56 protein-coding genes and 2 pseudogenes (1 of these 58 only partly in view) are annotated in these 56444 nt (G+C 44.2%); 37 read left to right on the top strand and 21 right to left on the bottom strand.

The window, feature by feature from the left end; translation table 11 throughout:
- The 3 genes from OQJ75_RS09165 to OQJ75_RS09175 form a co-directional block, all read left to right on the top strand.
- Positions 1-684: the final stretch of a methyl-accepting chemotaxis protein gene (locus OQJ75_RS09165; RefSeq protein WP_265972714.1), read on the top strand. 933 nt of this gene lie to the left of the window's left edge; the window shows 684 of its 1617 coding nt (coding positions 934-1617); its start codon lies beyond the left edge, outside the window; it ends in the stop codon at positions 682-684.
- Between the two features lie 207 nt (positions 685-891).
- Complete coding sequence (locus OQJ75_RS09170; RefSeq protein WP_016768584.1) at positions 892-1590, top strand: TIGR01621 family pseudouridine synthase; 699 nt, start codon at positions 892-894, stop codon at positions 1588-1590.
- Between the two features lie 8 nt (positions 1591-1598).
- Positions 1599-2552: a class I SAM-dependent methyltransferase gene (locus OQJ75_RS09175; protein WP_265972717.1), complete on the top strand. Its 954-nt coding sequence runs from the start codon at positions 1599-1601 to the stop codon at positions 2550-2552.
- Positions 2553-2632: 80 nt separating this feature from the next.
- Here the strand turns inward: OQJ75_RS09175 and OQJ75_RS09180 are convergent, their stop codons facing one another.
- The 5 genes from OQJ75_RS09180 to OQJ75_RS09200 all read right to left on the bottom strand — a co-directional run bounded on the left by OQJ75_RS09180 (position 2633) and on the right by OQJ75_RS09200 (position 7539).
- Positions 2633-3250 carry a CDP-alcohol phosphatidyltransferase family protein gene (locus OQJ75_RS09180; protein WP_050650213.1) on the bottom strand — a complete coding sequence of 206 codons (618 nt, stop codon included), beginning with the start codon at positions 3248-3250 and terminating at the stop codon, positions 2633-2635.
- Positions 3240-3890: an ATP-binding cassette domain-containing protein gene (locus OQJ75_RS09185; RefSeq protein WP_052879894.1), complete on the bottom strand. Its 651-nt coding sequence runs from the start codon at positions 3888-3890 to the stop codon at positions 3240-3242. The genes OQJ75_RS09180 and OQJ75_RS09185 overlap by 11 nt, the downstream gene beginning before the upstream one ends.
- The gene (locus tag OQJ75_RS09190) at positions 3856-5556 is read right to left on the bottom strand and encodes an ABC transporter permease (RefSeq protein WP_265972722.1); all 1701 of its coding nucleotides are present in this window, start codon (positions 5554-5556) and stop codon (positions 3856-3858) included. Before OQJ75_RS09190 ends, OQJ75_RS09185 begins: the two co-directional genes overlap by 35 nt.
- 5 nt (positions 5557-5561) lie before the next feature.
- Positions 5562-6728, bottom strand: coding sequence for an ABC transporter substrate-binding protein (locus tag OQJ75_RS09195; RefSeq protein ID WP_265972723.1), 1167 nt, complete (start codon positions 6726-6728; stop codon positions 5562-5564).
- Between the two features lie 364 nt (positions 6729-7092).
- Positions 7093-7539, bottom strand: coding sequence for an META domain-containing protein (locus OQJ75_RS09200; protein WP_265972724.1), 447 nt, complete (start codon positions 7537-7539; stop codon positions 7093-7095).
- Positions 7540-7727: 188 nt separating this feature from the next.
- Here OQJ75_RS09200 and OQJ75_RS09205 point away from each other — a divergent pair, with 188 nt between their 5' ends.
- Positions 7728-7991 (top strand): DUF1289 domain-containing protein, encoded by a 264-nt coding sequence (locus OQJ75_RS09205; RefSeq protein ID WP_265972726.1) that lies wholly within the window; start codon positions 7728-7730, stop codon positions 7989-7991.
- A 109-nt stretch (positions 7992-8100) separates the two neighbouring features.
- On the top strand, positions 8101-8268 hold the full coding sequence (locus tag OQJ75_RS09210) for a hypothetical protein (RefSeq protein WP_009846446.1): 168 nt from the start codon (positions 8101-8103) through the stop codon (positions 8266-8268).
- A gap of 57 nt (positions 8269-8325) precedes the next feature.
- Here OQJ75_RS09210 and OQJ75_RS09215 read toward each other — a convergent pair whose 3' ends face one another.
- The 3 genes from OQJ75_RS09215 to OQJ75_RS09225 all read right to left on the bottom strand — a co-directional run bounded on the left by OQJ75_RS09215 (position 8326) and on the right by OQJ75_RS09225 (position 10469).
- Positions 8326-8628, bottom strand: coding sequence for a thiamine-binding protein (locus OQJ75_RS09215; protein WP_248374857.1), 303 nt, complete (start codon positions 8626-8628; stop codon positions 8326-8328).
- A gap of 127 nt (positions 8629-8755) precedes the next feature.
- Entirely contained in the window at positions 8756-8977 is a 222-nt protein-coding gene (locus OQJ75_RS09220; RefSeq protein ID WP_048609426.1) for a hypothetical protein, read from the bottom strand.
- 253 nt (positions 8978-9230) lie between these two features.
- Positions 9231-10469, bottom strand: a complete 1239-nt coding sequence (locus OQJ75_RS09225; RefSeq protein WP_265972729.1) for a DEAD/DEAH box helicase — start codon at positions 10467-10469, stop codon at positions 9231-9233.
- A 209-nt stretch (positions 10470-10678) separates the two neighbouring features.
- Between OQJ75_RS09225 and OQJ75_RS09230 the strand changes: the two genes are divergently transcribed.
- Both OQJ75_RS09230 and OQJ75_RS09235 read left to right on the top strand, forming a co-directional pair.
- On the top strand, positions 10679-11305 hold the full coding sequence (locus OQJ75_RS09230; RefSeq protein ID WP_265972731.1) for a LysE family translocator: 627 nt from the start codon (positions 10679-10681) through the stop codon (positions 11303-11305).
- A 267-nt stretch (positions 11306-11572) separates the two neighbouring features.
- The gene (locus OQJ75_RS09235; protein WP_048609429.1) at positions 11573-11929 is read left to right on the top strand and encodes a hypothetical protein; all 357 of its coding nucleotides are present in this window, start codon (positions 11573-11575) and stop codon (positions 11927-11929) included.
- Positions 11930-12087: 158 nt separating this feature from the next.
- On the opposite strand, the gene OQJ75_RS09240 is transcribed toward OQJ75_RS09235, so the two are convergent.
- Positions 12088-13212 (bottom strand): M14-type cytosolic carboxypeptidase, encoded by a 1125-nt coding sequence (locus OQJ75_RS09240; protein ID WP_265972734.1) that lies wholly within the window; start codon positions 13210-13212, stop codon positions 12088-12090.
- Between the two features lie 135 nt (positions 13213-13347).
- A complete protein-coding gene (locus OQJ75_RS09245; RefSeq protein ID WP_265972735.1) occupies positions 13348-13623 on the bottom strand; it encodes a nitrogenase-stabilizing/protective protein NifW in 276 nt (91 codons plus the stop codon).
- A 316-nt stretch (positions 13624-13939) separates the two neighbouring features.
- Here OQJ75_RS09245 and OQJ75_RS09250 point away from each other — a divergent pair, with 316 nt between their 5' ends.
- The 3 genes from OQJ75_RS09250 to OQJ75_RS09260 all read left to right on the top strand — a co-directional run bounded on the left by OQJ75_RS09250 (position 13940) and on the right by OQJ75_RS09260 (position 17856).
- A complete protein-coding gene (locus tag OQJ75_RS09250) occupies positions 13940-15034 on the top strand; it encodes a NapC/NirT family cytochrome c (RefSeq protein ID WP_265972736.1) in 1095 nt (364 codons plus the stop codon).
- 20 nt (positions 15035-15054) lie between these two features.
- Complete coding sequence (locus OQJ75_RS09255; protein WP_265972738.1) at positions 15055-17502, top strand: molybdopterin guanine dinucleotide-containing S/N-oxide reductase; 2448 nt, start codon at positions 15055-15057, stop codon at positions 17500-17502.
- A gap of 141 nt (positions 17503-17643) precedes the next feature.
- Positions 17644-17856: a TIGR02450 family Trp-rich protein gene (locus OQJ75_RS09260; protein ID WP_017071930.1), complete on the top strand. Its 213-nt coding sequence runs from the start codon at positions 17644-17646 to the stop codon at positions 17854-17856.
- Positions 17857-17896: 40 nt separating this feature from the next.
- Here OQJ75_RS09260 and OQJ75_RS09265 read toward each other — a convergent pair whose 3' ends face one another.
- The gene (locus tag OQJ75_RS09265; protein WP_265972739.1) at positions 17897-18634 is read right to left on the bottom strand and encodes an HAD-IIB family hydrolase; all 738 of its coding nucleotides are present in this window, start codon (positions 18632-18634) and stop codon (positions 17897-17899) included.
- A gap of 674 nt (positions 18635-19308) precedes the next feature.
- On the opposite strand from OQJ75_RS09265, the gene proV reads away from it, so the two are divergent.
- From proV to proX, 3 genes are read left to right on the top strand one after another with little or no spacing between them, the layout of a single operon-like run.
- On the top strand, positions 19309-20496 hold the full coding sequence (gene proV / locus OQJ75_RS09270) for a glycine betaine/L-proline ABC transporter ATP-binding protein ProV (protein WP_265972740.1): 1188 nt from the start codon (positions 19309-19311) through the stop codon (positions 20494-20496).
- Positions 20497-20499: 3 nt separating this feature from the next.
- A complete protein-coding gene (gene proW, locus OQJ75_RS09275; RefSeq protein WP_048617625.1) occupies positions 20500-21594 on the top strand; it encodes a glycine betaine/L-proline ABC transporter permease ProW in 1095 nt (364 codons plus the stop codon).
- Positions 21587-22594, top strand: coding sequence for a glycine betaine/L-proline ABC transporter substrate-binding protein ProX (gene proX, locus OQJ75_RS09280; protein WP_017065372.1), 1008 nt, complete (start codon positions 21587-21589; stop codon positions 22592-22594). The genes proW and proX overlap by 8 nt, the downstream gene beginning before the upstream one ends.
- A gap of 198 nt (positions 22595-22792) precedes the next feature.
- Here the strand turns inward: proX and OQJ75_RS09285 are convergent, their stop codons facing one another.
- The gene (locus tag OQJ75_RS09285) at positions 22793-23167 is read right to left on the bottom strand and encodes a YybH family protein (RefSeq protein WP_017633307.1); all 375 of its coding nucleotides are present in this window, start codon (positions 23165-23167) and stop codon (positions 22793-22795) included.
- A 142-nt stretch (positions 23168-23309) separates the two neighbouring features.
- On the opposite strand from OQJ75_RS09285, the gene OQJ75_RS09290 reads away from it, so the two are divergent.
- From OQJ75_RS09290 to OQJ75_RS09315, 6 genes and pseudogenes are all read left to right on the top strand, one after another.
- A complete protein-coding gene (locus OQJ75_RS09290; RefSeq protein ID WP_265972743.1) occupies positions 23310-24182 on the top strand; it encodes a LysR family transcriptional regulator in 873 nt (290 codons plus the stop codon).
- 275 nt (positions 24183-24457) lie between these two features.
- On the top strand, positions 24458-25822 hold the full coding sequence (locus OQJ75_RS09295) for a polysaccharide lyase family 7 protein (protein ID WP_265972744.1): 1365 nt from the start codon (positions 24458-24460) through the stop codon (positions 25820-25822).
- A gap of 196 nt (positions 25823-26018) precedes the next feature.
- Positions 26019-27266: a paraquat-inducible protein A gene (locus OQJ75_RS09300; RefSeq protein ID WP_265972745.1), complete on the top strand. Its 1248-nt coding sequence runs from the start codon at positions 26019-26021 to the stop codon at positions 27264-27266.
- Between the two features lie 24 nt (positions 27267-27290).
- Positions 27291-28916 carry an intermembrane transport protein PqiB gene (pqiB, locus tag OQJ75_RS09305; RefSeq protein WP_265972746.1) on the top strand — a complete coding sequence of 542 codons (1626 nt, stop codon included), beginning with the start codon at positions 27291-27293 and terminating at the stop codon, positions 28914-28916.
- Positions 28916-29419 (top strand): PqiC family protein, encoded by a 504-nt coding sequence (locus OQJ75_RS09310; RefSeq protein ID WP_265972748.1) that lies wholly within the window; start codon positions 28916-28918, stop codon positions 29417-29419. The genes pqiB and OQJ75_RS09310 overlap by 1 nt, the downstream gene beginning before the upstream one ends.
- Before the next feature lie 120 nt (positions 29420-29539).
- Positions 29540-29775 (top strand): annotated as a pseudogene (locus OQJ75_RS09315) (hypothetical protein).
- A 193-nt stretch (positions 29776-29968) separates the two neighbouring features.
- Here OQJ75_RS09315 and OQJ75_RS09320 read toward each other — a convergent pair.
- Positions 29969-30388 carry a BLUF domain-containing protein gene (locus OQJ75_RS09320; protein WP_076645444.1) on the bottom strand — a complete coding sequence of 140 codons (420 nt, stop codon included), beginning with the start codon at positions 30386-30388 and terminating at the stop codon, positions 29969-29971.
- Positions 30389-30592: 204 nt separating this feature from the next.
- Positions 30593-30784, bottom strand: a complete 192-nt coding sequence (locus tag OQJ75_RS09325; RefSeq protein WP_004734640.1) for a hypothetical protein — start codon at positions 30782-30784, stop codon at positions 30593-30595.
- Between the two features lie 529 nt (positions 30785-31313).
- Here OQJ75_RS09325 and OQJ75_RS09330 point away from each other — a divergent pair.
- From OQJ75_RS09330 to OQJ75_RS09365, 8 genes and pseudogenes are all read left to right on the top strand, one after another.
- Positions 31314-31739 carry a hypothetical protein gene (locus OQJ75_RS09330; protein ID WP_004734639.1) on the top strand — a complete coding sequence of 142 codons (426 nt, stop codon included), beginning with the start codon at positions 31314-31316 and terminating at the stop codon, positions 31737-31739.
- Positions 31740-31975: 236 nt separating this feature from the next.
- Positions 31976-32788 (top strand): hypothetical protein, encoded by an 813-nt coding sequence (locus tag OQJ75_RS09335; RefSeq protein ID WP_265972749.1) that lies wholly within the window; start codon positions 31976-31978, stop codon positions 32786-32788.
- Positions 32789-32911: 123 nt separating this feature from the next.
- Positions 32912-33163: a TIGR03643 family protein gene (locus OQJ75_RS09340; protein ID WP_265972750.1), complete on the top strand. Its 252-nt coding sequence runs from the start codon at positions 32912-32914 to the stop codon at positions 33161-33163.
- Between the two features lie 65 nt (positions 33164-33228).
- Positions 33229-33624 carry a DUF3465 domain-containing protein gene (locus OQJ75_RS09345; protein WP_265972751.1) on the top strand — a complete coding sequence of 132 codons (396 nt, stop codon included), beginning with the start codon at positions 33229-33231 and terminating at the stop codon, positions 33622-33624.
- A gap of 122 nt (positions 33625-33746) precedes the next feature.
- A pseudogene (locus tag OQJ75_RS09350) lies at positions 33747-34210 on the top strand (GNAT family N-acetyltransferase).
- A gap of 14 nt (positions 34211-34224) precedes the next feature.
- Complete coding sequence (locus tag OQJ75_RS09355; protein ID WP_265972752.1) at positions 34225-34980, top strand: nucleotidyltransferase domain-containing protein; 756 nt, start codon at positions 34225-34227, stop codon at positions 34978-34980.
- 150 nt (positions 34981-35130) lie between these two features.
- Positions 35131-35640: an RDD family protein gene (locus OQJ75_RS09360; protein ID WP_265972753.1), complete on the top strand. Its 510-nt coding sequence runs from the start codon at positions 35131-35133 to the stop codon at positions 35638-35640.
- A gap of 30 nt (positions 35641-35670) precedes the next feature.
- Positions 35671-36063 carry an NUDIX hydrolase gene (locus OQJ75_RS09365; RefSeq protein ID WP_265972754.1) on the top strand — a complete coding sequence of 131 codons (393 nt, stop codon included), beginning with the start codon at positions 35671-35673 and terminating at the stop codon, positions 36061-36063.
- A gap of 153 nt (positions 36064-36216) precedes the next feature.
- Here the strand turns inward: OQJ75_RS09365 and rplY are convergent, their stop codons facing one another.
- Entirely contained in the window at positions 36217-36495 is a 279-nt protein-coding gene (rplY, locus tag OQJ75_RS09370; RefSeq protein ID WP_017060373.1) for a 50S ribosomal protein L25, read from the bottom strand.
- A gap of 367 nt (positions 36496-36862) precedes the next feature.
- Between rplY and OQJ75_RS09375 the strand changes: the two genes are divergently transcribed.
- From OQJ75_RS09375 to OQJ75_RS09385, 3 genes are all read left to right on the top strand, one after another.
- Positions 36863-37591 (top strand): glycosyltransferase family 2 protein, encoded by a 729-nt coding sequence (locus OQJ75_RS09375; protein WP_265972757.1) that lies wholly within the window; start codon positions 36863-36865, stop codon positions 37589-37591.
- 14 nt (positions 37592-37605) lie between these two features.
- Entirely contained in the window at positions 37606-38913 is a 1308-nt protein-coding gene (locus tag OQJ75_RS09380) for an LssY C-terminal domain-containing protein (protein ID WP_265972758.1), read from the top strand.
- A 209-nt stretch (positions 38914-39122) separates the two neighbouring features.
- Positions 39123-39503 (top strand): VOC family protein, encoded by a 381-nt coding sequence (locus tag OQJ75_RS09385; RefSeq protein ID WP_265972759.1) that lies wholly within the window; start codon positions 39123-39125, stop codon positions 39501-39503.
- Positions 39504-39608: 105 nt separating this feature from the next.
- Here OQJ75_RS09385 and OQJ75_RS09390 read toward each other — a convergent pair whose 3' ends face one another.
- From OQJ75_RS09390 to OQJ75_RS09405, 4 genes are all read right to left on the bottom strand, one after another.
- Positions 39609-40958: an ATP-binding protein gene (locus tag OQJ75_RS09390; RefSeq protein ID WP_132763692.1), complete on the bottom strand. Its 1350-nt coding sequence runs from the start codon at positions 40956-40958 to the stop codon at positions 39609-39611.
- A gap of 128 nt (positions 40959-41086) precedes the next feature.
- Positions 41087-41746: a response regulator transcription factor gene (locus OQJ75_RS09395; protein ID WP_004741316.1), complete on the bottom strand. Its 660-nt coding sequence runs from the start codon at positions 41744-41746 to the stop codon at positions 41087-41089.
- Between the two features lie 61 nt (positions 41747-41807).
- Positions 41808-42206 carry a PepSY domain-containing protein gene (locus tag OQJ75_RS09400; RefSeq protein WP_265972764.1) on the bottom strand — a complete coding sequence of 133 codons (399 nt, stop codon included), beginning with the start codon at positions 42204-42206 and terminating at the stop codon, positions 41808-41810.
- A 169-nt stretch (positions 42207-42375) separates the two neighbouring features.
- Positions 42376-44118, bottom strand: a complete 1743-nt coding sequence (locus OQJ75_RS09405; RefSeq protein ID WP_265972765.1) for a DEAD/DEAH box helicase — start codon at positions 44116-44118, stop codon at positions 42376-42378.
- A gap of 97 nt (positions 44119-44215) precedes the next feature.
- Here OQJ75_RS09405 and rsuA point away from each other — a divergent pair, with 97 nt between their 5' ends.
- From rsuA to OQJ75_RS09420, 3 genes are all read left to right on the top strand, one after another.
- Complete coding sequence (gene rsuA, locus OQJ75_RS09410) at positions 44216-44911, top strand: 16S rRNA pseudouridine(516) synthase RsuA (RefSeq protein WP_017060380.1); 696 nt, start codon at positions 44216-44218, stop codon at positions 44909-44911.
- 133 nt (positions 44912-45044) lie between these two features.
- The gene (locus tag OQJ75_RS09415; RefSeq protein ID WP_265972766.1) at positions 45045-46262 is read left to right on the top strand and encodes a Bcr/CflA family multidrug efflux MFS transporter; all 1218 of its coding nucleotides are present in this window, start codon (positions 45045-45047) and stop codon (positions 46260-46262) included.
- Positions 46262-46921 carry a DUF2913 family protein gene (locus tag OQJ75_RS09420; RefSeq protein ID WP_048664780.1) on the top strand — a complete coding sequence of 220 codons (660 nt, stop codon included), beginning with the start codon at positions 46262-46264 and terminating at the stop codon, positions 46919-46921. The genes OQJ75_RS09415 and OQJ75_RS09420 overlap by 1 nt, the downstream gene beginning before the upstream one ends.
- A gap of 129 nt (positions 46922-47050) precedes the next feature.
- Here the strand turns inward: OQJ75_RS09420 and OQJ75_RS09425 are convergent, their stop codons facing one another.
- Both OQJ75_RS09425 and OQJ75_RS09430 read right to left on the bottom strand, forming a co-directional pair.
- The gene (locus tag OQJ75_RS09425) at positions 47051-48511 is read right to left on the bottom strand and encodes a DUF2867 domain-containing protein (RefSeq protein WP_265972769.1); all 1461 of its coding nucleotides are present in this window, start codon (positions 48509-48511) and stop codon (positions 47051-47053) included.
- 155 nt (positions 48512-48666) lie between these two features.
- On the bottom strand, positions 48667-50094 hold the full coding sequence (locus tag OQJ75_RS09430) for a cytochrome-c peroxidase (protein WP_265972770.1): 1428 nt from the start codon (positions 50092-50094) through the stop codon (positions 48667-48669).
- A 481-nt stretch (positions 50095-50575) separates the two neighbouring features.
- On the opposite strand from OQJ75_RS09430, the gene OQJ75_RS09435 reads away from it, so the two are divergent.
- From OQJ75_RS09435 to OQJ75_RS09450, 4 genes are all read left to right on the top strand, one after another.
- On the top strand, positions 50576-51949 hold the full coding sequence (locus tag OQJ75_RS09435) for an MATE family efflux transporter (RefSeq protein ID WP_265972771.1): 1374 nt from the start codon (positions 50576-50578) through the stop codon (positions 51947-51949).
- A 122-nt stretch (positions 51950-52071) separates the two neighbouring features.
- Positions 52072-52743, top strand: a complete 672-nt coding sequence (locus OQJ75_RS09440) for an ABC transporter ATP-binding protein (RefSeq protein ID WP_017060385.1) — start codon at positions 52072-52074, stop codon at positions 52741-52743.
- Entirely contained in the window at positions 52724-55177 is a 2454-nt protein-coding gene (locus tag OQJ75_RS09445) for an ABC transporter permease (RefSeq protein WP_265972772.1), read from the top strand. The genes OQJ75_RS09440 and OQJ75_RS09445 overlap by 20 nt, the downstream gene beginning before the upstream one ends.
- Entirely contained in the window at positions 55167-56315 is a 1149-nt protein-coding gene (locus OQJ75_RS09450) for a lipocalin-like domain-containing protein (protein ID WP_265972773.1), read from the top strand. Before OQJ75_RS09445 ends, OQJ75_RS09450 begins: the two co-directional genes overlap by 11 nt.
- Positions 56316-56444: the final 129 nt, after the last annotated feature.

Below are 56444 nucleotides of genomic sequence, written 5' to 3' on the forward strand. Positions count from 1 at the left end.
GCTCAACAAGGTACTTCTACTTATGAAGAAGCACGTCGCTCTGAAACGTCTGCAGACGATGGCCGCAACGTGATTGTTGAGATGGTGGCAAGTATTCAACAAGTGTCGACTCAAATGAGCGATATGTCGTTGCAAATGAATACTTTAGGTTCTCACGGTGAGCAGATTGGTAGCGTTATCAAGGTAATCGAAGACATTGCTGAGCAAACTAACCTGCTAGCTCTTAACGCTGCAATCGAAGCGGCTCGTGCAGGCGAGTTCGGTCGTGGTTTTGCTGTGGTTGCCGATGAAGTTCGCGCGTTAGCAGAAAGAACGACCAAAGCGACACAAGAAGTGTCTGGCATCATTCAATCGATTCAGTCGGGCACGCAAGAAGCGGTGACTTACACCAAAGATAACTGCCGTTTGGTGGAGATTGGCGTAGAGCAAAGCTCAGGTGCTGTTTCAGCGCTAGAAGCGATTGTAAGCGGTGCGGGTAATGTACAAAGCATGGTTAACTCTATCGCGACAGCAGCAGAAGAACAGACGGCTGTGACTAAAGAGATTGCGGCGGATATTACGGCGATCAGTGATATCTCTGAGCAGTCTTTGCAACTGGCGACGCGTAGCTCTGAAAACACTTCAGGTTTGAATGCTAAGGTTGCTGAGTTAGAAGCACTGGTTGGTAAGTTCAAGCTTGCTTAGTGCTTAGTGCTTAGTGCTCAGTTCGCATTCAATCGGAACTAAAAATCGATTACTGAAAGCGAACAATTAGAAACAAGCCCAATGTTAATTGAGTTAATTGAGTTAATTGAGTTAATTGAGTTAATTGAGTTAGTTGGGCTTTTTCGTAGCTGGAATCTGGGTTCAGACGCGGTATACTCCACGTTCTACAATGGAGCTAGCCTTTACATGTTCGATATCCTTCTGAACCATCCTGATTTTTTACTTATTAACAAGCACCCTGGCGTCAGCGTTCATAAAGACGATGGCGATACCATGTTGCTTCAAGAAGTTGCTCAAGCGATTAATGAGCCTAAGTTATATCTTGTACATCGCCTTGATAAAATGACTTCAGGTATTCTACTGCTAGCAAAGAATGCTTCGGCAGCAAGCGAGCTTTCGCAGTTGTTCGCAAAGCGTGAGGTTGAGAAATATTACCTTGCGATCGGTTCTAAAAAGCCAAAGAAAAAGCAGGGTTTGATTTCAGGTGATATGGAACGTTCAAGACGTTCTAGTTGGAAGCTTCTGACATCCAAAGAGAACCCAGCGATTACCCAGTTTTTATCGGCAACGGCAGCACCCGGCGAGCGTTTGCTATTATGTAAGCCCTATACAGGAAGGACGCATCAGATCCGTGTCGCGATGAAGTCGATCGGCTCCGCTATTGTTGGTGACCCTATTTATAATCCATCGAGTGAGGCTGACAGAGGCTATCTGCACGCTTTCGCGATTCGATTTACCTATCAATCCCAAGCCTACGAATATGTCTGTGACCCAAGGAACCTTGATTCCTTGGGTGAGAAGTGGCATCAAGAAACCGTGTCTAATGGTTTAGACAGTTGGCTTGAACCTTGGTCATTAACTTGGCCAAAGCTAAACACTAAGTGAGTGAAATAATGGAAGCATCAGCTTTACCTCTGTTTTTTAGTCATATTGAACAGCAACTTAATGAAGTACCAAACGAACTACGCCGTATCTTTCATGGTCGTGGTAAGTTTTGGCCTGGTCTAGAACAACTGACATGTGACTGGGTTGATGGACAACTACTGGTTAACGTGTTTAAAGAGGTAGACGGCGAATTCTTGTCATCTCTCAAAGCTGGATTGGTTGAACTCACTAACAGAGATATTTGGCAATCAAAGCATGGCACAAGCATTGTTCTGCAACACCGTTACGCCGATGGTGCGCCTTCAGAGGTTCTATGGGGCGAGTTGAATGACTCTCCGGTTGTGGTCGAGCACGGTCTTAAGTATCAATTAGACATTGGCCGTAATCAGAACTTCGGTCTGTTCCTAGACATGCGTAATGGTCGTCAGTGGGTACAAGATAATGCCAAGGATAAGAATGTTCTTAACTTGTTCGCATACACTTGTGGTTTCTCTGTCGCGGCTATCGCTGGTGGCGCTCGTCAATGTATGAATGTTGATATGTCGCGTGGTTCATTGAATAAAGGCCGTGATAATCATCGTTTGAATGACCACGATATGCGCTCGGTAAACTTCCTTGGTTACGATATCTTTAAGTCGTGGGGGAAAATTAAGAAAGGTGGTCCATACGAGTTGGTTATCATCGATCCGCCATCTTTCCAGAAAGGCAGTTTTGCTTTAACCAAAGATTACAAAAAGATCCTACGTCGTTTGCCTGAACTTCTAACGGAAGGTGGAGAAGTGATTGCTTGTGTTAACTCACCAGCAGTATCACCCAACTTCTTGATTGAAACGATGGCAGAAGAAGCGCCAAGCGTTGAGTTTATTGAACGTTTAGACAACCCGCCTGAGTTTGTCGATGTCGACCTTGATTCAAGCCTAAAGGTGCTGAGGTTTAAGATAAGCGCTTCTGCTGACGCTTAATTGATTCTATACATTAGTTAGAAAAAACGCCGCTCATCATTGAGCGGCGTTTTAGTTTGAAAGGAACGCAGAAACTGAAACTAGCTGGTTTGATTCTTGAGTGTCTGGAACCCAAAATAAATTCGCATGAACGTAGTTAGCCAACATGCCGCACCAAAGGTGTATGCGATAACCGCAAAGTGTTGCGGCCAAATACAAAAGGCAATGAAACAGGCGATAGTCTCTGTGCCTTCAGTTAATCCAGACATATAGTAGAGCGACTTGTGCTTATAAACGGGGTTCTCGATTCCTCGTTTGCCTGCCATAACCGCAAATGCTAAAAAGCTGCTGCCTGTGCCGATAAAAGAGAAGATCAAAAATGCACCGGCAATGGCGTTATGTTCTGGGTTGGCAATGACAAATCCAAACGGGATTAACGAATAGAAAAGGAAATCTAGGCTGATATCGAGGAATCCACCTGCATCACTGATGCCTTGGATTCGAGCTAAAGCGCCATCGAGCCCATCACATACTCTGTTGAATACAATGAACCCCAACGCCCATTCGTATTGCTGAAATGCTAACGCTGGAAATGCTAAACACCCAACCAGAAATCCGAATAACGTGGTTTGATTGGCCGTGATACCCAATTGGTTCAGTAACTTAGCAGACTGATTTAATGGCCACTTAATGACCTTAATGGAGTACTTATCCAGCATGGTTACTTCTCCATGGCCAAGACAGTACTTCTGCCCCTTGAGGTACATCGGCTTCGTCGTGCGTGACCATTAATGTGGGGATATTCGCTTTGGTCAATTGTTCAAACACCCAATCGCGAAATTGTGCTCTTAACTCTTGGTCCAGTTTGCTGAACGGTTCGTCGAGCAGGGCGAGTTTCGGCTTCGCCAATAACATACGAGTTAAGCTTATTCTTGCGCGTTGACCGCCAGATATTTGATCCGGGAAAGATTCAGCTAAGTGAGTTAGCTCTATGTCTTTTAGTGCAGCCATTGCTTGCTTTTGGCGAGCGGAACCTTTAACAGAGTTCGGTAACGAAAAGGCCAAGTTTTCCCATACTTTGAGGTGCGGAAACAACAAGTCATCTTGAAACAAAATACCGACCTCACGCTGATGTGATGGAAGCTCGTCGAGCTGAATATCGTTCAACACAACGGTGCCAGAATACGAAAACTCTTCACTTAAGTGACCAGCAATCGCATCCAGTAAGGTCGACTTTCCGCAGCCACTCGGCCCCATCAAAGCCAGTATTTGGCCAGATTCTAATGTTACGTTTAGCGCTGAGAACAGCGAATCTCCATCGGTTTTACGGATGGCGAGGTCGTTGAGGTACAGACTCATTACTTAGGAAACCTTTAAAAGTAAGACGGCGATATCTAAGTTGAAGTCGGCTGACTAATATCGCTAAAGAGAAAAAGAACAGAGGCAATAGGGCCTGCCAAATGGCATAGATTGCTGTCACCCTGCGGTCGAAACCACTGGTTAGGGCAACGGCTTCTGTGGTGATAGTGCTAATACGGCCCGCACCGAGCATCAATGTTGGCAAGTACTGAGCCAAACTAACGCTGATCCCGACCGCCCAAGCAAAGGCAATCGCAGGAAGCAAGATTGGTAGTTTGACCGAATACCAACTCTGAAATGGCGATTTACCTAGGCTCAGCGAGGCTTTAATCAACCCATCATTGAAGCTTTTCCACGGGCCGTCCAAAGACAGGTATACAAACGGGAAAGCAAAGAAAACATGCGCCCAAATCACCCAGAACTCATAGGCACTACTGCCGATGTAGAGGGTCGTGACCTGCATACCAAACAATACCGAGAGTTGAGGTATTAACATTGGGATAGCGATAATGAAGCCCGGAACTTGCCACTTGTATTTGATTCTGTATTCGTGAGCAACCAACGCAAGTAACAGAGCGACTGAAGCTGCAATAAGACCAATCCATAAGCTTTGACCCACAGTACTCATGATGCCATCCCATTCGAACTCCCAGAAACGCATGCTGTAGCGGCTCGGCAGTAAATCAGGGAAGCGCCAACGCTGAGCAACACTCCAAATTACCATTAAAGGAATGATCAGCAATGAAAGGCTAGCAAGCACTGTAAATACGGTTTTCCCCGGCAAGTTAGCTCCTGTTCGTCCTGAATACTGCCAAGTTCGAAAGTACTTAAGAACCGCCCATTCAACTAAACGCGCCAAGGCGATGATCAACGAAGCTAAACCAAATAAAACGATGGCACCAGCAGCAGCTCGCGGAAGTAGGTTAAGATCAGCATCGTTGAACCATTGCCATACCAAAACGGCAAAGGTCGGTGGGTTAGTTGGGCCAATGATCAGAGCAATATCGACAACCGAGACACTGTAAGCGAGTACCGCCAGCATTGGGAATCTAAGCTTGGTAAACCATTGTGGGAAAATACATTTCCACCAGATCTGAGCTCGGCTATAACCTAGAGAAGCACTCACCTTAGTGATACGCTCTACATCAATTTGTTGAAGTATCGAAATGCTCATCAACAACAAGAAAGGGACTTCTTTGAACGCTAACATGATGATGAGACCGAAAGCGTATGGGTCTTTCACCAATAACGCTAATTCAGAGCTCGTAGCCGATTCGCCGAGCAAGTGATGTACAGCTCTTGCGCCAAGCCCCGTCGGACTGAACAGAAAAGCAAAGCCGATAGCGAAAGCCACATGTGGAATGGCAAGCATTGGCGATAGTGTTAACTCTATCTTTCTCCAAAACTTGTTTCCCCAAGAGGCTTGAAGAATACAAAAGGTCAGGAAGCAGGCTATGTAGCTGCTTGCAATCGCCGAGCCTAGGCTTAAGCCAATAGAGTGCCAAGCCCCTTCCCATTGAAATACTTGGTCAAAACCGTTGAGTGTTGGCTCCTCTAAACCTAGGGGCGGGATGAAACTCAGTGACGAAGCCACCACTCCCGCTACCCCAGGAATGGTTGGGATAATGCACACAGCTATAACAACAAAATATAGAGCACGTAGCATGAAGACTAGTTACCGTATCGCTTAAGCCACTCTTTCTCGAGCGCGTTTTGCCAGCTTGGGTGTAGTTCATCAACCGACTTAAATTGCTGAGTATTTTTAGCACTGCCAGTGAGGTATTTGCTGCTCAATACTGAAGGATCGCCCCAAACATTAAGGTCACCCTTGCGAGATTGCGCTTCTGGGCTCAATAAGAAGTTGATGGTCACTTGAGCGCCTGCAGTTGCATTGGCATTCCAAGGGATCGCAAGGAAGTGAATGTTAGATAAAGCGCCGCTTTCTAATGCAAAAGCCTTGGTGGTTTCCGCTAAACGGCCACTTGCTTGTGCTGAATACACAGAGTTTGGATTGAAGGTAATCGCGAGGTCGAGTTGTCCATCATCCAGAAGTTGGATGCTTTCTGATGTACCTGCTGGGAATTGTTTGCCACCGCGCCATGCCACTTTATGGAATTTATCTAAGTAAGCCCAAAGTGGCGCTGTTACCGCTTGGAAGTTATCTTCTGAAACCGGCTGAGCCAGCGCAGGGTTATTGTTTGTTAGTTCAATCAGTAGAGACTTAATGAAGCTCGTGCCATGAAACTCTGGTGGACGAGGGTAGCTTAATCGGTTCGGGAAAGCCTGAGCGTAGCTCAACATCTCAGAGAATGATTGTGGTGGATTGTGCAGTGTTTCTTGGTCATGAATGAACACCAGTTGTCCCACGCCCCAGGGTGCTTCTAAGCCTTCTGTCGGCTCTGAGAAATCGACATCAATTGGCAGAGACTTATCGACATACTGCCAATTTGGAAGTGATTCTGTAAATGGCCCAAACAATAGTGCGTTGTCTTTCATCGAGCGGAAGTTCTCGCCATTGATCCAGACGATATCGACGCTGCCTTCACTGTTCTTGCCTGCTGCTTTTTCAGCGAGCAGTCGAGTGGTGGTTTCCGCAATATCGGTTACTTTCACATGCTTTAACGTGACACCGTAGTCACTTTGTAATTTCTTGCCTGCCCACTGTAGGTAACGATTGATCTCTTGGCTTCCGCCCCAAGCGTGAAAGTAGACAGTTTCTCCCTCTGCCTGCTGTTCAATTTGGTTCCAGCTATCGGTTGATGTTGCTTCATCAGCATAAATGGTTGCGCTGTATGCAACGGTTGCCATGATTCCTAACGTACTTACTATCTTGTTCATAAACTTTTCCATTTGGTAGTGAACGGGCAAGAGCATTGTATTTTTGAACTCCCTAGGGCATGTTGACCTTTCGCGGTTAAATTTTGTTCGAAAGATCAACTCACCCTATTAGTTATTCTATCTGTTTCTGAAATAATTTCTAATTCAACAGTAAATTCAATCAATTACTAGGGGCCTTTGCCATCCTACGAACAGACCGTTAAAGCGGTGAATTAATTGCATCTAAATGAGGTTTTTTTGATATTTATTGGAGGTTGGTACGAAAAGAAGGCGATAAGTAGCGTTTTTAATGATTAGGTTTTGAGCAGGCAATAAAAAAGGAGCCTTGGGGCTCCTTAAATCAATATCAGATGTCGATGACGGATTAGTTTACCCAGTCACGAATCGTGTACGTTAGCGTGTGTACATCGTTTTTCAGTACTAGCGTATCGTTTGTTAGGGTTACGTCGCTCCACTCGCTTAGAGTAGCAGAAACCGATTGTTCGATTTCCATCGCAGAGCCGTGACACATTTTCATTGTCATGCCCATTTGCTTGATACGGAATTGACCGTCTTTCAATTCGCCTTGACCGAAGAAGTTGTTACAACCAGCCATGCCGTTCGCAGTCATTTTTTCGCCGATCTCTAGACGAGGAGTTGCTTGGTCTTCGCTTTTCACAATGTCCTTGCCATCAATTTGTGCAAGTTCCCAATTATGGTGCTGTAGATCGGTTGGTGTTACTTGCATCGCGTTGTCACCTGTTGTTGCGCATGCTGCTAGCAGCATAGGTAAAGCGGCTACTGCTAGTAATTTTTTTGAACTAAACTTCATATTATAAGGCTCCAAAGGAAAGAACGAAGTTACCGAATAAGTGTAACTTGATGGGCTCAAAGTATAGTTTACAAAACACTATATGTGTCAGTATAAGGTCATAGTTTAGTATGGATTTCATGAGCTAGGCGACAAATTAATCGCTTATTTTTGAGAGAGTAAGCGTAATTTTGAATGTGTAAGGAGGCATGGTGGAGCAGTTAGAGTTTTTCCAAGTTCCAAGCCCTTGCGTTGGGGTTTGTTCAAGCGATGACAAAGGCTATTGCAATGGTTGTATGCGCAAAAGAGAAGAGCGCTTTAATTGGATGTCGATGACACCGTCAGAACAATTGCACGTGATAAAGCTGTGTCGCCAGCGCTATAGAAGAAAAATAATGAAGCAAAAAAACTTGGCTGGTAAGCAGGTCGATGAAGAGGGAAATACAAGTCCCCAAAGAGATCTTTTTGGCTAAAGAGGAAGTATTTAGATTTTATTTAACTCCGAAGTAACTATTACTTTACATAATGGTTGGGGTGTAATATTAAGGTAGGTACTTTTGTACCTGAAGGAGTGGTGTCGGTATGAATAAAAAGAACGTAAAACTCAAAAAAGAGCCAGTCAAAGCACTGGACCGAAAACCGATCGGGGCAAAAGATGACCCTGAAGAGACTCCGCGTGATTGGCATTCGATGTCAGAAGAAGAACGAATGGAAATCCTTTCTCACCTCTCAGACATGCCTTTTCAATAACACCACTGGTTCTTCAGAGTCTTTCTTAAAGCTCAGCTTTCTGAAATAAACATATTATTAAACAAACATGTGATTCGCTTTCGTTACACCACGATGATACGTGCAAAATGTATCATCGGCTTCGGTGGTTTTACTGTGAATCTTAATGTTTGTGATCACTTCTACAGCCCCTGCATCGTAGCAAGCTTGTTCTGCCTTTTTAACGATATCGAGTAATTGGTTGAGTTCACCTTTCATCGTGGTTTCCATCGCACCGACTTGGAAAGGTACATCGGCAGCTTTCACAACTTCAATGGCTCTATCAACCACTTCGAAGTTGTTGCCTTCTTTAACGCGAGGTATCACTTGGAAGGCAACCATCACTTCTTTTTCTCTTTTTAACTCAGACACTTTCTGCTTACTCTAGGATAGGGAATTGTTGCAGATGATAGGTTAATGCGGAGACGAATTCTACAGCGGTTATGCTGGTTGGATTACTCTCGTTGTCCTACTTGTTACCCCAGTGGTCGCTTACCCAACCACCTATGTGCTCATCAAAATGACTGCCACTGAACCTCTGGTTGCGTTCAACCGAAGTATCACAATCATCTTTATTATCTATTAGGGTTTGTATGTAGTTTGCCATCGGGTCATTAGAATGTTGACGATCTCGGCGGGTTGCCACTTCCTTAATCAGTTGTAATCGATATGTAGAGCTAGCACGTTTCATTTCAATGACCTCCTGTTGTAGACACTAATAGAAAAATCTAGTTGCCAGACATAGGGACGTCAACGTGATTTAAGAGTATTTTTTTTGAGCAACCAAGAATCAATACGTTGGCATCATAATTCACAAAAGTGTCATTTAAGTTGGCAACTTTAGGGAAGTTTTTAGGTGTGAATTTATGTTTTGTTGCATATAAAAAAGCCCAGTACAAACTGGGCTGACCATTCTATTTCTGGTTGCTTAGAGCTATTTCTGGTTACTTGGAGCTATTTGGTTTGCTTTTAAATTGCTTAATGCTCTTCTTTTTGGCTGTTCTTCGATTGGCCATTTTATCTTTAGGTGGACGCTTGCGAGCGGTCGCTTCAGATGCAGGTTTATCTGTAACAGGGAAACCTTCCAATGGTTGCAGCACTAACGGCTTATTGGTCAAGGTGCGAATCGCATTGAGGTAGTCAGTTTCGCTGTGGCTAACCAGAGAGATCGCGCAGCCAGTACTTCCTGCTCTTGCTGTACGACCAACGCGGTGTACGTAAGTTGCTGAGTGAGAAGGTAATTCGAAGTTAATTACGACAGGTAACTGATCAATATGAATGCCTCTAGCCATCACGTCTGTCGCGATAAGCACACGAGTCTCGCCATTTTTGAAACTTTCTAATGCTTGCTCTCGTTCTTCTTGGCTCTTATTTCCATGTAACGCACTCACACTGATTTTGGCTTTATTCAATCGTTTGGTTAATGCATCGGCATTGTCTTTTGCGCCAATAAATACCAATACTTGCGGCCATGTGTGTTGATTGAGTAGTGCGATGAGCGCTTGAGCTTTACTGCCTTTGTTCACTAAATACAGGGTTTCTTCAATAGCCGCGACCACGCTGTTTTCTTGGTGTGTCGTGACTTTAACTGGATTTGAAAGAAGCTCTTCCGCCTGACCTACTAACTCAGGCGGAAGTGTCGCAGAGAACAACAGTGACTGACGTTTACTTGGTAGTGCTGCAGTAATCGCTTGAATATCTGGCCAAAAGCCCATGTCGATCAGGCGGTCGGCTTCATCAAGAACCAATGATGAGCACAGAGCTACATCCAGTTCATCACTTTTGATTAAAGCGAGTAAGCGGCCCGGTGTGGCGATGGCTAATTGTGGTTTAGTCGATAATTGTTGCTGTTGATCATCAGTATTCACGCCGCCCGTTAGCGTTACCAATTTGATATTGAGCGTTGTCGCGATCGGCTCTAAAGATTTGGTCACTTGAGATGCAAGTTCACGGGTTGGAACAATGATCAGTGCTTGCAGTTCATTTACATCTTGGTTGATGTTATTCAGTAAAGGTAAGCCGAATGCCAATGTTTTACCGCTGCCCGTTTGAGCCAATGCAAGTACGTCTTTCCCCGCAATAATGGTAGGAATTACCGCTTGCTGTATTTCTGTCGGCTTATTGAATTGAGATGGGAGCGCGGAAACGGTTTTTGCGTTAAGGGTTAGGCTAGCAAATGACATAAATGAACCAAGTATCAAAAGGGAGGTGGAGTCTAACAGGGCTACAAATGTTAGAGAATCAGTTTTGTATGTTAGACGATAAACACATTCATTATACGCGCGAATTATGTCTGTTAGCCATACGCGATAATTAAGCGTTTATCATATTGTAATGGCACTGAATGGACGTACAATGTCCGCCCTAAAAATGTTCATGAAATGAGAACGAAATGAGTTGGGACAGTATCTGGCTGTTTATTGTTATCGTGTTTTTTATTGCCATTATCCCGGGCCCAAATGCGCTGTTGGTATTAAGCACAGCCTTAACTCAAAGGAAGCTGTTCGCATTTGTGAACGTGTTGGGCGTGTCATGTGGTTTCTTTTTTCATGCCTTTATCTCGGCCAACGGCATAAGCCTATTACTGTCGAACACTCCCATGGCCTTTGAAGGGCTAAAGTGGGCAGGGGTTTTGTATCTTGTCTGGCTTGGGTATAACCATTTTCGTGCGGCGCTGCGCGCTCAAGAGGGCGTGCTCTCTGTGGTCAGTGCATCGGGAAGTAAGCTTTATAACCAATTTTTCAAAGGGCTTCTCACTAATCTACTGAATCCTAAAATTGTTCTGTTTTATCTTTCTATATTCCCTCAATTTGTTTCAACAGATACGATTGTGACAGACAGTTTGATACTCGGTGCAATTCAAGTGTCAGTGGTGTCGATGTGGTTCTTAGTTGTGATCTTAATGGCGGATACCTTTAAGCGCTTGTTAGTTCAAAAGCGCACCTCGCAAATGATGAACATTGTGTGCGGGATTCTATTCGTGGGCTTCAGCGTTCAGTTGGCATTGTTTCAGCTTTAGGGTGCGACGCGAAGAATTGGGTTTTTAGCTATTGGCTCAGTTCATTTCCGGCTTAGTTCTCGTTTCCATCTTAGTTTTCATTTCCGATTCAGTTTTCATTTTTTACTGAATGCTAAGCAATCCGTGTTTCTCTGTATAAATCTCTAAAGCATTGGCTCGGAAAGTCGATATAATAATTAGCTATCAATTTGATGAATGTGTTTGTTTAAAACCAATTGAAGCTACAGCCTATTGCTTGACCGAAATAACAGAGACAGGGAGTCACTAATGCGTGAAGATTCATTCACCCAGAAACGCAAATATTACCGCTTAAAGTACCCTCAAAAGGCACGTCCGGTGATGCGAATTAAGGATGAGCTTTTTCATGTCAGCGAAGTTTCTGAAAAGGGTGTACGCCTGATGATGCGTAACATCATTCCGGTTTATCGTGGCTTTTCAATGGCTGGTACCTTGAGGTTGCATGACAATAACAGTATCGATGTTAGTGGTGCTGTATTGAGACAAGAGGGCGATGAAGTGATCGTTCAGTTATCACAAGGCCCAAGCTTCAAAGATATGGTGTCTGAACAAAGGCATATTAGGCAAAGATACCCGGTATTTTTTGCAAGCTTAAGAGTGGCTTAAAATCGACTGACGTTAGATTCCTTAAGGCGCAAATCGCTCATTCTAAGCAGAGATTAAAAAGCCCAGCACTTTCACAAGTGCTGGGCTTTGTTTTATCTATAGCCCAGATTCTTATAAACCAAAGGCGATACAGGTAAAGCTAATGAGCTTAGTTCGCCTTATAGCTCGTCTACTGTTGCCCAAACCGCAGCTAGCATGTCGTGACCAAACGCGACACTTCGCTCTGGAGACCAGCCGTAAAGTTCGTCAGCGTGACTGATGTGATCTTTAAATGGCATTTCGACGGTGTAAGCCAAACACTTGAACTGCTCACCAATCCAGTTTGTGCCAACTGTCATGTTTGCTTTGCCTGGTTCGTCTTTATCGTAACCAAATTCATCTTGGAACTCTGGCGTGATAGTGAGCAGTGCTTGCTTGAAGTGATTTTCTAGCTTCGCGATGCGCTCGTTGTAAGAAGGTGTGCCTTCGCTACCTGCTACAAAGTTATATGGAATCGCTTCGTCGCCATGAATATCTAGACATAGGTCAACGCCCGTCTCTAGCATACGCTCGCGAACAAGGAATACCTCTGGGCTGCGTTCCATAGAAGGTGATTGCCATTCGCGGTTCAGGTTTACGCCAATCGCGTTAGTTCGCAGGTGACCGCGGATGCTGCCATCTGGGTTCATGTTTGGTACAACGCGGAACACAACGCAGTCTAGCAGAGAGCGACCAACCGTATCTGTTTCATCAAGTAGGCGTTGTAGCAGACCTTCGATCAGCCATTCAGCCATCGTCTCGCCAGGGTGTTGGCGACCAATAACCCAGATGTTTTTCTTCTCTTCACTTGGCTCACCGATAGTTAGCAAAGTGATGTCGTTGTTGTCTAGCGTGTGGCCTAGAGTTTCAAGCTTACAAGCAGGGTGCGTTTGAGCACTGTGCAGAAGATCTTGGTGACGATCGTATGAGTACGGTGCGAAGTACGTGAAGTACATTGAATCGTGTTCAGGGATGATATCAAAGCTTAATGTATCGCCATCGAACTGAGATGGGATACGGAACCACTCTTCACGGTCATACGATGCAACCACATCGTAGTCTTTCCAACCTTCAGGGTAGGCAGATGTTGCCAATTGACCGATTTCAAAGTGGTGAGCTTGTTGAGCTTCACTTTCTAAGCGGAAGTGAAACCACTGAGAGATTTCAGTTTGGTAGTCTGCTGGGATAGTCAGTTGAATGTTTTGTGGTGAATCTGCTGAAACGACGTGAATGTTGCCGCTTTCGAAATTGCTGAAAATTTTCATTGTAGTTTTTATCTCGTAGTTGAGTTGCCGTAAGACTAGCACACTTTTTTTCGAGCAAACCACTAACTAAATCGTAATGAGATGTTATTTCAACTATCTACTTTTTAGTTCTCTATTTTGAACAGTACTTCCTATCTATCGACGCTGACAAGTTGTACACCCACGACAGGCAGAACGTGTGTGGCGATCTAACTTGCTGCGTTGAACTTTACAATAAGCGTTTTTCAGCGCTCTTCGTCCAGAGAACCAATCATCGGGTTTTGACAGGATCAGATAACCATTAAAGCGCTTCACAAGCTCGGCTCTATTTTGGTTGATGAACTTGCTATCAAACCCTATTTCGAAGTAATCAAGCGCTTGTTCAATCGAGGTGAAACTCGCTATTTTTTGTTGGAATTCTGTTTGGTTCATACCTAATTCAATGCCATAAGTTTGCAAATATTATAGGCGTGTTCATTACTCCTTATCTTGATTTTAGTGCGATTTAAGTAGGAAGGCGTGTAGTTATTCTTAGTTGAATTTTATAAATGAGATTAGCTTTATTTGTTTTATGAATATTAAACCAATTGATTGCGCAGTCATGGTTATAAGTGAGTTGTATTGAAGTCTCATTGCTCACTTTCTTTATTATCAATAAAGACAATGTATGACGTGAATCAATAGTGACTAACCCTAAAGTATTATTCTGATCGCAATTGTTACTAATTGTTGAAGATGATTTCTAAATATGTCTATTAAAAAACGATATATCGCTCTTATTGCTGCTGTCGGTATAGGTATTGGCTGGTTAACGCTGGGCGGTACTGCTGCCGTTATGCACTACACATCGAGCACTGAGTTCTGTACTTCTTGCCACACAATGCAAATCCCTTATGAAGAATATGAAGGTTCAATCCACTTCAGTAATGCAAAAGGCATTCGAGCTGAGTGTTCTGACTGCCATATTCCTTCCGACCCAATTGACTACGTAATCACCAAGATTCGTGCGTCTAAAGACATTTATCACGAGTTTGTGACTGGCAAAATTGATACCGAAGACAAATACGAAGAGCACCGTATGGCGATGGCCGAAACCGTTTGGGCTCAACTACGTGAAAGTGATTCTGCTACTTGTCGTTCTTGCCATACTTTCGACGCGATGGATAGCTACGAGCAATCTGAAGATGCGGCGAAAATGCATGAATACGGGCAAGAGAATAATCAGACTTGTATCGATTGCCACAAAGGTGTTGCTCACTTTGCTCCTGAGCCAGAAATGGACAGCGAAGCTTTCGACAACTTGATGGCATTCACTGAGAAAACAGACCCGAATGCGAAAGTCGTTTACTCAGCAGAAACCATCAGTATTGGTGACCTTGGCACTATCAATCCAACGGCACGCCTAGATGTGAAAAGTGTTGAAGGTACTGAGCGCAAAATCGAGTTGCATGCTTACCAAATGAAGGGTGCAGAACAAGTGCTTTACTACGGCGAAGGTCAACGCTCAATCGTTGCGATGCTGACAGACCAAGGGCAACAGAGCCTTGAAGTTGGTGATTTTAAAACGGATGCGTACGGCAATGAATGGCGAACGGCGGTGCTAACCGCGAACGTTGATGCGCCTGTACTGGATTCACTCGAGCCAATCTGGGAGTACGCTGAAGAACTCGACAACGTTTACTGCTCGACATGCCACGCAAAAATTGGCGCGAACCACTTCACCGTTAATGCTTGGGGCCCCGTTGCGAAAGGCATGGGCGAAAGAACTGACATTTCAGACCAAGATTTAGAACTTCTTACTAAATACTTCCAGAACCACGCAAAAGATGTGGCTGGCCACTAAGAAACAAAAGGGAAATAATTATGACAGATATTACTCGTCGCGGATTCCTCAAAGGAACAAGCATGGCTGCTGGTGCGTTGGCATTCACATCATTGACGCCAATGACAGCATCGGCTGCGAATAAGCGTGGTAAAGGTATATTAACAGCAGGTCGTATGGGGCCAATGTTATGTGAAGTGAAAGATGGCAAGCTAGTTTCAACGACGAATGCTCTCGCACAAACAGTGCCAAATAGTTTACAAACGACAGGTCCTGATCAGGTTCATACCAAAGCTCGTATTAAATACCCAATGGTACGTAAAGGCTTCTTAGATAACCCATCCGATCCAACAGGAACTCGTGGAGCAGATGAATACGTTCGAGTGTCTTGGGATGAAGCTTATAAGTTGATCCACGAACAACATATGCGTATCCGTAAAGAGAGTGGCCCTGAATCTGTATTCGCGGGTTCTTACGGTTGGCGTTCAAGTGGTGTATTGCACAAAGCACAAACGCTACTACAACGTTACATGAGCTTGGCTGGTGGTTACTCAGGTCACTTAGGTGACTACTCAACTGGTGCTGCTCAAGTGATCATGCCGCACGTAATGGGATCTATCGAAGTTTATGAACAGCAAACCACTCATCCTGTGGTACTAGAGAGCTCAGACGTTGTTGTGTTGTGGGGTATGAACCCAATGAACACGCTTAAGATTGCATGGAGTTCAACCGACTGTTCAGGCCTAGAGTTCTTCCACAAACTTAAGAAGTCTGGCAAGACAATCATCGCTATCGACCCAATGCGCTCTGAAACTATCGACTTCTTTGGTGACGCAGTTCAGTGGATTGCACCGCGCCCAATGACCGACGTCGCAATGATGATGGGTATCGCGCACTCTTTAGTTAAGAAGGGTAAGCATGACGTCGAGTTCTTAAATAAGTACACCAGTGGTTACGATAAGTTTGAAGCGTACCTAATGGGTAAAGAAGACGGTGTTGAAAAGACTCCTGCATGGGCTGAAGAGATCACAGGCGTACCTGCGAAACAACTTGAGCTTCTAGCAGATATTTTTAGCCAGAACCGCACTATGCTTATGGCGGGTTGGGGCATTCAGCGTCAACAATACGGTGAGCAACGCCACTGGATGGTAGTGACTCTTGCAGCAATGCTTGGTCAGATTGGCCTTCCAGGTGGTGGTTTTGGTCTGTCTTATCACTATTCTAATGGTGGTAACCCAACACGCGATGCTGGTGTATTACCTGCGATTTCAGCTTCAATCGGCGGCGGTTCTTCTGCTGGTAATGACTGGGCAGTTTCGGGCGCGGTGAATAGCTTCCCTGTTGCTCGTATTACAGAAGCATTGGAAAATCCAGGCAAAAAATACATGCATAACGGCCATGAACTGACATTCCCAGATCTGAAAATGATTTGGTGGGCGGGCGGTGGTAACTTCACTCACCACCAAGACACCAACCGTTTGATCAAAGCGTGGCAGAAACCGGAACTTGTGGTTATCTCTGAAATCTATTGGACTGCTGCGGCTAAGCACGCGGATATTGTTCTGCCAATTACTACATCGTTTGAACGTAATGATATGACGATGACAGGTGATTACAGTAACCAACACTTAGTGCCGATGAAGAAAGCGGTTGAGCCTCAAGGTGAAGCTCGTAACGATTTCGACGTATTCGCAGATATGTCTGAGATGATCAAAGCGGGTGGTCGTGATGTCTTTACCGAAGGCAAAGACGAAATGGCTTGGCTGAAAGGCTTCTACGATGCAGCACAAAAAGCGGGAAAATCTGCACGTGTACGTATGCCTAAGTTTGGTAAGTTCTGGGATGATAATCAGTTTATTGAAATGAAGTACAACAAGAAGGCAGCGCAGTTCGTTCGTCATGCTGATTTCCGTAAAGACCCTGTGATGAACCCGCTAGGTACGCCAAGTGGTAAGATTGAGATCTTCTCTAAAACCATCGAAGGCTACAAGCTTGCAGATTGTCCTGCTCATCCTACATGGATTGAGCCTACAGAGTTCTTTGGTAAAGCGAAAAGTGATGAGCTTCAATTGATGACGGCGCACGCAGCACATCGTCTACACAGCCAATTTAACTATGCGAAGATCCGTGAAGAGTATGCGATCGGTAACCGTGAGCCTATCTCAATTAACGTAGAAGACGCGAAAGCACGTGGCATCAAAACGGGTGACTTGGTTCGTGCATACAACGATCGTGGACAAGTACTGGTTGGTGCATTAGTGACTGATGGCATCAAACAAGGCGCTGTATGTATCCATGAAGGCGGTTGGCCTGATTTAGATAAAGATACAGGTCTATGTAAAAACGGTGGCTGTAACGTGCTTACGTTGGATATCCCGACTTCTCGTTTGGCGAATGGCTGTGCTGCAAACTCTGCGCTTGTGAAGATTGAAAAATACACAGGTCCAGTTTTAGAACTCACGGCATTTGATCCACCTAAAAACGGCTAATCTTTAACGAGAAATAGCTAACTGAACGAAGCCAGCCTAATCGCTGGCTTTTTTTGATCCTTTTCTTGCGACGAAGACTATTACTCAGTGTCGGCTAGACAATCCATAATAATCAATGACATCTAAGCGAGAAATAAGCTCATGAATCGAATCAATCCAAAGAAACTACTTCGCAGTAAATGGACGGCCGTTAGCCCAATAAAGAAAGAAAAACACTTTATGGTCACAGAGGTCGAGTTTGAAGAAGGGGAGGTCATTCGTTGTTTGATAGAAGCGGTGATGACCAAACGTGAGGAAGACATCAACTGGCGGGATCTCACCGACAAGGATCATTGGCTTCCCGGTTGGAAATAAGGATAGCAAGTAGGGAGCAGTCGGTCACCTCTACTTATTTCTAATTACCCGTTGCTGCACGCCCTTGCCAGTATTTAAGGCCTTCTAACACACCCTCAGCATGTGTTGCTCTACTCGTGTATACGTTGTCTCTATCCGATAGGTGAGCAACCTCTGGGTAATGGTTAGCGACCAGTATCGAGTTTACGCCCTCAATCGTGAGCATTGAGGTGTCGTTAGCTGAATCACCTGCGACACACACTTCTGCAACGCTCAAATCGTGTTGTTCGAGTAGGTGGTGAATCGCAGTCGCCTTGTTAACGCCTTTTGGTGTGATATCTAAGTACCAATCATGAGAGTAAGTAAGGTGAACATCTAATCCGTGCATCTCCAAGCTAGATTCAATCAGTTCGTGTTGAGGCTCTGAAAGCTTTCCTTCAAAGGTGATCTTGTAATCGCCTTGATGGTTCTCTATCCGCTCACCCATAAAATCAAGGGGTGCGAGAGCCGTCTCTACCTTTGATTTGTTCCAAGAAGCTTCCAGTTGGTTATGCCAAACATGGTCTGGTTTTTGGGAATGAACATGATGAATTTTGGTGCCCACATCGCTAATAATACTGTGTGGTTTCGGGTAGTTATCCGATTCTAAACCCATTCGAATCGAAGGTAATGTTCTTCCTGTCGCGATGATAAAGCGAATATCAGGTTGTTCTGTGAGGTAGTCAAATAGCTGGTTAACACCGTGAGATGAGCCTCCATCAAGCGTACCGTCAAAGTCACACACCAACATTTTTATCATTCGAATTCCTTGTCTTTTTCTCTATTTCGTCACGGGAAAATGCTTATTTCTTTTATAAAGAATGGCTCAGCAATGAGCACTCTACAAGTGGTCTGTTGCTGCGAGCTGACGTTATTTAATAGTTTGCAGCAAGTCTCACAGTCGGTGCTATTTAAGTCATAAAGTTAAAGTTCAACCCTTATGGAACTTTGCCTCGTTACCTGAAAGTAGGTGAAATTAAGAGTGCTATTTTCAGTTAAATTAGCCATCTCTCATGTTGCGAGGTTGACTACGAATATCTTGAAACACGTAAAATTAGTTTGTATTCAAATTATTTGTACACGAACTATTGGTGGGTAGTTTTAGTTTGTTTAGCCTATTAATTGTTCTAATGTGAAATAAATATTCAATAATCTATCAGTAAGTAATATATAATTTTGCTTACATTTTGTGCGGATTAATTTTGATTATTATCAATGATTTGTTTGTTTTATGCTTGATTTTTAGTCTTGTTTTTATGGTGTTGGCTGGTGGTTTTAAAAATGGTTTGCAGTATGTAGCCCCTTGATTTACATCTTCATATTGCTTAGAGTGCTAATTGTTTTTCGGGTTTAAATAACCGTTTTTAAGTTTAAATGACCGTTTTTACGTTTAAATAACTATTAGTTTAAACAACTAAGAAAGGATTAGATTACATGGATCCCATACTGGAAGTTAAGGGACTGTACAAGGTGTTTGGTGAAGACGCCGACCGTGCTTTTACAATGATTAATGAAGGCGCAAATAAAGATAAAGTTTTCGAAGAAACAGGGCTAACGATCGGCGTTAACGATGTTTCTCTTAGTATTCAAGAAGGCGAGATTTTCGTCATAATGGGACTGTCAGGATCTGGCAAATCAACCCTAGTACGCCTTCTTAACCGCTTGATCGAACCTACCAAAGGTAATGTGCTTCTTCGAGGCAAAGACATTGCCCACATCTCAGAAGATGAACTCCGCGAAGTTCGCCGCAACAACATCTCCATGGTTTTCCAAAATTTCGCTTTGATGCCGCATATGACGGTTATCGAGAATGCCGCATTTGGTCTAGAGCTTGCGGGTGTTGAAGTTGAGCAACGAAAGCAGTCAGCACTTGAAGCACTTGAACGTGTTGGCCTTGGCGCATATTCAGAATCTTACCCAGATGAACTATCTGGTGGTATGAAGCAGCGTGTTGGTTTGGCTCGTGCACTAGCATGTGACCCAGATATCTTATTGATGGATGAAGCGTTCTCGGCGCTCGATCCTTTGATTCGTACTGAAATGCAAGATGAGCTTATTCGCCTTCAAAATGACGATAAACGAACCATTGTTTTTATCTCGCATGATTTGGATGAAGCGATGCGTATCGGTGACCGAATTGCGATTATGCAAAATGGCGAAGTGGTTCAAGTAGGTACTCCAGACGATATTCTTAATAACCCAGCCAACGATTATGTCGAAGCTTTCTTCCGTGGTGTGAACGTGGCAAGCGTGCTTACTGTAAAAGACATTGCGCGTAAGAAGCCAGCTGCGGTATTTAAAAAGTCAGAACACGATGGCCCAGCCTCGGCGCTGCAAATTTTGATGGATAACGACCGTGAATTCGGCATAGTGGTTGAAAAGAGCAGTCGTTACTCAGGCATTGTTTCTATCGATTCCCTTCGCAAAGCCCACAAAGAGAACAAATCATTGGTTAGCGCTCAGCTAGATGATGGCTTAACTCTGAATCCAGATTTACCAATCAATGATGTGCTTGGCCTAGTTGGTGGTGTGCCTTACTCAGTGCCTGTTGTGGATGAGCAAGGTAATTACTTTGGCGTGGTAACTAAGTCACGACTGTTACAAACATTGGATAAGGGGTAGATCATGTCGTCTGAACAAACAAACAATGATCCATGGTCTCAATCGGCTCCTGCAGCTCAACCTGCAAGTGATCCTTGGGGTCAAGCCACTGATACCTCACCATCAGCGGATTGGTTAAGCAGCGAAACCGTTGAAACGACACCTTTTGATCCACTGAACCCTTTTGCAGAGGCTGTGTTGCCTGTCGACACTTGGGTTGAGTCTGGACTGAATTGGTTGGTTGAGCACGGACGCCCATTATTCCAAGCGATTCGTGTGCCTATCGATTTTATTCTAAGTTCATTTGAAACGGCGTTGGTGTCTACACCTGCGCCATTCATGTTGATCATCTTGTTTCTTGTGGCGTGGCAGTTTTCAAACTTGAAACTTGGCGTTGCAACGGCGGTGTCTTTGACTTTCATTGGCTTGATTGGCGCTTGGTCTGAAGCTATGACCACATTGTCACTGGTCATGACGTCCGTATTCTTCTGCCTATTGATTGGCTTACCCATGGGGATATGGCTCGCCCGAAGTAACACGGCGGCTAAATTCGTGCGCCCAATTTTGGATGCTATGCAAACCACACCAGCCTTCGTTTACTTAGTACCGATCGTAATGTTGTTTGGTATCGGTAACGTTCCGGGTGTCGTGGTGACCATTATATTCGCACTTCCTCCTGTCGTTCGTTTGACCATCTTGGGTATTCAGCAAGTACCGGAAGAATTGATCGAAGCGGGTCACTCATTCGGTGCAAGTAAAAAGCAGATGCTTTACCGAATTCAACTGCCACTTGCATTGCCAACCATCATGGCGGGCGTGAACCAAACACTGATGTTGTCGTTATCGATGGTGGTTATCGCATCAATGATTGCGGTAGGCGGTTTAGGTCAAATGGTACTGAGAGGTATTGGCCGTTTGGATATGGGACTGGCCGCTGTTGGTGGTTTAGGCATCGTTATCTTAGCCATCTTATTAGATCGCATCACCCAAGTATTGGGTGTCAACGCTGGTAATACAAAATTACGCTGGTATCGCATGGGGCCTGTTTCCCTTGTACTGAATGTACTTAATCGCGGTAACAAATCAGAACTTCAATTAAGGAAAAACACCAATGAATAATTCATGGAAGAGTAAACTCGCAGTAAGCATCGTTTCTACACTAGCAGTATCGACTAACGTGTGGGCAGCAAGCCTACCGGGTGAGGGCGTATCAGTTCAGCCTGTTCAATCGTCTGTAGCGGAAGAGACATTCCAAACATTGATCGTTAACCGTGCTTTAGAAGAACTGGGTTATGACGTGAAATCAACTCAAGAAGTGGATTACAACGTAGGTTACACTTCAATTGCAAAGGGTGATGCAACGTTCCTAACAGTAGGTTGGTTCCCGCTTCATGCTGACAAATACACAATGGCTGGTGGTGATGAGAAATTCTACCGTGAAGGCCAATATGTAAGCGGCGCTGCTCAGGGTTACCTAATTGATAAAAAAACGGCTGAAAAGTACAACATCACTAACATTGGTCAATTAACGGATCCAAAAATCGCGAAGCTGTTTGATGCGGACGGTGATGGCAAAGCAGACCTAACAGGCTGTAACCCAGGTTGGGGTTGTGAGATGGTGATTGAACACCAACTTTCAGCGTTCAAACTGGACGATACGGTAACTCACAACCAAGGTAACTACGCTGCAATCATTGCAGATACAATTTCTCGTTACCAAAAGGGTGAATCAATCCTTTACTACACGTGGACACCTTACTGGGTAAGTGGCGTATTGGTGCCTAACGAAGATGTAGTTTGGTTAGAAGTACCTTTCTCAGCACTTCCTGGCGAGCGTTCGAACGTGGATACGACGTTATCTAACGGCAAAAACTACGGCTTCGAAATGAACTCAATGCGCATTATTGCGAATAAAGAGTTTGCAAAGAACAACCCATCAGCAGCGAAGCTTTTCGAAATCATCAAACTTAACATCAATGATGTAAGTGCTCAGAACATGATGATGAGTAAAGGTAAGAACAGCTCTGCGGATATCGAAGCGCACGTAAATGGTTGGATCAAAGCGAACCAGAGCACGTTTGATGGTTGGATTACAGAAGCGAAGAAAGCTGCACTGTAACTTTGACTTGGATTTGCTCTGCCTTACCAGGCATTTTGATTTGAAATGATGAGCGTGTTGAGTGATTGTGTAGAGTCACTCAATCACCTTCAAATCAAGTGAAAAGGCGACAAGAGTGAACATTAAAAAGCCAGCAGTCCATTTGGATTGCTGGCTTTTTGTTTTCTGTTTCTATGCTTTATGCTGCAGTTCTAGCTTCTAGCGTTCGCCTTGAACTTCGAAGTCGTCGCTGACTAAGCGAGCGCAGCCATCGGCTTCAAGTGCCCAGTGTTCACGATGTACAACACCAAACGCTTTGTTCATTGTCCAGCTAGCGGTAAGAATGTAACCGCCTTCAGGGTGCTCTTCCCATTTAACGTCTGTGTAATCAACGTCTTTGAAGCCTTGGTCGATGATGTTTTGCCAAAATGCTTGAATCGCTTCACGGCCTTCAAACGTGCCGAATGGACGAGCTTCCATCACACAAGCCTCAGTGTATTGGTCTGCACAACCTTTTGCATCTTGGCTGTTGAATGCTTTTTGCCATGCGTTAATGCCTTGCTTACATGCTTCTAATACTTGGTTGTTTAACATTGTTTTCTCTCCATAGCAGTCTTCTTTCAAACACTGTTTCTTTGATTAGGTATCTTGATAAGTTGGATTCAGTTTAGTCTTGGAAATTGAATTGAAAAACAGAGATAATAGAAAGTACTGTATGTAAAAAGAGAACAATAAAATGAGTAAGCTAAAGCAGATGTCGATTTTCGCTCATATCGTAGAGCAGGGCTCAGTATCGGCTGCGGCTGAAAAGTTAGAGTTGTCTAAATCTGTTGTCAGTCAGCACCTCAAAATACTGGAACAAGAGCTAGGCGCTTCACTCCTCAAGCGTACAACACGAAGGCAAACTCTAACCAGTATGGGTGAGCGCTTTTATTTGAGTTGCAAAGACATCAACGTGATCGCTGAATCGGCTTGGGATATGGCAAAAGCCGAGCTAGAAGAGCCACAAGGCCGGATTCGTATCACAGCTCCGAATGCGTTAATGGACTTGTTGGTTGCGCCTGTCATTGCCGATCTGATGAAGCAATATCCGAAGCTAAAGCCAGAACTGATAAGCGACGATCAACATCTAGACTTCATGGAACACGATATTGATCTCGCGGTACGAGTGGGCAGTTCTCGTGACAGTAACCTCAAACAGAAACGCTTGGGCGAATTTAAAGACGTGTTGTGTGGCATTGAAAGCATGCGTGAACGCGAGCTTGATTCTATCCCTTATATTGCTAACTCGTGGCAGGGGAAACAGATCTCTCATTACTTTACCTCTCACACTGAAACAGACTTCGTTTACCAACAACAAGCAAGCTGCACCACCAATTCTTTCCACAGCTGCCTTGCCTTGATCAAATCTGGTGTCGGTATCGGTGTGATTCCAGATTTCTACCTCTCTCAGTTATCCAATGAAGTGGTCGACATAATGCCAAGCTTCCAACTACCGACCAACACGGTTTATGCGCTGACCCCATTCACTTCCAACACGCCTATCGCCATCCAACTTTGTATTCAAGCATTAGAAGAGAAGCTTAAACAGGATTTCATCAAAAGCTAATCGTGTTGATGTTGTCGTGCTGTGTGAGAGTAACAAAAGGGGTTAACAACGAAGCGTAAAAACTTCGAGTTATATAGACGCCTTATTAGATGATGTGTTTGGTATAAGAATGGTACATGTCACATAGTTATTTATTTGTAATATAATAATTCATGAACGTGATGTTTGTTCAACTTGTCGTACAAATATTGTCCTATAGTGGTTTCCGTTACTTCGGTAACACCCTACAAACTATGGAATAAACAATATACGTGAAATATATCATGGAGACTTGTATGATTTTTAACCCTTGCAACCTTAAGTTTTGCAAACCACTGTCGTGCTCAATTCTTTTGGCGATGGCTTCTTGTGGAGCGTCGGCTGAAACACTGAATATTCAATCTGCATCAGACTGGGGAGGAGCTCATAACTCTTATCCAGCATCAAATGCGATTGATGGCAGCACAGACTGGTCATCGCGTTGGGCGGCTCAAAATGCCCCTGTTAATCTAGTGCTCGATCTAGGATCAGTACAAAATGTTCAAGACGTCGCGATAGCTTGGGGTAAAGGAGAAGAACAAACTTATAAGTTCGAGATCAGAGCATTAGCAGATGAAAGCTCAAGCAGCTGGGACAAGGTTTACTATGGATACAGCAGTGGCAGCACATCAGGTTTTGAAACCTATGATGTAACAGATGTTCAAGCTCGCTGGATTCGTATCAAAGTATTTGAAAACAGTGCTCAAAGTGTTTGGACAAACATTACTGAAGTCGAAATCAGTGGTAATGACAGCCCTGACTACGGTCTTGATCCAAATCTACCGCCATCAGGCAACTTTGACTTACTCGATTGGTATGTCAGCATCCCTGTTGATGAAGGAGATGGTTACGCAACTTCTATTAAAGAGAACACGCTGGATGGGGGTTATGAAGATCAGTTCTTCTATACAGGCAGTGATGGCGGCTTGGTGTTCTATACACCAGTTGAAGGCGTGACCACATCGAGTGGAACTAAGTATGTGCGTACTGAACTACGAGAAATGCTGCGTCGTGGCGACACTTCTTACTCTACCTCTGGTAAAGACAACAACTGGGCATTCTCGTCGATTCCATCGAGTGAACAGGCTGACTTTGGTGGCATTGACGGTACGTTGAATGCAACGCTAGCCATCAACCATGTGACGACTACGACCTCAAACACAGAGCAAGTTGGTCGAATCGTGATCGGTCAGATCCACGCTGAGAAAAACGAACCGATTCGTCTGTACTATCATAAATTGCCAGGTAACGACAAAGGCGCGATCTACTTTGCTCATGAAACCTCTAAATCGACTGGAGGTGATGAAACTTGGCATAACTTGTTAGGTAACATGGTCACTTCTGACGGTGACTTGAATAACACCAGCAACCCAAGTGATGGCATTGCGTTAGATGAAACCTTCTCGTACTCCATTGTTGTCGAAGGCGACAAGTTGATCACGACGATTAGCCAGAATGGTTCAGAGCTAGCGGCAAAAGAAGTGAATATGAGTAACAGCGGTTATGACGATGCTGATAACTACATGTACTTTAAAGCAGGTATCTACTTACAAGATAACTCAAGTGCCGACAGTGATTATGCGCAAGTGACTTTCTACCAGTTAGATAATAATCACAACTAGGCTTTGTTTAGCTAGTAACGAAACTTGTGAATACTTAACGTGGAGGTGGCCACTCGGTCATCTCCTTTTTATCTTTCCACCTCTCATTTCTAATATATCGCTATCTTTTCATTGTGTGCAGATTGGCAAAAAATCCAACCCTTACTTATATTTACCTAGAGTGTCTAGTTGCTTATTAACATCAAAGGGGACGTCTTTGCCTGAACGCTTTACCAAGTCATGTCACGAATGCGGGCTGGTTAGTCAGTTTGAAGAGTTGTCTGCGGGCAGCGAAGCGTCTTGTCCAAGATGCTCCCATACCTTGTCGAGTGTTGGGCATCACAAAGAGCAGGGTGTGATGGCTTATGCGGTCGCCAGTCTTATTACGTTGATAATGAGCCTCACTTTTCCTTACATGTCGTTCAGTGTTCAAGGAATTAGCCAACAAATTACTTTGTATCAAGCTGTCGATATGATGAATCGAATGGACAACAGCCTGATCGCCATCTTACTTTTTTTGGCCGTCATTCTTTTACCTGCGTACTTTTTGGTTTTATCTCTCTGGTTCTATCTGCTTGTTGACCGAAATAAACATGTTCATTACGCATCCAATCGTTTTACGTTTTTGGCTTTGAAGTCATTAAGTTGGGCAAAGCCATGGTTGATGGTCGATGTGTTCTTAATTGGTGTGTTGGTGAGCTTGATTAAGATAGCGTCTTTGGCTGATGTATCCATGGGCCTGTCGTTCTGGGCGTTTTGCATTTATGCCATGCTGGTGGTAAAGACGATATCTTTGGTGGACTTTGATTGGTTATGGGATCGCTTAGTACCAACGAAAAACTCACAAGATCAAATGGTAGGAAGCATCTTTCAAAATAAGCAGCATCTAGCCTGTCACATTTGCGGACAAGTACACAGCTACAGTGAGAGTAAACATCACTGCTCACGCTGCCACACGCACTTACATCGCTTTGAACCAATCAAAAACCTACAGATAGCGTGGGCGCTGTTGTTTACTTCGGTGGTGTTTTATATCCCCGCTAACTTGTACCCGATGATGTATACCTCGGCTTTTGGAAGTAGCGAGGGCTCAACCATCATGGAAGGGGTTATCTTACTTTGGAATATGGGTTCATACCCTGTGGCACTTATCATTCTTATTGCGAGTGTTTTTATCCCAATGGCGAAGATGGTCGCTTTGGCTTATTTGTACTGGAATGCCAAAAGGGTGCATGGGCTCACCGAGCAAAGGGCGAATCGCTACTTAAAGCTCTACCGCGTGACTGAATTTATTGGCCGCTGGTCGATGATAGATATTTTCGTAGTCGCTATCTTGGTGGCATTGGTTCAATTGGATGGCGTGATGGCTATTTATCCAGGTCCAGCGGCTCTGTCGTTTGCGTCGGTGGTCATCTTTACGATGTTGTCGGCGATGATTTTCGACTCCCGAATTATATGGAAGTAATCTCCCCAAAGAGGTGTGGGACATATGGAAAAGCAAAATACTTCAGATGCAAAAGTATCAAAAAAGAGCGAGCTGTCGCCAGTCTGGATAGTACCGATTATTGCGGTGTTAGTCGGGTGTTGGATGCTATTTCAATACTTCAACAATCGTGGGCCAGAGATAACTTTAATCTTACCTGACGCCTCGGGGATTGAAGCGGGAAAAACGGCGATTAAGTCTAAGAATGTCCATGTGGGAACCATTACCGATGTCGCTTTGAGTGAAGACTATGAATACATCATAGCGAAGGCACAGATCGACAAGAAAGCATCTCGCATGATTAATGCAGACACTCAATTCTGGGTCGTTGAGCCACATGTTGGTACCGATGGTATCAGTGGCCTAGAGACCATTTTGTCGGGCTCTTATATCGAGTTAAAACCGGGTAAGTCGAGCGAGTCTCAGTTGAAGTTTGATGTGCTCGACACGCCACCTGTCGCGGGACCTGATACAAAAGGTATTCGTATTGTGGTGTCACATCATAAGGCGAATCAACTTAATGTCGGTGAGCCCGTGTTGCACCATGGTTTCGTTGTAGGACGTGTGGAAAAAACGAGTTTCGATTACCAAAAGAAAGAGGGCAAATACCAACTGTTTATCTTCGCGCCTTATGACGGGCTGATCTTCGAAAAGACTCAGTTCTGGCTCTCTTCTGGCATCGATGTGCGGTTTGGCGCGAATGGTTTAGACGTCAACTTTGCATCGATCGAAAGCATCTTGACAGGTGGGGTGAGCTTTGATGTCGCGGAGAGCATTAAGCCGGGAGCACAAATCAAAGAAAACCTACACGAGTACACGCTTTATGATAACTACGATGCGGTATTACAGGGCAAATACACCACTTCTATTGATTACGTATTGTTGTTTGAAGAGTCAGTCAGAGGTCTAAAGAAAGGCGCTCCCGTGGAGTATCGTGGTGTTCGAATTGGTACCGTGGATACAGTGCCGTTACAGATTCGCATGGATAAAGACGGCAAAGTCTCGAATCGCATTCCTATCTTAATCAAGCTGGAGATAGAACGAGTTTCAGAAGTCTTTAAGGCTGTGAATGCTGAAAGCTTTGCCAAACGAGTCGACCTTCAAATGGGAGAAGGTTTAAGAGCGACTTTGAAGACGGGCAACTTGCTTACAGGCGCATTGTTTGTCGATATAAACTTCTATGAAGACGAAGAACCTTACGAGCCAAGAGAGTTTGATGGTTATCCTGTCTTCCCTGTTGTGGCTGGTGGCCTGACCGAGATTCAAAAGCAGATCACAGACTTCTTAACCAAAATTAATGAACTTCCGTTAGATGCCACGGTGGCTAACTTAAATGGCTCGCTTGCTTCGTTAGATAGCACCCTAAAGAGTATGGATGAACTGCTGGATAGTGAGGGCGCAAAAGCGTTACCAAAGGATCTCAGTGAAACCATGAAGCAACTTGAGACGACATTAGAGAGCTACGACGATGATTCCGACGCCTACAAGCAATTGATCAGTGCATCTGAAGAGTTAGAACATGTGTTAAAAGAGCTTCGCCCACTGATTAAAGTGCTGAACGACAAACCGAATGCGTTGGTGTTCGGTAGCGAAGTAGAAGAAGACCCGATTCCAGTTAAGGGAGTGGAATAATGAGAAAGCTATTTATATCACTTATCGCGCTCCTCGGGCTTTTAGGGTGTTCAACGCCTACTGATGGTACTAACGCCTACCTCTTGCCGGAAAGTACGCTAGATAAACCGATCTTTAAGGTTAAAACGAGAGTGGAGCTACCAGACTATCTCGACACAATAGGGATTGCGTATCGCAAGTCTGAAAATGAATTGGTGTCTGCGCGTAAACACGTTTGGGCTGAGAACCTTGAAGGGCTGCTTGAAGAGCGGGTCAATACTTCTGATAGTTCAGGAGAGCCCGAAAGAGAGTTGACGATAACCTTTGAGCAGTTCAATGGTTCTTATACCGGAAACGCAGAAGTGAAAGGAACTTGGGTATTGAGCGACCAAGATACAGTACTTGCACGTGCCGACTTCGAATCTAAAGTACCCTTGAAAGAAGCAGGTTATGAAGCGCTTGTTGAAGCCCTAGGTGAAGGGTTAGATGAGGTGTTATCTGAGATACAGACGCAATTGCCTTAAAGCTAATTCTTAGGGCTGTTTTCAATTTGGTAAATCTCGGTTTTCCTCATTTGTTTGGTTGTTGATGGCTAAAGTAACTCTATCGAAAGAAAAACGAATGATGAAATACAGAGGTGACGTATGAACAAGTTAATCGCACTAGGCTTATGGCTTTTTCCATGAATACTGCGTTGGCGGCAGACGGCAATTATACAGGTACAATCGACATGAACCTAACTGTGCCAAATAAGACTAATGTAGAACGTGTTGAATCAGAACCTGTATTACAAGGTCGCAATGAAGCATCTTCTGGTGGTTTGAAATTCCAAATTGATATACAAGATCAAGCGATTGAGTTGACTGGTCGTCGAGATTAATCAAGAGCGTTAAACTTAATTGTTGAAGAGTCCGAGTTGAGCATATTGAAATGCTCAACTCGGACTTTTAAGTTTAAATTCTTGTCCTAAAATAAAAGGTGAGATGCACATCTAAACTTTTATTAAACTCAAAATGACAAAACTTTATTTGGTCGCAGGTTCTTCTATAATAATCGTTCCAAGTTGAGTTTTGTCACTCAGATGGCAAATTCTGTTTCAACTCTAAAAGCATTCGGTAAGCACTTTCGCCAGACATTTCATATGGGTTAAATTGGTCTGACGTTGAAAACTGTAAGTTCAACAGATCGGTTAAATTGGACTGCGGAATGTCTCCCATCGACCAATCTCCAAATTCTCTACTATCAATCTCTTTAAAATAAAGTATTGCGACGTGATTGTGTCTCTCGTCGTTAAGAATATGATTGTACGTGTGGTTAACGGCCTCTCTAGACCCTTCAATACACTGAAGAAAGTACTTTTGATTATGGCTGAGAAGCCCCGTTAAATGGCTTTGCCGATTATGATCTCGCGAGATAGCGAGTATCTCCTCCAATGCTTTGGAATCACAACATTCGGAAAGCGTACTGACATAAATTAACCGAGTTAGGAACATAGGCATCATTTCGAATTTTTGTTCAAAGGGTATTAATAAATATAAGCCAAGCTCATGGAATTGCGAGTTATTGATTTAATTGTCACTCGGTGGCTTTTGAAAAGAAGAGGATGGGGATGAAGTAGAAAATGGCAGGTCGCAAGATACGCTAAAATGACTCGAATGTTGGCCATTCATTATTTTAGCGACCTGCTTGTGAGCTCGTTAGTTGTTTAGAATTGAAATCGATTCAACGTTTGAAGACGCATCAAAACGAACATTGACCAACACACTCTCTCGTTCGAAAGTCACATCATCAAAGTCAGTAGCCGCGATCTTGAATCCATTTCTTGCGAATAAACTCGTCACTGTTGTTCGTTGTTTCTGTTCCATAGCGCATGTCAGTAGTTCATTCATCGTGACCTCCATTAGGTGTAACCGTGTGCATAATGTAAGCGTACAGTCTCTTTGTTATGAGATCAATTGCTCAATCGATAAGCTATGTTGATATGTTCAATTGAATGATTTTGGTATTCAAAAAATCAATGCTCAAGAGGGAGGGTGGTTGTTCTGATTATGGAAGATGGAGCGTTATGTGACCGTGGTTCAGCATTCCTAGAGCGTGAGATTCATTGCAAAAATCTCTTTGAAATAAGTAGTTACAAAGCAGGGTGAACCATGCCCGCCGTTTAGTATGTTCGGTCGATTATCGGAATCACTATCGGCCTATATCTAACTTAACCAAAGTACACCGATTTATGATGAGTAGATTCCTTAATAAGCCTTCTTTCTATTGAAATTTAACATGTAAAATAGTGTTGTTATAAGTGTTATTAATTGCATAAGCTTGATTTTAATATTAGTTTGATTTATAAAATAAGCACTCGTTCATTAACTTCATGATTATATTAGTTTTTACTAACCTTTAATAACATGGAGAAAGGCGATGAAAAAGAATCAAACACGCAACAGGTTAGCGAATTTAGTGCGACTTCGTAGGTCATACAAAGCATCAGATTTTCTGGTGAGCTCTAACGAACTCCGAGTTAAGAAAGATGTGTACAGCTTACGTAAAATCAAACAGTTAGAAATTCGTCAATTGGGTCTTAAAGAAAACGCAATCAATATTGTTTCGTTGGCTTTAGTTCTCTCGGCTGCGACTTGGGCATTTGTTCCTCAGTTCGGTTTACCGATGCTTGCACTGACCTTTATCTTGGCGTTTGTTACATGGCGAAGATATGAGTTGCGTGCAGAGTTTAAAGGAGCCGATGAAACTGGCGACCATTGGGTTTCCGTGGCACGCGGTTGTACTCGCGAAGAGTTCAAAGTGTTGAAAAACGTTGAATTGGCTTTGCGCGATCAGGTGTCTTAATACTTTAGATTTCTTCGTATTTGGGCCTTGTTAATGCCAGGGTCTTATAACCGTTAAGCTCCCATAATCAATAAAGCTCGTCATTGCATGGCGAGCTTTTTGTTTTCTGAAAAACACAGATAGTGTAGGTTACTTTGAGAGGCCAATGCTTATATGTGTAATGGTGATTGATATGAATCTTAAGTCACGGCATTTGTGATGCTCTTTGTGGTTTTGAATATAGGGAGAGGGTGGAAATGAATACACGAGTCAGTGAGAGTTCTTTTAAAAGGCTCATCCAGTTAGTTGGTTGTGTTTTGATTATAGTGTTGAGCAATAGTCGACTCTCCAATGCTCAAAGCATCGAGTTTCCTACTTGTGCGAAGAGTGAGGTTTTGAATACAGAGATCCATCTTTATGTTGATGAATCTGTATTAGCCGAATATTCCAAAGCATTTGTTGCCTCTAAAATAGCGACATGGGAAAGCTATTCGAATCTGGTGTTGAAAAACTCCTGCATTCCTATGACGCGAAAAGTCACCAAGGTGATTTATACGTCTGAAATCGACAGCCTTTGGTTTCAAGATTTGGGCGCAGCAGAGAGGTTATTAAAACTCTCGATGGAAGAACCGATTCCAGAAACAACAGAAGACGGCGTCCCCATTTTTACTGGGATAGTATTTTCTAATTATAATTTTAGCTTTGAGTCTGATTATTGTGGTATGTCATCTTCTGTATCCTACTTTTTTTCTTTAGCGATAAACTGCCCTGATTACTTAATGGAGCATGAAATTGGCCATTTAAGTGGTGCTAATCATGACTACAAAACGTTATTGAAAGACTTTGATAGTATTGAAAGTTACATTTCTGGCAAGTATCCAAGAGCTCCTCAATATTCCTTCGGTGCAATTTGTGCTGACAGAGGGACAGTGATGTCTTATGAGCGAGATGTTATACCTGCTTATTCCAGCCCGGACATCAGAATCGATGGCATAAAGTGCGGGGATAGCAAATACCACAACAATGCGAGAGTGCTTAGAGAATTCGCACAAGCTTATTTAACCCCATGATTGCCTCGCTGCTAGCCTGTTGTTTTATCGAACTTTATAAGTCGTGGAGTTCAAAGTGATCACCCTGTGATCTTTAAATCTAAGACGAGCGTATTTCTCCCAGTTTATAAAGGAAGAGTATGCATGAAATTATCTAAAGAGAGTGAATCAAGAATTATTGAAATGGCGTGGGAAGACCGAACGCCATTTGAGGCGATAGAGTTGCAGTTTGGTTTGAATGAGTCACAAGTAATTCGTTTTATGCGTAGTCATTTAAAGCTCGGAAGTTTCAAACTGTGGCGTGCTCGCGTCGCAGGCCGTGCGACAAAACATGTAAAACTTCGTAGCTCTGAAGTGTCGAGGGGTTATTGTCCTACTCAATATAAGTATCGTTAAGTAAGGAATTACTTAGCCAGCAATTCCAATGAATACCTCAATATGGAAACGACAGGAAAAAAGGAATGAGACAGTTTTTTGCTCTAGTTTTGGCAACATTTTGCATTGGTGTTGGTTATGTTCAAGCCAATGATATTCGTCTTAAACAAGCTTACGAACGTCATCAAAGCGATGTACAAGTTAGTGGCTCTGGTACAGTTTTTCGAATACTTCCAGATGATAATAAAGGCTCTCGACATCAGAAATTCATCTTACGATTGGACAGCAAACAAACTGTGTTAGTCGCACACAATATTGATTTGGCTCCTCGTATTCAAGATATAAGAAAAGGAGACCGAGTTGAATTCTATGGTGAATACGAGTGGAACAAGAAAGGTGGTGTCATTCACTGGACTCACAGAGACCCTAACAACCGTCACGCTCACGGTTGGTTAAAACACAATGGGAACCTATACGAGTGAACACCTCCGGGACCTACCCTTCCATGGTTATGAGTTAAAAAGGAATTTTGATGTTCAAACTGGAAACTGATAAGTTGGTGCTCCGAGATATGACGCTCGAGGATCAAAGCGCGTTTGTCGTTATGTCACAGGATGCGAAATATCAGCGCTTCTATGATGAGACTGATTGTGAGCCTAGTAAGTACCAACAACTCACCCAATTGTTTGTTGAACAGGCTGAGGAAGATCCTCGGCAGTCCTATCAATTAGCTGTTGAAAGTAAAGAGTCAGGGAAGTTTATCGGAACCGTGTGTTTACGACTTGAAGATAACCAGCAAGCTTCAATGGGCTGCGCTTTTGCGAGAGAAATTCAGGGAAAGGGCTACCTATAGAAGCGGCTAAAGCTCTGGCTGAGTTTGGGTTTTCAGAGTTAGGGGTTCATCGTATTTATGCGGAAACCATCAGCAAGAACTTGGCTGCGATTAAGTTATGTAAGGTGCTCGGAATGAGGCAAGAAGCGTATTTTAAGCAACACCGATTTTTTAAAGGGAAGTGGTGGGATACCGTTGTGTTGGCGGTTCTACGCTCTGAATGGGAAAAGGCATAACAATGGAAAGTGGCATGCAGAAGCTAGATAGAGGCCTAGACAAAGGCGGATTCATTCAAAATCTTTACTCGCCTGAGAATATCGCTCCTGAATTCCAAGATGTCGTGAATGCTGTTATTGACTCGTTGTTAAGTGAACTTCCGAACCAAATTGATGGCATCTACTTGTATGGAAGCGTTCCACGAGGGACGGCCATTGTTGGTCGTTCGGATTTGGATGTTTCTATAGTCCTCTCTAAGTCTGTTGGTCAAAAAGAAAAGGAAGTATTTAAGCGTCTTTCTGACACCATTCCCAAAGCATACCCCCAAGTGAGTAAGCTTAATATTGACCCTGGCTGTCTTTCAGAAGTTCTGCAGCCAAAAGAAAAATTCCATTGGCAGTTTTGGCTCAAGCATTGTTGCTGTTGTGTTTGGGGTAATGATTTATCTATTGAGTTTCCACAATACAAGCCCAGTATTGAAATCGCCCAAGCTCTTAATGGTGATTTATCGACTTTTCTTGAACAAATGGCCCCAAGCTTTGAAAGCATGAGTGATGCAGACGTTACTAAAGTGATTGGCAAGAAGTTAGTACGGGCGGCGTACTACTTTATCGCTGAGAAAGACGGAAGTTGGTACACCAACCTGAGCCAGTGTACTGCTGTAGCCAAGCGTTATTATCCAGAACAAAGTGACGATATTGAATTAGCGTATCAATACGCTCTCGGGCAATTAACCTCTAAAGTTGAAGCCTTGGAGTTGTATGAAAGGCTAAGCAAGAACTTGTCGTGAGCGTTAGTGAGCTTGCAAATCGGTGGGGTAAATCATTGGCATATGCATACCGCTTCGCATTTATTTTATAAATCATAGCCAGTTGAATGTATTAAAAACTGATGTGTTGTAGGGTCTGTGCTTTATTGCCAATAGAGACCAAGGACAAAGATGTACGCTAATAAGTATTCTAATTTTTGGAGACGCTTCTTTGCTATCTGGATAGATTCAATCGTATTTTTGCCTTTGGAGTGGATAGACGACTACGTACTTTCAGGCGTGATAAGTTCAGGTGGTGTTTTTGTTTGGGGAGTCGTGAATTCACTAATTGGTATCACTTACTACGTTGGCATGCATGCTAAATTTGGGCAAACAATCGGTAAGATGGTTACTCGAGTGAAAGTAGTGGATGTATCTGAAAGTCGAAACCTAACCCTCAAACAGTCTTGTATGAGAGATATTGTCCCAATCATGCTTATACCTTTTAGTCTTTATGCTTATGCGCAGCTGTCTTTCTACGGCCAGACTTGGGAAAGTTTAGAGCAAGGCCGAGTCTTTATTTTTGTTGGGTACGCAATGATCGGTTGGGTTCTTTTAGAGTTCATTTCCATGCTGTTCAATCACAAGCGCAGAGCGATTCATGATTTCATTGCAGGCTCTGTTGTCGTAAAGAAAGTCTAACTATCTAAACTTTTGTCTAAGGAAAAATCGATGGATGTCCATGAGTGTGTCTCTTTTATCTTGCTCAATGAATCACAAGTATTGTTAGAAAAGCGCAGCGATTCTAAGGACACTGATCCCGGCTTAATAACGATACCTGGCGGACATATAGAGCAGGGTGAAAATCAAATTCAGACATTGTTTCGAGAGCTTAACGAAGAACTAAACGTTACTCCAACTGAATACACTTATTTGTGTTCACTCTACCACCCAACAAAAGCGTTACAGCTGATTCATTATTTTGTGGTAACCCAATGGGAAGGTGAGATAACCGCACAAGAAGCAGACAGCATCGCGTGGTATCCACTGAACTCAGCGCCCGTTGGTATCACTGCTGATGGTGTTGCTTTACAAGAAGTAGAGCGGGTGAGGATGTTTCTCTAAAGCAGCGGTGACGTTTTTGAGGGCTCAAAAACGGTGAAACCCCGATGTTGGTAGCATCGGGGTTTCGAATTTCTAGATTTCTCGACTGGTAAGATCGATTATCTTTTCTATGCAGAAGGCTGGATTAATCCAATCTTATTCCTTGGTAGGGAATTAGATACGGATGAAGTCCATGTGCTCAACTTTTGGCTTGAACGCGTGACGTTGAACGTCTTGTGGCTTAACCTTAACTTCTGCGCCGTCAATCAGTAGAGTGATTGCTTCGTAGAATTCAGGCTTATCCATTTGGTTGATCACGTCAGCGTGAACAAGTTCGATAGCTACAGCTTCAGCTTCGCCACCGTAGATTACAGCTGGGAATTTACCAGCGTGACGTAGGCGGCGGCTCGCACCTTTACCTAGTTCAGTACGTACTACTGCTTCAAATTTCATAGTTTTACTCTCAAATTAGTAAAAATTAACTTCACACCTCAATGCGACCTTGAGTGTGTGGTAATGCTTAAACATAAAAGTTCATGCTTAAGCGAGCGCGGATACTAACATCACATTCCAATATGAGCAAGTCAGAAGCCCATCTCAAAGTGAATTTCCTTCGATAATGGGTTCGTTTGGAGATAAAACGTTCGCTAATGCTTGTTTAGCGCATTTTAACCCCTTTTACATCGCCATTCTTATCTATTTATATCACCGCTAAATCATCAAGTTAATGAACGGAAAATGAATGTTTGCCTAAGACTTGGTTAAGGCTTAGTTCGTTAATATTAGTGTTAATTAAACAGCAGAATGAATAGGTGAAAATATGGAACCGGTAAGCATTGTAGTAATTACGCTAAACGAAGAGAAACGCATTAGCCGCTTAATGGAAGAGTTGAGTGTGCAAACCCACCAAGATTTTGAAGTGATTGTTGTCGACTCGAACAGTGAAGATAACACCAGAGAAGTGGCGCAAGCTTATGAAAACGCGTTGCCAAAGCTAACTGTTCATTATATGGAAAATCGTGGTGTGAGCCTTGGCCGAAATACAGGTGCGTCATTGGCGCAATACAACAGGATCCTTTTCTTGGATGCTGATGTGAGCTTGCCTCGAAACTTCCTTGCGAAAGCGCTTTATGAACTAGAAGAGAAGAAACTTGAAGTGGCGGGTGTCTACATGAGCTCGAAAGGTTTGCCGCTTGTACACAAGTTTGGTTACGGGCTATTTAACGCAGGCTTGTTTACTACTCAGTTCTTTTTCCCGACGGCGATTGGCGCATGTATTTTCTCGACGAAACGAGCGCATGATGAGATCAGCGGTTTCGATGAAGAGATCGTACTGTGTGAAGACTGTGACTACGTAAAACGTGCGAGCAAAACATGGCGATTTAGATTCCTGAATATGACCTTTGGCTTTGACCCACGTCGTTTAGACCAAGATGGCGTTGTGAAGACAGGCTCTACTTATCTTAAAGCCAATGTAAGACGCTTCTTTAAAGGCGAAATGCGTAACAACGAGATGAACTACAAGTTTGGTCACTACAAAGAACAGTAAGCATTGAGGTTGTTATGTTTGATGGACTAGGGCTGTTTCTGGGAGCATTGGGTGATGCTCTCATTGGCCCAAACCTATTTGTACCGGGAGAGCCCTTTTTTATCGCAGCGGGCTTTCAACTGTATTCAGGTGCATGGATGGCGTTGGTTTTGGTAATGCTAGGTGGTTTACTTGGTGACCAACTCAGTTATTTCATTGGTTATAGATACGGTGTTAAGGCGCAACGAAGACTCATTAAGTTTCGTCCTAAAACCAAGAGACTAATTGCGCGCTGCCGCTATTTGGTTGCTCGTAAAGGTACATACATCATTCTTTTTGCTCGCTTATTAGGGCCTATCGCTTGGGTGGTGCCTTTTATCGCGGGTTCTCACCGTGTTAAATGGAGCAGTTTTACGCTGTTCTCTTCGATAGGTTTGTTGCTTGGTGGCGGTCAATTTATCGCTTGGGGCATGTTGTTAGCACACGGTGTTGAACAGTTTCCGTTACTGGGTGCGGTTAAGGTTTTTCTTACGGAACATCAAAGCTTATTGATTGGCTTAGTTGCGGTGTCGGTCTTCTTCGTTGTCGGCTACAAACTTAAATGGCGAAAGTTAACGTTGAAAACCAGTGCCTTTTTAGTCGCTTGGTTGTGTTACGCGAACTATGCTCATTTCTTCTGGAAAGCAGATGACTTTCAAGCACAACAAGCGACAGTACAAGTGAGCACGGTCGATTTACAACAAGTGACTTATAAAGCATTTCCTGGGCTGTCTCCTATTTATGACGCGCAAGCAATCAATGTCGTGTATGTTGGGGAATCGCCACGTAAACTAATGAATCAACTGGGTTGGATTGAGAACCAAACCTTCTCTCGAAACGAGATTGAGTGGACCCATTACCTTGAACTGCTTAAAGATAAGACGCCGCCCGTGTCTGACCTATATTGGCGCAATCAACCACAAGACATGGCGTTCCAACTACCGGGAAACTTGATGAAAAGAAGCCACATACGCTGGTGGAATGCTGGGCTAGACAGCAACAGCAATCAACCCAAGTGGTTAGGAGCAATCAGTTACGATGATGGTTTAAAAGTGACATCGTATTCTGGGATTGTGACCATACTTCATAAGATCGACCCGAATGTCGATGAAGAACGTGATAGGTTGGCTCTGCAAATTAAATCGGCTTACCCAAGCATCGAACTCGTTAATTTGCCTCTCGCCAATGCTGAAGCAATGAATGATCAACATGACTACTACACCGACGGAAAGATCTTGGTCATTGGCGCAAGCTCGTACAGTAATGAGCAACAGACCTTAGATGTTGCGGTGAATGATATCTAGCCTTTAGGTTTTCTGAATTTTGTCTAATACGAACTCTGTTTGAATGCTAAATTCAACAGGGTTCGGTCGTTTCTACTTGTTCATCTCTATCTATTTTGTTCATGCGGACTGAAGCCAACACTCTCTTTGAGTCATCTCCCGACTCTAACTTCGCCAACTTTGTCTATCCTAATTAAGGGTGAACAAGGGCGAAAGCTAAGGACAAAGTGATGCAAATGAATCCGGTTGGTTGGTTTGAAATCTATGTCGACGACATGGCAAGAGCTAAAACGTTTTACGAAGCGGTGTTTAAAGTGACGTTGGAGAAGTTAGATAACGAAACGGGCATCGATATTGAAATGTGGGTGTTCCCTTGCGAGATGGAAAAATACGGCGCGACAGGAGCCTTGTGTTCCATGCCCGACGTAAAGGCGGGAGGCAACAGCACTATGGTGTATTTCTCTTGTGAGGACTGCGCGACAGAGGCAAGTTTAGCAGCAGCGAACGGTGGTGTTTTGCAAGTGCCTAAAATGGCGATTGGGCAGCATGGTTTCATCAGTGTGGTTATTGATACCGAAGGCAATGTCATTGGTCTGCATTCGATGAGCTAACTCTGTTTGAGTTATAACCATATAAAGATAAATCAGGAGTTTGCGTGTGATCCGCAAACTCCTGATTTTTTACCAAAGGGCTAATGAGAGTATGAGTGTCTTGGTTTAAGAAGCCTGAGATACTTTTAGAACAAGGGATGCTTTCAAGCCGCCCATTGAGCTTTTACTGAGCGTTAAGCTGCCACGGTAACTGTGTGCCATCTCATTCACAATATTCAGCCCTAGACCTGTTCCGGGAGTGGTTTCATCGAGCCTTACGCCTCGCTTGGTCACTTGTTCGAGTTTCTCTTCGGGAATGCCTTGCCCGTCATCTTCAATAATCAACTCGACATTGCCGTCAGCCAATTCATTAGCGTGAACGCGAATAATGCTGCCCGCCCACTTGTAACTGTTTTCGAGTAAGTTACCGACCATCTCATCTAGGTCGGTTTTTTCGACAGCGACCTCAAGTTCAGAGTCCAACTCGTTGATCATTGTGACTTCATTGGCGGCATAAACTTTATCAAACGCCATCGAGATCGCTTCAACACGTTCACAAGGCGACGACTTCACTGAAAGGATGTTCATTGCACCCGCCATACGAGCGCGACCAAGGTGATAGTCTATTTGGCTTTGGATTTGTTGAATGGGTTGCTGTAACAGTTTCTTCTCGTTGTCGGGCAGCAGCTCGATTTCATTTTTCATCACCGATAATGGTGTTTTCAATGCATGAGATAGGTTACCCGCGTGGTTACGAGCACGTTCTAGTAATTCTTGGTAATGAAAGAGTAGGGCATTGAGGTCCGAAACTAACGGAGAGACCTCTTTCGGGTAGTTATCGCTTAGCCCTTGCTGTTCACCCTTTCTCAGCATCACCAACTCGCGCTGCATCTTACTAAGAGGTAATAGAGACCAGCTGACTTGAATACCAATTAACATTAGCACGCCAACGAACAACAACATCAGAATCAACCATACTTGCCCCGTTAGCTCAGCAAGAGTCGACTCTAATGGATCTTCATCTATACCAATGGTGATGGTGATAGGATCGCTGAGTGAAGGCAGGTAGATGTCTTGTTCGATGTAAATCAGCTTCTCTTTTTCAGGCCCTTTGATAGAGGTGTGAATAGGAGAACGCTTGATGGTGAGGTCCTTGTCCCATAGAGAACGAGAACGAATGATTTGGTCTTGGGTTGAGGCGCGCCAATAGATGCCACTGTAGGGTTGGTTAAACCTAGGATCAGACAGGCGTTCCGCCATGATAAGGTTACCATTATCGTTGGTTTCGATATTGGCGGTGAGCTCGTCCATGGTTAGGGAAAGCTGCTGCTTCATGTCATCGACCAGGTAGTCGTTCACCAGTTTCGGTATTCCGACACCTGCCGCTAATATCATCGCACCAAGCCAAAAAGCCGCAGCGAGGAGCAAGCGGCTTTTTAAACTGATGTTTTTAAGTGTTCGTTTCTTTAGATTCATGCATTTCAAGCCTGCCTTTGCCCACCGTTATTTGATTGTACTTCGATGATCAGAACAGGCTGTCCATTTAATTGGCTATTACACTGGGTCTCGTTGACGATTGCCTCTAGTGTAATTTAGATAGGGCGCTATTCAGCATTCAGTTGGTAGCCGAGGCCACGCACCGTTTTGATGATCTTTGGTGCAATTTTCTTACGGATTCGACCTATAAACACCTCAACTGTGTTTGAGTCGCGGTCGAAATCTTGTTTGTAGATGTGCTCAACCAATTCAGTGCGCGAGATAACCTTGTTTTGGTTATGCATGAAGTACGCGACAACCTTATATTCCAGTGCTGTTAGGCTTACGGCTTGGCCTTGCCATAAAACTTTAGAGCTGCGAGTGTCTAGGCTTAAATCACCAATTTGAAGAACTGGCGCTGCGCTGCCTGAAGCTCGGCGCAATTGAGCACGAATACGGGCAATCAACTCAACCATTTCGAATGGTTTAGTCAGGTAATCATCTGCGCCTGCGTTTAAGCCTTCAACACGCTGGGTTAAGGTGTCACGAGCACTCAAGATAATCACGGGTGTGTTAATGTTTTCGTCTCGGATACCTTTTAAAACGGTTAGGCCATCAAGCTTAGGAAGCCCTAAATCGAGAACAATCGCGTCCCACTCTTCTGAGGTCGCACGGTAGAGCGCATCAATACCATCTTGAGAAAGTTCTGGAACCCAGTCGGCTCCTTCAAGTGTTTCAATAATTTGTTGGCCCAAACGAGGTTCGTCTTCAACGACTAAAATTTTCATAATTGTTCTTCTTAATTCTTGTAATGATTCTTCGTTGTGCTGGATTATTCGTCGCGCTTAATTAGTCGCCGTGTTTAATTGCGTTTTTAAAGTTACGGCCTTCAATTTTTAGCATGTCCAACGTTTCGGCGTTGTATTCAACTTTGATGATGTTGTTTTGGAAGTTAATTTTTAGCTCATACACCCAAATATCATCATCTTCTTCTAGCTCGACTTTAATGATTCGGCCATGAAGATCGTTTTCTACCGCGGCATACATTTCAGAGAAAGGGCGAATATAGCCTTCTCGAACCGCTTCATAGACTTCGTCTTGATCTTCTTCGAATTCGATTCGGGTTCCTGCTTTGTGGACGTCTTGTACTAGGTCGTGACCATTATGATGTGAGTCAGCCCATACGCCAGCAGAAACAAATAAGCCTAAGCTTATAGAAAACAGAGAAATCATAGCTTTACTAAACATAGCGAATCCTAGAGAAGGTTGATAGCGTTCAGTATAAAAAAGTAATTCTGAACAGAAAGTGAACCTGATTAATAATGAGAAATTGATACCTAAAATTTGCGCTTAACAGCGGCGTAAGTTACGACAGACTAACCACCAAGTGTTAAGAACGTAAGACTTACCCTTAACCTCAACGTTGTTGTAGTTCGTCTTCGAATATCTTGTCTCTCATTTTCCAAAAGCGTCCAACTTTACGCGCAATCACGAATTGTGGTGGGCGGAATCTATGTTGGTGAGCAACCACTTTCGATGGCGACGTTTCTTCAAAAGGCCTGTGTCTATCTGCAAGGTGGGGGCGAACAAACTGGTCTTTGAAGTTTTGCTTCTGCTTCTTGGTAGTTAATGACCAAAATTCATGCACTTGCGCTTGGTTTTCGCCACGATAAGTGACTTTAAGCTGCGACTTCCCTTTATCATCCTTGAGTACATTGAGGTCCATTTCTAAACACTCAAACACTAGAGCATCTTTTAGATTGAGTGCCTCTTTGAGCTTTTTGTCTGGGTCAACCAAGGTGGCGTCGCACTCATGACAAATACGCGCGGCAATGTCGTTGTCCGCACCACATTCACCGCAATATTTCGCTCGGAAACGATAGTTGCAGTGTTCGCGTTCGCCCGTGTCTTCATCGGTAAAGTAGCCTTGGCATTTACGACCAAAGTGCTCAAGCAAGAAGCCATTACTGTCTAGTTTGCCCCAAAAGTTATTATTGAAGCCGCACGCCGGGCAAGGGATGGTGATGATTTCACTGTCTGAATCGGGTTTAGGGTCGCCCACTTCAGGTTGGTAAAGGTCGTAACTGTTGCCCGCATAGTCGAGCACCAAACACTCTTTCTTACCTGGAGATAGGCGTAAGCCGCGGCCAACGATTTGTTGATACAAACTGATGGATTCTGTAGGACGTAAAATCGCGATTAAATCGACGTGTGGCGCATCAAAACCTGTGGTTAATACCGATACGTTAACCAAGAACTTGATTTTACGTTCTTTGAAGTCGCTGATTATTTGGTCACGCTCGAGCGTCGGCGTGTCACCAATCACAATTGAAGCTTCACCTTCTGGCAATAAGCCGAGGATCTCTTGTGCGTGTCGAACGGTGGCAGCGAATACCATGATGCCTAGCTTGTCTTGGGCTAGATGAATAATCTGGTCGACAATCTGCGGAGTCGCTCGTTTCGATTGCTCGATAACCATGTCGAGTTCTGCTTCTTTGTAACGACCAGTGCTCGCGGGCTTTAACTGCGAAAAGTCATAGCTCAAAACGGGTGCATCAATCATGCGTGCTGGTGTGAGAAAGCCTTCGTCGAGCAGGTAACGAATCGGCAGCTCAAAGATACAGTCGCGGAAGAAACGTGGCTCATCTGAACGCACTTGACCGCGAGTGTGGTATTGATAAATCCAACCCATCCCAAGACGATATGGGGTCGCTGTTAATCCAAGCACCTTGATGCCAGAATTATTCTCGCGCAAGTGAGTGATCACTTTCTGATAACTACTGGTTTTTTCATCGGGAACACGGTGGCATTCGTCGATAACCAACAGTGAAAATTGGTTAGAGAATGAATCGAGATTTCGCACCACAGATTGCACCGAAGCAAACACGACTTGTTGGTCGGTCTCTTTGCGTCCTAAACCCGCAGAGAAAATCGAGCCTTTCAGCCCGTAACCTTCATACTTTTCATGGTTCTGTTCAACCAACTCTTTTACGTGAGCAAGTACCAACACTCGACCTTTCGCAAGTCTTGCCAACTCTGCAATCACAAGGCTTTTCCCTGCACCCGTCGGAAGCACGAGAACAGCCGGAGTTTGGTGTTTTCTGAAGTAATGAATCACTGATTTTACAGAATCAGCTTGGTACGGGCGGAGTGTATACATATCGCATCTTGTAAGAAGGAAAACAAATAGTGTGAAATAGCTCAACTAATTGAGCAAAGGTGACTATAATACCCGACTTAGATTAGTTGAGGTATTCATGCGTTTAGATAAATTTCTGTGCGATGCATTAGGCGTCACTCGAAGAGAAGCAACACACTTATTAAAATCCAAGGCAGTGACAGTAAATGATGTCATTCAAAAAAGCGGTTCACTCAAGGTAACTGAAGAGTGCGTTGTGGAATGGCAAGGCAATGAACTGAATGTTCACGGCCCACGTTACATCATGCTTTATAAGCCAGAAGGCTTTGTTTGTTCGCATGAAGATGGCGCAAATCGTATCGCGTTTGAATTACTTGATGAAATCAAAATGGACAAGCTGCACTTTGCTGGCCGTCTAGATATTGATACAACAGGTCTTGTGTTGATTACCGACGATGGTAAGTGGTCTCACCGTATCACTTCGCCAAAGCACAAGTGCGAGAAGACGTACCGTGTATGGTTGGTTGAACCTGTTGAAGACGATTACGTTGAAAAATTCAAAGAGGGCATCCAGCTTAAGAGCGAAGATGGCCTAACACTTCCTGCACACCTAGAAGTTCGTGCAGAGCGTGAAGTGCTGCTAACGATTCACGAAGGCAAATACCACCAAGTTAAACGTATGTTTGCTGCTCTTGGTAACAAAGTAGAAGCACTGCACCGTGAACGTATTGGCGAAATTGAGATGGACGAATCTTTAGAGTTAGGTGAATACCGTTACCTAACACAAGAAGAAGTCGATTCAATCTGGAAATAACCCTTTCGTTGTAAAGCCGACCATGGATAGCGTCGGCTGATGATGTTGACTGGTACTAGGAAAGTCTCAGCCAATCTTTGACTCGCGTATTCACGCGAGTCCCTAGCTCTATCAGTTGAACATTCGGAGAACCATGCAGACATCGACCTCACAGAGCCCAAGCTCCCAACCAGAAACACCTCAATTAGGCTTAGTGCTGTTTTTGATTCTAGGTGCGATTGGTGCACTTACTCCGCTAGCCATTGATATGTATCTGCCAGCGATGCCGACCATTGCCAAAGATCTTGGTGTGACGGCGGGTGAGGTACAAATCACGCTAACAGCCTATACCGCAGGTTTCGCGCTAGGGCAGTTGCTGCATGGCCCGTTGGCAGATAGCTACGGTCGTAAGCCTGTATTGCTTATTGGTGTGTTCCTGTTTGCTATCGCTTCTATGGTGAGTGCGACAACTCATGGCATTGAAGCGCTGACTTACATCCGTACCGCTCAAGGTTTTGCTGGTGCTGCGGCGGCCGTTATCATCCAAGCGGTGGTAAGAGACATGTTCGATCGTGAAGATTTCGCAAGAACCATGTCTTTCGTTACTTTGGTGATGACAGTTGCGCCATTGGTTGCTCCGATGATTGGCGGTTACTTAGCGTTGTGGTTCGGTTGGCGTTCAATTTTCTGGGTTTTGGCTATCTTTGCGGTGATCGTGATTCTAGCGGTATCGATGAAGATCCCAGAAACGCTTCCTGCAGAAAACCGACAACCACTGCGCTTTAAAACAACGATTCGTAACTATGCTCGACTGTGTAAGAACCCAACGGCGATGGGCCTGATTTTCTCTGGTGCATTCTCATTCTCAGGTATGTTTGCGTTCTTAACGGCAGGTTCATTCGTTTACATCGATATCTATGGCGTTCGCCCTGATCTGTTTGGCTACCTGTTCGGCTTGAACATTGTCGCGATGATCTTGATGACGAGCATCAATGGTCGAATTGTTAAGAAAGTGGGCTCTCACGCTATGCTCAGAGTCGGCTTAACCATTCAACTGTTTGCGGGCTTAGGTCTGTTAGTTGGTTGGATGTTAGATATCGGTTTGTGGGGTATTGTGCCATTCGTGATGCTGTTTATCGGCACACTGTCTACCATTGGTAGTAACTCAATGGCGCTGTTATTAAGCGGATACCCGAATATGGCCGGCACAGCTTCTTCGCTTGCGGGCACGTTAAGATTTGGTACTGGTTCTGTGGTGGGGGCAATTGTTGCCATGTTACCAAGTGACACTGCAGGACCAATGGCTATGGTGATGGCAGCATGTGCAATACTGTCAGCATTACTATATTGGACATTAGGAAAGAAGGCATAATGTCAAAATACTATATTGAAATTCAGAAGTTAGTGAACGATGCGCTGGGCGAGCTGTATGCTCTGCATAAGTCTGGCAAAGCGATCGACGCACCTATCGCGAACAACCTTTATCTTGTTCGTTGGGTAACAAAAGCGATTAAATCTCAAGCTTATGATCGCGTGATTGTCCCAGATTTAGTTCGCTGGCAAAAGCAGGGCCGCTCAAAGGGGAACAACTCTGATTTAACCTTTACCTTCAAACGTATCTCTGCGTTTTACGGTCAGTTTTTCCCTGAAGGCGAAGAGCCTAAAGCGCTAAAAGACAGCGATGTTGAAGCGTTTATGGACAAGATGTACGAGATGGGTTGGAGCGTATCGAGCGAAGACGAACTAACCACTGGCGGAAAAATCCAATTCTTTACCGATGGTGAGCACTCATTTGCCTTGTGCGGCAAACAGTGCGACGACTCTTTCGACGGTGAGTTGATGGTTAAACCGATGAACTGGTTTGTTCGTGGTAACCACGCAGAGTTCATCCAAGCGGCGATGGAAGCGGGCTTTATGCTTCACAAAGTGACGGACTACAAGTCTGCTGTGAAGTATCACGGTGAATACATCGTTTACCCTGCTAACCAAGGTAATCAATTGGCTGAGATCCCAATTAGCGTTATCGGCTAGTAGCGGATTCGGGATACGAGATGAGAGATACGAAGAGCGGAATTATCCGCTCTTCGTATCTCACAGCACATGTCGCTAATTTGCTATTAAGTCTTTTCGCATCCCGTCACCCGAATCTCGCATCTGCTTTTAATTTTTTCGCATCTCGTTACTCGAATCCCGCATCTGCTCTTGTGCCTGCTTCTCTATCGCTTTCACCATCCCTTTAAAGATAAACAGGTGAGCTGGCATCATCGCAAACCAATACAGTAGCCCTAGAAAGCCTTTCGGGTGCCACCAAGCTGATATGTTCAGTTCACGAGAATCTCCGTTGTCAGAAACGGTGATCTCCAGTCGCCCCAAACCCGGGCCTTTCATGCCAAACAGTAGCGATAGAAATTGGTTCTCTTCACAACGAATCACTTTCCATGAATCGATTTTGTCGCCCACTTTTAGTTTTGGTCCTTCCGGCATTTGTCGCACGGGTACTCCGCCGCCAAACAGAAGGTCTAACCATTCTCTTGTGCGCCATAAAGCGTTAGCGAAGAAGTAACCTTGTTTCGGGCTTCCGATTTGTTGAGCCACGTGCCAAAGCGACTCTAGCGAGGCACTAGACATGATACTTGCGCCAGTCTTCTTGGGGTAGTAACCATATCCGGCTTGCCAGCGTTTGAATGCGGTTTTATCGAAGCCCCACACATTACTTTTTACGAAGTTACCTTCGGCGTGAATCGCTTGTTCTACCATGCTCTCGAATGACACGAGTTTTTGCGGATACTTTTCTTGGATGGTAGTCGAGTTGGCAATAAAGTCATGCTTTAAACCAGCGAGTAAGGCTCTACCTATGTTGGAAGGGACAGAGGTGACCACGCCCAGCCAATAAGAAGCGATTTTAGGTGTGAGCAGAGAGGTTGCCCACAACCTCAGTGGACGGTCTGCGGTTTTAGCAATATGTGCGAATTGATTTCGATAAGAGACGATATCTGGCCCACCCACCTCAAAGGTTTGGCTTTCACTTGGGGTATCTTGTGCGAGCTTTAACAAATAGTAATTTAGGTTTTTTAATGCGATAGGGTTTGCTTTTGAGTCGACCCATTTCGGCGCAACCATGATGGGTAGGTTGTAAACGAAGTCTCGCATTATCTCAAACGCAGCAGAGCCCGGTCCGATGATGACGCCAGCTCGAAGCTCAGTAACAGGAACAGATCCTTTACGAAGCAGTTGACCCGTTTTCTTTCTAGCTTGAAGATGCTCAGAGTCGCCGGTTTGAGGCTGAAGTGAACTCAGGTAGATAACATGCTGATTTTTAGGACCAAGTGCAGATACGAAGTTACGGGCGAGGTTTAACTCGTAATCAATGAAGTCGTGACCTTCCGCCATACCGTGGACGAGGAAGAAGATCAGGTCAAAATCGGGAACCAAAGCTTGTGTTGCTGCTTGGTCTGCAAGATCGAGATATTTGAGTGACAAGTTTTCATGAGGCTCAGTTCGCGCTTTTAAGTAGTCGATATGCCTTGCTGCTGCGGTTACTTGATAACCTTGCTCTAGCAGAAGGGGAAGTAGCTGTGAACCAACATATCCAGAAGCGCCTAAAACCAGTACTTTCTTCATCGTTACTCCATGTATTGCGTATCAAACCATCCTTTGCTCATACTACGCTAACTTTTCTCCAAAACCAATTGAGCCATGTGTAATGAAAAAGCCAATAGAAAGAATCTATTGGCTTAAGTTTATCGGCAGCATTTTATCGCTTCGATGGACGTTAGTTAGCTCTGCTGCTGTGCTTTAAGGCTAAGGTTATTTCCCTTGTATTCGCCGGTCAGTGTTTTTAGGAAGGCTTTGATGGCATCCACTTCATCATCACTCATTTCGACACCCACTTGATATTTGCCCATATCAAAGATCGCTTGTTCTAGTGTCTCTGCATGGCCGTCGTGGAAGTAGGGTGCAGTGAGTTCAATGTTTCTAAGCGTTGGAACCTTGAACTTGTGCTTGTCGGATTCAATTGCCGTGACGTTGTATCTTCCCAAGTCCTCTGGGGTGATATCGGTTCCTCTGTCTGAGAAGTAGTCCGCTTTCATACCCATGGTTTCAAAGGTTTCACCGCCCATGGCTTCACCCGTGTGGCATGTATCGCAGCTGTATTGTTTGAACAGTTTCAGTCCGTGTTTTTCATGCGCGTCCATTGCGTCGGTATTGCCCGTCAGGTATTGGTCGAAGCGGCTGTTTGGTGTCACCAAGGTTTTCTCAAATTCGGCGATAGCATGAGTGATGGTGTCGCCCGTGATTTGACCGTCATAAGTCTTATCGAATTTGGCAACTAACTCAGGATCATTGCTCAGCTTATCGATGATCTGTTGCCAACCTTCTGATCCCATTTCGATAGGGTTAAAAGGAGGGCCGCCCGCTTGGTCTTGCAAGTCGTTTGCCCTACCATCCCAAAATTGCAGTTTGTTATACGCCGAGTTGAAAACCGTTGGTGCATTTATTCCACCAACTTGACCATGAATGCCAACAGAGCCAACTAAGTTGTCGACACCGCCTGTATCTAGGCCATGGCAAGTGGCACAAGAAACGGTGTCATCACCTGATAGACGCGTGTCATGGTAGAGCGCTTTGCCCAGCTTTACTCTGTCTTCGTCTACTTCAAACGTGGTGTAGATAGGTTGGAGCGTGCCTTCTCTTCGGCTGTCATCTACTGGAGAGTCTTGGTGAATGTCTGCTCTCGTTTGGCGTATCCACTTTAATAAAGTGTGTTTTTCTTCATTTGAAATACCTGCAGACCAGTGCATGGACTGATAGATCTTAGGTGGCATAGAACCGTCGTAGAGCACCTTTTCGATGCGAGCGAGCGCTACTTCGGATACTGGTTCATTATTCTGAATACCGTTGAAGAGTTGCGTAATTTCAAAGTGCTTCATACCTGTTTGTATGTCGGTATTCATGAGGGTTTTCGCGATTGGCCATTCCGAATAGAAGGGCATTTCACTTTCGTTGGTGTGGCAGTAAGCGCACCCTTTATCACTGAGTACTTTCATGGCTTGGTAGTCTAAAGAGGACTTATCCAAAGAAGAAAATTGCGCGAGGCTTTCAGCGGCAATGCGTTGATCGTTTTTATCAACCGTATACACCGTACCTAAATAAGCCAAGATACCGACACCTGCCAAACTCATTGTTAATTTTTTATTATTCATTTTAACTCCCTATTGAAACTGGGGTGGAAGTTATTGAATTAAAGGTGATTTATGAAATGACAAAAAGGAATGAATATTAATCGAATAATTAGATGGATAAAAATTTAACACAATAAAACCACACAAATCATAAGGTTAGGTCGCTGTGTGAAAATTGATAACAAATTCAATGAAATAAACATCGGGAGTAACTTTGATTTCCGTCAATTTAGGTTTTTGGTAGTTCAAGTTGAGTGTTGTATGTATGGGTATTGTTTGATATCTACTTTTTATGACTAATTTGAGAATTGATTATATTTACCAAACTATTCTTACCAAGGCTTGGGAGTATCACCTTATTGTCATCCAATGGATGAAACGTGAAAAGACGTTATACGGAAATTGATGCCCTCAGTATGATTTATGTATGGTTGAAATTCGAACATTGATATACTGAAAGAATAATCCTTTTGTCATCAACACGTTCCGTTCAGGTATTCCTATGTTGCTCTCTTCAATTATTCATCACACACGCGGCGATTTTGTTCGCAGGTTGATTGCCATTGCTTTGCCAATCACCTTGCAGAGCATCATGTTTTCAAGCCGAGGTTTGGTGGATGTGTTGATGTTAGGTCAACTAGGAGAAGCAGATATTGCTGCAGTCGGAGTTGCAAGCCGTGCGATGTTTGTGACGACCATTATGCTGGTGGGCGTGACCACGGGCGGAGCTCTGTTGACAGCTCAATATTGGGGCGCGGGCAACAAACAAGGTGTGAGAGAAAGCACAGCACTAACCTGGCTGGTTTCGACGCTGTTTGCGCTGTTGACCATCGTGTTCTTTGTCTCTTTCCCTGCACAAATTATGGGTGTGACTACCGACTCTCAAGAAGTGATTAGCTTGGGTGTTGAATATATTGTTATCACCTCATTTAGCATGTTAGCTGTATCGTGTGTCAGCAGTATGGCCGTTGGCTTAAGAGCGATGCATAAGCCTGGATTGAGTACCTTTTTCAGTGGTATCGGTATCCTGTCTAACGTCTTCTTAAACTGGGTGTTGATCTTTGGTAACTTAGGGTTTCCTGTTCTTGGCATCAAAGGCGCGGCAATTGCGACAGTTCTGAGTGGCGCAATTGAAGTGGCGACCTTGTTTGGCTACCTCTATTTCTCTAAACATTTATTAGCCTTCAAACTTTGTGATATTAAAGCCGCAGCAACGGTGGAGAAAGTTGTTCGCTTCTTGAAATTGTCCTTGCCGACAACCTTCAACTTCTTAGCCTGGGCTGGTGGCTTATTCGCTTATCATGCCATTATGGGGCAATCGGGCGTGCAAGGTTTAGCTGCGCTTTCGGTGATGACGCCAGTTGAATCTATCTCATTGAGTTTATTGATTGGGATGTCGAATGCAGCCGCGGTTTTGGTGGGCAACCAACTTGGTGCGAAAAACAATGAAGCGGTTTACTATCAAGCACTCGGCTTAACGATTTTGTGCTTCTTGACCAGTATTGTGGTGGCGATTTTCCTCTACTTTATACAAACGCCAATATTGAATGCCTTTAGTGCTTTGACAGAAGAAACTAGAGCACTTTCAGAGAAGTTTATTTTGATTCTCAGCGTGGGTATTGTCATTCGATCTATTCCAATGACGGTGATCGTTGGTGTACTCAGAGCGGGCGGTGACGTGAAGTTCTGTCTATACCAAGATTTGATTGCTCAGTGGGTGATAGGTATTCCGTTGGCAGCCATCGCCGCTATTTACTTTAAGTTTCCACCTGAGTGGGTTTACCTATTGTTCCTTACTGAAGAAGTAATTAAGTGGGGCGGGTCGCTCTATCGCATGAAAACAAGAAAATGGATTAAAAACTTGATAGGAAGTTGAAGTCGAGCGCACCAATCGCATCACTTTATCGTTGGTGTGTGATCTATCTTTCAAAATACTTCCTCATAACAGGGAATTAGTGTAGATTCTCCTTCCAAATTCTAACTAATGCGAGCTGTTTAATGTTAAAGCTGTCAGACCTATGTAAAGGCTATGTCGATGGGGGGGAGTTCCACCCTGTTTTGCAAGGTGCTGAACTGACATTAAACCAAGGTGACCAGCTGGCATTAATGGGCGAAAGCGGTTCAGGTAAAAGTACTTTACTGAATCTTATCGCGGGTTTAGACCTTGCCGATTCGGGTGAAATCGCTTTCCCTCACTTCAACATGCACGACTCTACCGAGCGTGATCGCACCGCTTATCGCAGAAACAATATTGGCCATATCTTTCAGCAGTTCAACTTACTGCCGACATTGAACATCGCCGATAACATTCGTTTTTGCCGTCAATTAAAAGGTTTACCTGAAGATAAAGGGCTCTGGAGACAGATTCTTTCTGCTTTAGATCTTATGCCTTTACTTGGCCGTTACCCTGAAGAAGCGTCTGGTGGCCAACAACAACGTGCGGCCATTGCGCGTGCGCTGTATATGGAACCAAAAATATTGCTGGCCGATGAGCCGACCGGTAGTTTAGATGAGCGTAATGCAGAAGCGGTAATGCGTTTGCTGACCTCTTTGGCTCGTCAATTAGAATGTACGTTGCTGTTGGTAACACACAGTGAAAAAGTAGCTCTGCATATGGATGGTAGGATCCGTCTACAAGGAGGGCAACTGCATGTTATGGCCCGTAGTTAAGGCACTACTCGGTCACTATCGACGTTACCCACTGCAGATTATTTTGGTATGGCTTGGTTTAACCCTCGGCGTATCACTTTTGGTTGGTGTTACTGCTATCAACCAACACGCTAAGCAAAGCTATGCGCATGGCGAAAAGCTCTTTTCGAATCCTCTTCCTTACCGTATTCGACCAAAACACAACGCCAATAAAATCCCGCAAGGCTTTTATATCCACCTTCGCCGTGAAGGCTTTCAACAGTGTTCTCCTCTTGATCACCATCGTATCACTGATGAAAATGGCGCAAACTTCATGCTTGTCGGCATAGACCCTGTTTCTATGCTTCAGTTACAACCTGGTATTGCTTTAAAAGATCTCACAGCTTTGAACCTCATGAAGCCACCGTATCCAATCCTTGTCAGTGATGATCTTGCTGAACACATGGAATGGCACAACGGTGATTACATCCCTTTGATGGATGGTTCTGAGCTTGGTCCTGTGGTTGTTGATCAAAACGACCTGATTAATGGTACAAGGCTGATTGCGGATATCTCATTGCTCCGAATGCTCAAACGTAGTGCCGGGCTTTCAGTGATTGCCTGTTCAGACATGTCCACTGAGAAGTTTGAGCGTCTTAAAAACATGCTACCCAATGGTTTAACGATCTCTCGTAGCTCTAAGGCAGAGCTTGAGTCGCTAACCAGTGCATTCCACTTAAATCTAAAAGCGATGGGTATGCTGTCGTTTGTGGTTGGCTTATTTATTTTCTATCAAGCCATGTCGCTGTCATTTATTCAGCGCCAACCGTTAGTCGGAATCTTAAGACAAACAGGTGTATCGGGATGGCAACTGGCTAAAGCGCTTTGCTTAGAGTTGCTGCTATTGGTCGTACTGAGTTGGATCTGCGGTAATGTATTCGGGGTCATGTTAGCTAACCAATTGTTACCTGCGGTATCTTCAAGTTTAGGCGACTTATACGATGCCAACGTTGGTTTAACGATTGACTGGAATTGGCGATGGAGCGGCTACAGCTTATTGATGGCGTTACTTGGTGCGTTCTTAGCGTGTGCTTGGCCATTGGTTCGTCTGCTTCGTTCACAACCGATTCGTTTGACCTCTCGTTTATCTTTGATGCGCTTTGCTGGCACAGAGTTCACTTGGCAGGCTTTGATTGGTTGTGGTTTCTTGGTTGCAGCTGTCGCTGTGTATCAAGCCCCTCAGACTCAGGAAACGGGTTTTGCGATTATCGCACTAATGCTGATTAGTGTGGCTCTATTTACCCCGTTTTTGATGTGGAAGTTATTTAACAGCCTTTCTTATTCATTGCGCTGGGTTCGTGCTCGCTGGTTCTTTGCTGACGCAGCTTCAAGTATGAGCTACCGCGGTGTGGCGACGATGGCCTTTATGTTGGCCTTAACAGCCAATATTGGTGTAGAAACTATGGTCGGTAGTTTTAGAGATACCACTGATAAATGGCTAACACAGCGCTTGGCTGCCGATCTTTATATTTACCCGACCAACAACGCCGCTGCTCGTATGAGTAACTGGCTATCTGACCAGCCTGAAGTGGATTCGGTTTGGTGGCGTTGGGAGAAAGATCTTGCGTCTCCAGTCGGCAGCATTCAGGTGGTCAGTACAGGTCCTTCAGAAGGCGAACTAGAAGCACTGACCATTAAATTAGGTATTCCGAATTACTGGTATCACTTACATCACTCTAAAGGTGTATTGATCAGTGAATCGATGTCTCTCAAGCTGGGGATTCGCCCAGGCGACTACATTGACCTCTATGACAACCTCGGCTCTGGTTGGCAGGTTGTCGGCGTTTATTACGATTATGGCAACCCTTACCATCAAGTTATGATGTCACATCGAAACTGGCTGTATGGGTTTGCAGGGCGGGGCAATGTGGGCCTTGGCGTAATACTCAAAGACGATGTTAATTCATTAGGGCTTCGCAGCCGATTAGAAAACGTATTCAGGCTTGGCTCGGAGCGTGTTTTTGATAACAACAATATCCACAGTCAAGCGATGCGAGTGTTCGATAGGACGTTCGCGATTGCAGATACTTTAGGAAACATCACCTTGGTTATCGCCGTCTTCGGTATCTTCTTCGCGACGGTTGCGGGTGAAGTGTCTCGACAGAGGCATATTTCCTTGCAGCGCTGTTTGGGGGTCTCGGCGAAAGAGCTGATTCTGACAGGTAGCTTGCAGCTGTTTGTGTTTGGGCTTATTTCCTCTTTAATTGCGATTCCTCTCGGCTTAGCGTTAGCGAGCCTAATTGTTGATATCGTGATAAAGCAGTCTTTTGGCTGGTCACTCGAGTTACAAGTGATTCCTTGGGACTATTTGCAGACATTTGCGTGGGCCATGGCAGCATTGATGTTAGCTGGTGCTTTACCAGTGATGAGAATGATTCGGAACACTCCGATGAAGTCATTGAGGGATGCGCTTTAGTATGTTTTTAAGGAATAGTTCAACGAAGGTAAGACAACGAATCCTGTCTTCTCTTTTATTAATCAGTTTCTTCGGCATCTTTTTAAGTGTTTGGGGATATTACTCCTATTTCATCGATCCTGGTGAAAAGGGCGTGAATGAAGTTAACTCAGTATTGGTTAATGAACACTTCAATGTGTTCGAGCCTGTATTGCCAGACCGCAACGTTTCGCTACCACAAGATTTTAAGTTCCACCCAGAGTTTCAACATGAGTGGTGGCATTACTTTGCGTCTTTGAAAGGTGATGACGGCAAAGACTATTCGGTTCAGTGGAGCTTTTTCCGTATCGCAACGGACGAACGTGAAACTCCTGGGTGGCAAAGCCCTCAAGTCTATATTTCAAACGTAGTGGTCTCTTCTAAGTCAAAAGTATGGAAAGAGCAGCGCATGGCTCGTGGCGGTATTGGCCAAGCGGGAATGACCAATCGCCCATTCAGACTTTGGATTGATAACTGGAACTGGCGCGCACTCGGCAACACACCATTCCCTGGACGCCTTCAAGTGCAAACTGACACGTTTGGACTTGAGCTCGACACCATTGCAAAAGGGCCCTATGTGCTCAACGGTGAGAACGGCTATCAGAAAAAACACGACTTATTGCCTGTCGCGTCTTATAACTTCAGCGCCCCATTTTTATCTTTGAGCGGTGTATTGAACCTAGACGGCGTTGCTAAAAAAGTGGAAGGAACAGCGTGGGTACATAAAGAGTGGGGCAGCGGCTTACTTGGTGTGGGCCAACAAGGTTGGGATTGGTTTATATTTAACCTCGATGACGGTACTGCGTTGAGCATTAACCGTTATCGTCATAACCAACAACTGCCTTACGTATTCGGTACATTAGCAACGCGCTCAGGCAAAGTTTATCAATTAACGGAATCTGATATTTCCATTCAACCGTTGCAAAATACAACGTTGATGAATGGAAGACGGATGCCCCTGCAATGGATCATTAATGTCCCTAAGCACGATATCAACCTGACGACACGCATTATACGCAGAGATATGTGGCTTCCATTTGTCATACCATATTGGGAAGGGCCAATAAGGGCGAGCGGGAGCCATGAAGCGACCGGTTTTATGCAGTTAACCGGCTACTAAAAAACACCTAAGGCTATCATTTGATAGCCTTTTTTTATGCCTTCTACTTTTCTTCAACCTCAATGAATTGTGCATACAGGTTCGATAATCTCATCTATACTTAATTCATGGTGCATAACAACATTATGG

Origin of the sequence: Vibrio sp. 14G-20 (assembly GCF_026241515.1) — a bacterium.
Classification (GTDB): Bacteria; Pseudomonadota; Gammaproteobacteria; order Enterobacterales; family Vibrionaceae; genus Vibrio.

Bases quoted from the DNA above. Each gene is read 5' to 3' on its own strand.
- OQJ75_RS09170 (WP_016768584.1), top strand. From the start codon at position 892: ATGTTCGATATCCTTCTGAACCATCCTGATTTTTTACTTATTAACAAG.
- OQJ75_RS09175 (WP_265972717.1), top strand. From the start codon at position 1,599: ATGGAAGCATCAGCTTTACCTCTGTTTTTTAGTCATATTGAACAGCAA.
- OQJ75_RS09180 (WP_050650213.1), bottom strand. From the start codon at position 3,250: ATGCTGGATAAGTACTCCATTAAGGTCATTAAGTGGCCATTAAATCAG.
- OQJ75_RS09185 (WP_052879894.1), bottom strand. From the start codon at position 3,890: ATGAGTCTGTACCTCAACGACCTCGCCATCCGTAAAACCGATGGAGAT.
- OQJ75_RS09190 (WP_265972722.1), bottom strand. From the start codon at position 5,556: ATGCTACGTGCTCTATATTTTGTTGTTATAGCTGTGTGCATTATCCCA.
- OQJ75_RS09195 (WP_265972723.1), bottom strand. From the start codon at position 6,728: ATGAACAAGATAGTAAGTACGTTAGGAATCATGGCAACCGTTGCATAC.
- OQJ75_RS09200 (WP_265972724.1), bottom strand. From the start codon at position 7,539: ATGAAGTTTAGTTCAAAAAAATTACTAGCAGTAGCCGCTTTACCTATG.
- OQJ75_RS09205 (WP_265972726.1), top strand. From the start codon at position 7,728: ATGGTGGAGCAGTTAGAGTTTTTCCAAGTTCCAAGCCCTTGCGTTGGG.
- OQJ75_RS09210 (WP_009846446.1), top strand. From the start codon at position 8,101: ATGAATAAAAAGAACGTAAAACTCAAAAAAGAGCCAGTCAAAGCACTG.
- OQJ75_RS09215 (WP_248374857.1), bottom strand. From the start codon at position 8,628: ATGGTTGCCTTCCAAGTGATACCTCGCGTTAAAGAAGGCAACAACTTC.
- OQJ75_RS09220 (WP_048609426.1), bottom strand. From the start codon at position 8,977: ATGAAACGTGCTAGCTCTACATATCGATTACAACTGATTAAGGAAGTG.
- OQJ75_RS09225 (WP_265972729.1), bottom strand. From the start codon at position 10,469: ATGTCATTTGCTAGCCTAACCCTTAACGCAAAAACCGTTTCCGCGCTC.
- OQJ75_RS09230 (WP_265972731.1), top strand. From the start codon at position 10,679: ATGAGTTGGGACAGTATCTGGCTGTTTATTGTTATCGTGTTTTTTATT.
- OQJ75_RS09235 (WP_048609429.1), top strand. From the start codon at position 11,573: ATGCGTGAAGATTCATTCACCCAGAAACGCAAATATTACCGCTTAAAG.
- OQJ75_RS09240 (WP_265972734.1), bottom strand. From the start codon at position 13,212: ATGAAAATTTTCAGCAATTTCGAAAGCGGCAACATTCACGTCGTTTCA.
- OQJ75_RS09245 (WP_265972735.1), bottom strand. From the start codon at position 13,623: ATGAACCAAACAGAATTCCAACAAAAAATAGCGAGTTTCACCTCGATT.
- OQJ75_RS09250 (WP_265972736.1), top strand. From the start codon at position 13,940: ATGTCTATTAAAAAACGATATATCGCTCTTATTGCTGCTGTCGGTATA.
- OQJ75_RS09255 (WP_265972738.1), top strand. From the start codon at position 15,055: ATGACAGATATTACTCGTCGCGGATTCCTCAAAGGAACAAGCATGGCT.
- OQJ75_RS09260 (WP_017071930.1), top strand. From the start codon at position 17,644: ATGAATCGAATCAATCCAAAGAAACTACTTCGCAGTAAATGGACGGCC.
- OQJ75_RS09265 (WP_265972739.1), bottom strand. From the start codon at position 18,634: ATGATAAAAATGTTGGTGTGTGACTTTGACGGTACGCTTGATGGAGGC.
- proV (WP_265972740.1), top strand. From the start codon at position 19,309: ATGGATCCCATACTGGAAGTTAAGGGACTGTACAAGGTGTTTGGTGAA.
- proW (WP_048617625.1), top strand. From the start codon at position 20,500: ATGTCGTCTGAACAAACAAACAATGATCCATGGTCTCAATCGGCTCCT.
- proX (WP_017065372.1), top strand. From the start codon at position 21,587: ATGAATAATTCATGGAAGAGTAAACTCGCAGTAAGCATCGTTTCTACA.
- OQJ75_RS09285 (WP_017633307.1), bottom strand. From the start codon at position 23,167: ATGTTAAACAACCAAGTATTAGAAGCATGTAAGCAAGGCATTAACGCA.
- OQJ75_RS09290 (WP_265972743.1), top strand. From the start codon at position 23,310: ATGAGTAAGCTAAAGCAGATGTCGATTTTCGCTCATATCGTAGAGCAG.
- OQJ75_RS09295 (WP_265972744.1), top strand. From the start codon at position 24,458: ATGATTTTTAACCCTTGCAACCTTAAGTTTTGCAAACCACTGTCGTGC.
- pqiB (WP_265972746.1), top strand. From the start codon at position 27,291: ATGGAAAAGCAAAATACTTCAGATGCAAAAGTATCAAAAAAGAGCGAG.
- OQJ75_RS09310 (WP_265972748.1), top strand. From the start codon at position 28,916: ATGAGAAAGCTATTTATATCACTTATCGCGCTCCTCGGGCTTTTAGGG.
- OQJ75_RS09320 (WP_076645444.1), bottom strand. From the start codon at position 30,388: ATGTTCCTAACTCGGTTAATTTATGTCAGTACGCTTTCCGAATGTTGT.
- OQJ75_RS09325 (WP_004734640.1), bottom strand. From the start codon at position 30,784: ATGAATGAACTACTGACATGCGCTATGGAACAGAAACAACGAACAACA.
- OQJ75_RS09330 (WP_004734639.1), top strand. From the start codon at position 31,314: ATGAAAAAGAATCAAACACGCAACAGGTTAGCGAATTTAGTGCGACTT.
- OQJ75_RS09335 (WP_265972749.1), top strand. From the start codon at position 31,976: ATGAATACACGAGTCAGTGAGAGTTCTTTTAAAAGGCTCATCCAGTTA.
- OQJ75_RS09340 (WP_265972750.1), top strand. From the start codon at position 32,912: ATGAAATTATCTAAAGAGAGTGAATCAAGAATTATTGAAATGGCGTGG.
- OQJ75_RS09345 (WP_265972751.1), top strand. From the start codon at position 33,229: ATGAGACAGTTTTTTGCTCTAGTTTTGGCAACATTTTGCATTGGTGTT.
- OQJ75_RS09355 (WP_265972752.1), top strand. From the start codon at position 34,225: ATGCAGAAGCTAGATAGAGGCCTAGACAAAGGCGGATTCATTCAAAAT.
- OQJ75_RS09360 (WP_265972753.1), top strand. From the start codon at position 35,131: ATGTACGCTAATAAGTATTCTAATTTTTGGAGACGCTTCTTTGCTATC.
- OQJ75_RS09365 (WP_265972754.1), top strand. From the start codon at position 35,671: ATGGATGTCCATGAGTGTGTCTCTTTTATCTTGCTCAATGAATCACAA.
- rplY (WP_017060373.1), bottom strand. From the start codon at position 36,495: ATGAAATTTGAAGCAGTAGTACGTACTGAACTAGGTAAAGGTGCGAGC.
- OQJ75_RS09375 (WP_265972757.1), top strand. From the start codon at position 36,863: ATGGAACCGGTAAGCATTGTAGTAATTACGCTAAACGAAGAGAAACGC.
- OQJ75_RS09380 (WP_265972758.1), top strand. From the start codon at position 37,606: ATGTTTGATGGACTAGGGCTGTTTCTGGGAGCATTGGGTGATGCTCTC.
- OQJ75_RS09385 (WP_265972759.1), top strand. From the start codon at position 39,123: ATGCAAATGAATCCGGTTGGTTGGTTTGAAATCTATGTCGACGACATG.
- OQJ75_RS09390 (WP_132763692.1), bottom strand. From the start codon at position 40,958: ATGAATCTAAAGAAACGAACACTTAAAAACATCAGTTTAAAAAGCCGC.
- OQJ75_RS09395 (WP_004741316.1), bottom strand. From the start codon at position 41,746: ATGAAAATTTTAGTCGTTGAAGACGAACCTCGTTTGGGCCAACAAATT.
- OQJ75_RS09400 (WP_265972764.1), bottom strand. From the start codon at position 42,206: ATGTTTAGTAAAGCTATGATTTCTCTGTTTTCTATAAGCTTAGGCTTA.
- OQJ75_RS09405 (WP_265972765.1), bottom strand. From the start codon at position 44,118: ATGTATACACTCCGCCCGTACCAAGCTGATTCTGTAAAATCAGTGATT.
- rsuA (WP_017060380.1), top strand. From the start codon at position 44,216: ATGCGTTTAGATAAATTTCTGTGCGATGCATTAGGCGTCACTCGAAGA.
- OQJ75_RS09415 (WP_265972766.1), top strand. From the start codon at position 45,045: ATGCAGACATCGACCTCACAGAGCCCAAGCTCCCAACCAGAAACACCT.
- OQJ75_RS09420 (WP_048664780.1), top strand. From the start codon at position 46,262: ATGTCAAAATACTATATTGAAATTCAGAAGTTAGTGAACGATGCGCTG.
- OQJ75_RS09425 (WP_265972769.1), bottom strand. From the start codon at position 48,511: ATGAAGAAAGTACTGGTTTTAGGCGCTTCTGGATATGTTGGTTCACAG.
- OQJ75_RS09430 (WP_265972770.1), bottom strand. From the start codon at position 50,094: ATGAATAATAAAAAATTAACAATGAGTTTGGCAGGTGTCGGTATCTTG.
- OQJ75_RS09435 (WP_265972771.1), top strand. From the start codon at position 50,576: ATGTTGCTCTCTTCAATTATTCATCACACACGCGGCGATTTTGTTCGC.
- OQJ75_RS09440 (WP_017060385.1), top strand. From the start codon at position 52,072: ATGTTAAAGCTGTCAGACCTATGTAAAGGCTATGTCGATGGGGGGGAG.
- OQJ75_RS09445 (WP_265972772.1), top strand. From the start codon at position 52,724: ATGTTATGGCCCGTAGTTAAGGCACTACTCGGTCACTATCGACGTTAC.
- OQJ75_RS09450 (WP_265972773.1), top strand. From the start codon at position 55,167: ATGCGCTTTAGTATGTTTTTAAGGAATAGTTCAACGAAGGTAAGACAA.